51 protein-coding genes (2 of these 51 cut by a window edge) are annotated in these 57,671 nt (G+C 40.5%); 16 read left to right on the plus strand and 35 right to left on the minus strand.

The features are described 5' to 3' along the window. Positions 1-163, plus strand: the 3' end of a protein-coding gene (locus NSQ54_19045) for a GNAT family N-acetyltransferase (GenBank protein ID WYP26395.1). Its footprint begins 281 nt before the window's first position; 163 of the gene's 444 nt are visible here — the last part of the coding sequence; its start codon lies off the left edge, out of view; the stop codon is at positions 161-163. Positions 164-347: 184 nt separating this feature from the next. Here NSQ54_19045 and NSQ54_19050 read toward each other — a convergent pair whose 3' ends face one another. The 3 genes from NSQ54_19050 to NSQ54_19060 all read right to left on the minus strand — a co-directional run bounded on the left by NSQ54_19050 (position 348) and on the right by NSQ54_19060 (position 1,599). After that, the gene (locus tag NSQ54_19050; protein ID WYP26396.1) at positions 348-722 is read right to left on the minus strand and encodes a DUF3139 domain-containing protein; all 375 of its coding nucleotides are present in this window, start codon (positions 720-722) and stop codon (positions 348-350) included. Between the two features lie 174 nt (positions 723-896). After that, positions 897-1,097 carry a hypothetical protein gene (locus NSQ54_19055; protein WYP26397.1) on the minus strand — a complete coding sequence of 67 codons (201 nt, stop codon included), beginning with the start codon at positions 1,095-1,097 and terminating at the stop codon, positions 897-899. A 76-nt stretch (positions 1,098-1,173) separates the two neighbouring features. Continuing rightward, complete coding sequence (locus NSQ54_19060) at positions 1,174-1,599, minus strand: hypothetical protein (GenBank protein WYP26398.1); 426 nt, start codon at positions 1,597-1,599, stop codon at positions 1,174-1,176. Positions 1,600-1,779: 180 nt separating this feature from the next. Here NSQ54_19060 and NSQ54_19065 point away from each other — a divergent pair, with 180 nt between their 5' ends. The 5 genes from NSQ54_19065 (at position 1,780) to NSQ54_19085 (ending at position 8,172) form a co-directional block, all read left to right on the plus strand. Next, positions 1,780-3,297, plus strand: a complete 1,518-nt coding sequence (locus tag NSQ54_19065) for a spore germination protein (GenBank protein WYP26399.1) — start codon at positions 1,780-1,782, stop codon at positions 3,295-3,297. Between the two features lie 10 nt (positions 3,298-3,307). Continuing rightward, positions 3,308-4,414 carry a GerAB/ArcD/ProY family transporter gene (locus NSQ54_19070; protein WYP26400.1) on the plus strand — a complete coding sequence of 369 codons (1,107 nt, stop codon included), beginning with the start codon at positions 3,308-3,310 and terminating at the stop codon, positions 4,412-4,414. Next, entirely contained in the window at positions 4,411-5,508 is a 1,098-nt protein-coding gene (locus NSQ54_19075; protein ID WYP26401.1) for a Ger(x)C family spore germination protein, read from the plus strand. Before NSQ54_19070 ends, NSQ54_19075 begins: the two co-directional genes overlap by 4 nt. 76 nt (positions 5,509-5,584) lie before the next feature. After that, the gene (locus NSQ54_19080; GenBank protein ID WYP26402.1) at positions 5,585-6,979 is read left to right on the plus strand and encodes a DUF2254 domain-containing protein; all 1,395 of its coding nucleotides are present in this window, start codon (positions 5,585-5,587) and stop codon (positions 6,977-6,979) included. A 53-nt stretch (positions 6,980-7,032) separates the two neighbouring features. Next, a complete protein-coding gene (locus NSQ54_19085) occupies positions 7,033-8,172 on the plus strand; it encodes an alcohol dehydrogenase catalytic domain-containing protein (protein ID WYP26403.1) in 1,140 nt (379 codons plus the stop codon). 288 nt (positions 8,173-8,460) lie between these two features. Here the strand turns inward: NSQ54_19085 and NSQ54_19090 are convergent, their stop codons facing one another. After that, on the minus strand, positions 8,461-9,330 hold the full coding sequence (locus tag NSQ54_19090) for a LysR family transcriptional regulator (GenBank protein WYP28598.1): 870 nt from the start codon (positions 9,328-9,330) through the stop codon (positions 8,461-8,463). 122 nt (positions 9,331-9,452) lie between these two features. On the opposite strand from NSQ54_19090, the gene NSQ54_19095 reads away from it, so the two are divergent. After that, positions 9,453-10,538: a citrate synthase/methylcitrate synthase gene (locus tag NSQ54_19095; GenBank protein WYP26404.1), complete on the plus strand. Its 1,086-nt coding sequence runs from the start codon at positions 9,453-9,455 to the stop codon at positions 10,536-10,538. A gap of 137 nt (positions 10,539-10,675) precedes the next feature. Here NSQ54_19095 and NSQ54_19100 read toward each other — a convergent pair whose 3' ends face one another. The 15 genes from NSQ54_19100 to NSQ54_19170 form a co-directional block, all read right to left on the minus strand. Beyond that, a complete protein-coding gene (locus NSQ54_19100; GenBank protein ID WYP28599.1) occupies positions 10,676-12,220 on the minus strand; it encodes a catalase in 1,545 nt (514 codons plus the stop codon). 128 nt (positions 12,221-12,348) lie between these two features. Further along, positions 12,349-12,849 (minus strand): GNAT family N-acetyltransferase, encoded by a 501-nt coding sequence (locus tag NSQ54_19105; GenBank protein WYP26405.1) that lies wholly within the window; start codon positions 12,847-12,849, stop codon positions 12,349-12,351. Positions 12,850-12,910: 61 nt separating this feature from the next. After that, positions 12,911-14,206: a Gfo/Idh/MocA family oxidoreductase gene (locus NSQ54_19110; GenBank protein WYP26406.1), complete on the minus strand. Its 1,296-nt coding sequence runs from the start codon at positions 14,204-14,206 to the stop codon at positions 12,911-12,913. Continuing rightward, positions 14,203-14,841 carry a YesL family protein gene (locus NSQ54_19115; GenBank protein WYP26407.1) on the minus strand — a complete coding sequence of 213 codons (639 nt, stop codon included), beginning with the start codon at positions 14,839-14,841 and terminating at the stop codon, positions 14,203-14,205. Before NSQ54_19115 ends, NSQ54_19110 begins: the two co-directional genes overlap by 4 nt. 13 nt (positions 14,842-14,854) lie before the next feature. Continuing rightward, complete coding sequence (locus NSQ54_19120; protein ID WYP26408.1) at positions 14,855-15,361, minus strand: hypothetical protein; 507 nt, start codon at positions 15,359-15,361, stop codon at positions 14,855-14,857. 29 nt (positions 15,362-15,390) lie between these two features. Beyond that, the gene (locus tag NSQ54_19125; GenBank protein ID WYP26409.1) at positions 15,391-16,956 is read right to left on the minus strand and encodes a glycoside hydrolase family 43 protein; all 1,566 of its coding nucleotides are present in this window, start codon (positions 16,954-16,956) and stop codon (positions 15,391-15,393) included. Positions 16,957-16,968: 12 nt separating this feature from the next. Further along, entirely contained in the window at positions 16,969-17,844 is an 876-nt protein-coding gene (locus tag NSQ54_19130) for a carbohydrate ABC transporter permease (protein WYP26410.1), read from the minus strand. 14 nt (positions 17,845-17,858) lie between these two features. Further along, entirely contained in the window at positions 17,859-18,821 is a 963-nt protein-coding gene (locus NSQ54_19135) for a sugar ABC transporter permease (protein ID WYP26411.1), read from the minus strand. 49 nt (positions 18,822-18,870) lie between these two features. Next, the gene (locus NSQ54_19140) at positions 18,871-20,370 is read right to left on the minus strand and encodes an extracellular solute-binding protein (GenBank protein WYP26412.1); all 1,500 of its coding nucleotides are present in this window, start codon (positions 20,368-20,370) and stop codon (positions 18,871-18,873) included. A gap of 413 nt (positions 20,371-20,783) precedes the next feature. Next, entirely contained in the window at positions 20,784-22,286 is a 1,503-nt protein-coding gene (locus NSQ54_19145) for an extracellular solute-binding protein (GenBank protein WYP26413.1), read from the minus strand. Between the two features lie 90 nt (positions 22,287-22,376). Continuing rightward, positions 22,377-23,879 carry an extracellular solute-binding protein gene (locus NSQ54_19150; protein ID WYP26414.1) on the minus strand — a complete coding sequence of 501 codons (1,503 nt, stop codon included), beginning with the start codon at positions 23,877-23,879 and terminating at the stop codon, positions 22,377-22,379. Positions 23,880-23,979: 100 nt separating this feature from the next. Then, the gene (locus NSQ54_19155; protein ID WYP26415.1) at positions 23,980-25,488 is read right to left on the minus strand and encodes an extracellular solute-binding protein; all 1,509 of its coding nucleotides are present in this window, start codon (positions 25,486-25,488) and stop codon (positions 23,980-23,982) included. Between the two features lie 162 nt (positions 25,489-25,650). Further along, a complete protein-coding gene (locus NSQ54_19160) occupies positions 25,651-27,990 on the minus strand; it encodes a helix-turn-helix domain-containing protein (protein WYP26416.1) in 2,340 nt (779 codons plus the stop codon). A 26-nt stretch (positions 27,991-28,016) separates the two neighbouring features. Beyond that, the gene (locus NSQ54_19165) at positions 28,017-28,772 is read right to left on the minus strand and encodes an NAD(P)-dependent oxidoreductase (protein ID WYP26417.1); all 756 of its coding nucleotides are present in this window, start codon (positions 28,770-28,772) and stop codon (positions 28,017-28,019) included. Positions 28,773-28,992: 220 nt separating this feature from the next. Continuing rightward, positions 28,993-29,949, minus strand: a complete 957-nt coding sequence (locus tag NSQ54_19170) for an iron-siderophore ABC transporter substrate-binding protein (GenBank protein WYP26418.1) — start codon at positions 29,947-29,949, stop codon at positions 28,993-28,995. A gap of 139 nt (positions 29,950-30,088) precedes the next feature. Between NSQ54_19170 and NSQ54_19175 the strand changes: the two genes are divergently transcribed. Then, positions 30,089-31,687, plus strand: a complete 1,599-nt coding sequence (locus NSQ54_19175) for a helix-turn-helix domain-containing protein (protein ID WYP26419.1) — start codon at positions 30,089-30,091, stop codon at positions 31,685-31,687. 93 nt (positions 31,688-31,780) lie between these two features. Beyond that, complete coding sequence (locus tag NSQ54_19180) at positions 31,781-32,521, plus strand: IucA/IucC family C-terminal-domain containing protein (GenBank protein WYP26420.1); 741 nt, start codon at positions 31,781-31,783, stop codon at positions 32,519-32,521. A gap of 228 nt (positions 32,522-32,749) precedes the next feature. Here the strand turns inward: NSQ54_19180 and NSQ54_19185 are convergent, their stop codons facing one another. Continuing rightward, positions 32,750-33,457: a GntR family transcriptional regulator gene (locus NSQ54_19185; protein ID WYP26421.1), complete on the minus strand. Its 708-nt coding sequence runs from the start codon at positions 33,455-33,457 to the stop codon at positions 32,750-32,752. A gap of 168 nt (positions 33,458-33,625) precedes the next feature. Here NSQ54_19185 and NSQ54_19190 point away from each other — a divergent pair, with 168 nt between their 5' ends. Both NSQ54_19190 and bglA read left to right on the plus strand, forming a co-directional pair. Further along, a complete protein-coding gene (locus tag NSQ54_19190; protein WYP26422.1) occupies positions 33,626-35,524 on the plus strand; it encodes a beta-glucoside-specific PTS transporter subunit IIABC in 1,899 nt (632 codons plus the stop codon). Positions 35,525-35,537: 13 nt separating this feature from the next. Then, complete coding sequence (bglA, locus tag NSQ54_19195; protein ID WYP26423.1) at positions 35,538-36,974, plus strand: 6-phospho-beta-glucosidase BglA; 1,437 nt, start codon at positions 35,538-35,540, stop codon at positions 36,972-36,974. Between the two features lie 50 nt (positions 36,975-37,024). On the opposite strand, the gene NSQ54_19200 is transcribed toward bglA, so the two are convergent. From NSQ54_19200 to NSQ54_19215, 4 genes are all read right to left on the minus strand, one after another. Then, on the minus strand, positions 37,025-38,077 hold the full coding sequence (locus NSQ54_19200) for an LLM class flavin-dependent oxidoreductase (protein WYP26424.1): 1,053 nt from the start codon (positions 38,075-38,077) through the stop codon (positions 37,025-37,027). A 141-nt stretch (positions 38,078-38,218) separates the two neighbouring features. After that, positions 38,219-38,878 carry an ABC-2 transporter permease gene (locus NSQ54_19205; GenBank protein WYP26425.1) on the minus strand — a complete coding sequence of 220 codons (660 nt, stop codon included), beginning with the start codon at positions 38,876-38,878 and terminating at the stop codon, positions 38,219-38,221. Then, a complete protein-coding gene (locus NSQ54_19210; protein ID WYP26426.1) occupies positions 38,878-39,729 on the minus strand; it encodes an ABC transporter ATP-binding protein in 852 nt (283 codons plus the stop codon). The genes NSQ54_19205 and NSQ54_19210 overlap by 1 nt, the downstream gene beginning before the upstream one ends. Before the next feature lie 22 nt (positions 39,730-39,751). After that, on the minus strand, positions 39,752-40,048 hold the full coding sequence (locus NSQ54_19215) for a YfzA family protein (GenBank protein WYP26427.1): 297 nt from the start codon (positions 40,046-40,048) through the stop codon (positions 39,752-39,754). A gap of 192 nt (positions 40,049-40,240) precedes the next feature. Between NSQ54_19215 and NSQ54_19220 the strand changes: the two genes are divergently transcribed. Beyond that, positions 40,241-42,520: a glycoside hydrolase family 3 C-terminal domain-containing protein gene (locus NSQ54_19220; protein WYP26428.1), complete on the plus strand. Its 2,280-nt coding sequence runs from the start codon at positions 40,241-40,243 to the stop codon at positions 42,518-42,520. A 281-nt stretch (positions 42,521-42,801) separates the two neighbouring features. Here the strand turns inward: NSQ54_19220 and glsA are convergent, their stop codons facing one another. The 7 genes from glsA to NSQ54_19255 form a co-directional block, all read right to left on the minus strand. After that, positions 42,802-43,731, minus strand: a complete 930-nt coding sequence (gene glsA / locus NSQ54_19225; GenBank protein ID WYP26429.1) for a glutaminase A — start codon at positions 43,729-43,731, stop codon at positions 42,802-42,804. Positions 43,732-43,973: 242 nt separating this feature from the next. After that, entirely contained in the window at positions 43,974-44,726 is a 753-nt protein-coding gene (locus NSQ54_19230; protein ID WYP26430.1) for a phosphotransferase, read from the minus strand. Between the two features lie 39 nt (positions 44,727-44,765). Next, positions 44,766-46,328 (minus strand): diguanylate cyclase, encoded by a 1,563-nt coding sequence (locus NSQ54_19235; GenBank protein WYP26431.1) that lies wholly within the window; start codon positions 46,326-46,328, stop codon positions 44,766-44,768. 58 nt (positions 46,329-46,386) lie between these two features. After that, on the minus strand, positions 46,387-46,797 hold the full coding sequence (locus tag NSQ54_19240) for a group-specific protein (GenBank protein ID WYP26432.1): 411 nt from the start codon (positions 46,795-46,797) through the stop codon (positions 46,387-46,389). Beyond that, positions 46,794-47,024, minus strand: a complete 231-nt coding sequence (locus NSQ54_19245; protein WYP26433.1) for a hypothetical protein — start codon at positions 47,022-47,024, stop codon at positions 46,794-46,796. The genes NSQ54_19240 and NSQ54_19245 overlap by 4 nt, the downstream gene beginning before the upstream one ends. Positions 47,025-47,039: 15 nt before the next feature. Further along, on the minus strand, positions 47,040-47,255 hold the full coding sequence (locus NSQ54_19250; protein WYP26434.1) for a hypothetical protein: 216 nt from the start codon (positions 47,253-47,255) through the stop codon (positions 47,040-47,042). A gap of 48 nt (positions 47,256-47,303) precedes the next feature. Beyond that, entirely contained in the window at positions 47,304-47,876 is a 573-nt protein-coding gene (locus NSQ54_19255; protein WYP26435.1) for a TetR-like C-terminal domain-containing protein, read from the minus strand. A 155-nt stretch (positions 47,877-48,031) separates the two neighbouring features. Here NSQ54_19255 and NSQ54_19260 point away from each other — a divergent pair, with 155 nt between their 5' ends. The 3 genes from NSQ54_19260 to NSQ54_19270 all read left to right on the plus strand — a co-directional run bounded on the left by NSQ54_19260 (position 48,032) and on the right by NSQ54_19270 (position 53,400). Further along, complete coding sequence (locus NSQ54_19260; protein ID WYP26436.1) at positions 48,032-50,089, plus strand: MMPL family transporter; 2,058 nt, start codon at positions 48,032-48,034, stop codon at positions 50,087-50,089. Continuing rightward, entirely contained in the window at positions 50,086-51,903 is a 1,818-nt protein-coding gene (locus NSQ54_19265; GenBank protein WYP26437.1) for a YhgE/Pip domain-containing protein, read from the plus strand. Before NSQ54_19260 ends, NSQ54_19265 begins: the two co-directional genes overlap by 4 nt. 177 nt (positions 51,904-52,080) lie before the next feature. After that, complete coding sequence (locus NSQ54_19270) at positions 52,081-53,400, plus strand: PQQ-binding-like beta-propeller repeat protein (protein WYP26438.1); 1,320 nt, start codon at positions 52,081-52,083, stop codon at positions 53,398-53,400. A 42-nt stretch (positions 53,401-53,442) separates the two neighbouring features. Here NSQ54_19270 and NSQ54_19275 read toward each other — a convergent pair whose 3' ends face one another. After that, positions 53,443-54,321, minus strand: coding sequence for an aldo/keto reductase (locus NSQ54_19275; protein WYP28600.1), 879 nt, complete (start codon positions 54,319-54,321; stop codon positions 53,443-53,445). A gap of 124 nt (positions 54,322-54,445) precedes the next feature. Then, positions 54,446-54,880, minus strand: a complete 435-nt coding sequence (locus NSQ54_19280; GenBank protein WYP26439.1) for a MarR family transcriptional regulator — start codon at positions 54,878-54,880, stop codon at positions 54,446-54,448. A 160-nt stretch (positions 54,881-55,040) separates the two neighbouring features. On the opposite strand from NSQ54_19280, the gene NSQ54_19285 reads away from it, so the two are divergent. After that, the gene (locus NSQ54_19285; GenBank protein ID WYP26440.1) at positions 55,041-55,463 is read left to right on the plus strand and encodes an organic hydroperoxide resistance protein; all 423 of its coding nucleotides are present in this window, start codon (positions 55,041-55,043) and stop codon (positions 55,461-55,463) included. A gap of 303 nt (positions 55,464-55,766) precedes the next feature. Here NSQ54_19285 and NSQ54_19290 read toward each other — a convergent pair whose 3' ends face one another. Both NSQ54_19290 and NSQ54_19295 read right to left on the minus strand, forming a co-directional pair. Continuing rightward, positions 55,767-57,203 (minus strand): 6-phospho-beta-glucosidase, encoded by a 1,437-nt coding sequence (locus tag NSQ54_19290; GenBank protein WYP26441.1) that lies wholly within the window; start codon positions 57,201-57,203, stop codon positions 55,767-55,769. Positions 57,204-57,262: 59 nt separating this feature from the next. After that, positions 57,263-57,671: the 3' end of a beta-glucoside-specific PTS transporter subunit IIABC gene (locus tag NSQ54_19295; GenBank protein WYP26442.1), read on the minus strand. It continues 1,523 nt past the right edge of the window; 409 of the gene's 1,932 nt are visible here — the last part of the coding sequence; the start codon falls outside the window, past its right edge; the stop codon is at positions 57,263-57,265.

Genomic DNA, 57,671 nt, shown 5'->3' on the forward strand with positions numbered 1-57,671 from the left:
CGATGGGTTACTTCAAGCGGTAAAAGACACGATCTTGCAACATCAAATCTTTCGTTTAAGCTTAAGCACCGCTTTTGATAACCACGCTGCTCAACGACTATATGAAAAGCATGGATTTGTTCGTGACACTGAGTTTTATCATTATCAGTTAACACTTGAATAGTAGAAACATAACAGGTATTGTTCATGCGAACACGAAGAGCCTGGGACAAAACTAAAATTAATAAGAATATGGCGAATGATTCAATTGCAGAATCATTCGCCATTCATGTTTTTTGAAAAACAAGCGGAGGAGGACCCTAGACTTCTATAACAAATAAGATTAATGAGGCGCTCTTAATTAGATTTTAACTATTACCCTCTTCTTCTATGGAACCATTTTTCCCTTCTTCTAAGCGGTCGCCAGATCTAAAAGGTTCGCCATCAAATATTGAATCTAGAATTATGCCTCCAGAATAAAGATAAACATAAGTTAATTCTGGTTCATCCTTATAAACAACATTAATATCAAAATCACCTCTACTAGATAACCATCTAGCATCTATATCATCAATGTTATCAAGTGAACCATTATATTCAACAATATGCTCTTCCACTTGGCCAATACGTTCGTTCCTTAGAAATGGGTTGCCATAAAATAAAAAATAAATAAATCCCAAAAAAGATAAAAACGCTAAAACTAGTAACACAGTAAAAATCACCATTAATAATTTCCTCATCATTACATTACCTCCTCTTAAAATGATGGTTAACACATAATATCCAAAGGTATATGTAAGAGTTGGTGGTCAAAGCGACGTATTGAGCATGGATACGGAACAGTAAGCGGTGAGACACTATAGCGGATTTATTGCTATGTTTGAGTTCCTGCTCGCCCCTGCCTCTTTCTTGCTTGCTTATGATTCTACTCTTTCCATTAGTAGACTCGACGTTTGAGTGAGTCGAATGAGATCTCCCACTTCGAAGGTGAGTGTAACCGAGTTATCTAGCTCATTCCCGATCAGTTCAAAAAGACGCACTTCTTCTCCCTCGCGATGTAATTCTAGTGATGCTACACCGTAATATTCATGTATAAGCTGATACGTACCTGGCTCCAAGTCCATGCCTACCTCTGTAATTCCAGACGGCATTACTTGTGGTGAGTTCTTTTCTACAGGGGTGAGGGTCAACCCTTCAAAACCACTGTAGATAAGTGTGTCGGGTAGAACCTTCAAACATTTCGGACAATTCTGAAGTGGAAATACCATATCCAGGTTCCAGCATTTTCAACTGAAGATAGCGACTCGCTTGATCATTTTCGTATGCAAATAAAAGACGAGAATACCGATCATTATCTGCTGTGAACATATGATATGCGGCTTGTTTCGTAAATGAATTTTGCCCTGTATATCCTTTCTCTAACCTGGATTTTATGAGAGGCTCATTCGTGATTATGCTCTCTTCAAGCTCCTCATGATCCAATGTATGTATGCTCTTTATATCTGGTAAAACAATGAAGCAATACCCTGCCATTAAGAGAAACAAAAAAATAATAAAAAAGACGTTTTTCTTACTCTTCCACATCAATGACCATTCGTGTTTAAAAAGTGATCGATACATATAAGCCCTTTCTTTTCAGACGTCCTACAGATAAAACAAATAGTTCCAATTTAAGTATATCAGTTTAATGGAGAATCGCGGTTGTATTTTTTATCATTTTGGAATTTTCAGACCAGTGCAAATGTATAAATGTATCCTTTATCACACACTGTATAAAGAATACTTGTTGAGGGGTGAGGGATGGTCGTGCTTAGAAAATGGAAACAAAAGCGTCTGCATCAAAAGCTTAATCAAACGCCTAAGCAGCCTATACAATCCTTTGAAGAACTACTGGCGCTTTGTAACCTTTCTTCTGACTTTGAAGGTTTAGAGCATCAATCGTTCTCACTCTATTATTTTGCATCTATTATCAAGCCAGAAATTCTGCATGATGAAGTGCTACTGTCTCTAACCAATCACCCTGATGCATCTTTACGTGAACTAAGAAATCTCATCCCTATTGAAAAGGTTGAGTTAACTAACTCCTTTAAAGCTTTAATGGCATCATTTATGCGCGGATCCATTGTTATTCAGTCTGTACGTGAATCTGGATTGTTTCTTATTATTCCAGCTGAACATGCTGAGACGCGTTCAGTTAGCTTACCCGAAGTTGAATTCAGTGTGGTTGGACCAAAAGAGGCATTTGTTGAATCACTACAAACCAATCTAAACCTTGTCCGAAAACGATTGCCTATTCCTGAACTTATTGTTCGCGAGTATAAAGTGGGTGATTTAAGCAAAACGAGAACGGCTATCTTATACCTTCATGGAATTGCAGATGAGCAGGTTGTTCAAACAATGACTCAAAGAGTTCAAGATATTCGGTTTGACCAGGTTGTAGACAGTTCATTTGTTGCTCAACTTATCGCTGACGACTCAAACTCTGTTTTCCCACAGTTAATTGACACGGAGCGTCCGGACCGGGTGGCGTCTGTTCTTGCAGAAGGGAAGGTTGTTTTGCTACTAGATGGCTCCCCTCACGCGTTGACGGGTCCGACATCGTTTGTTGAGTTTTTCTCTGCGTTCGAGGATTATTTTTTACCTTGGCCAATCGCTTCTGTTTTTCGACTCATTCGCTTGTTTGCGATTTTATTTTCCATTCTCTCGACCGCTTTATACGTGGCTGTCTTAACGTATCATTATGAAATGATTCCAACGAACCTACTTAATACACTCGTTTCATCCAGAAGCGGAATCCCCTTTTCTCCAGTTTTTGAAGCCATTATCCTTGAACTCGTTATTGAGCTTTTAAGAGAAGCTGGCGCGCGCTTACCAACAAAAATCGGTCAAACGATTGGGATCGTAGGGGGGATTGTAATTGGGACGGCAGCCGTTGACGCTGGTTTAACAAGCAATATCCTGCTCATCATCGTAGCATTAACTGCGCTCGCATCCTTTACCACACCGATCTATCAAATGAGCAACACGATTCGACTGATACGCTTTCCATTTATTTTATCTGCTCAGTGGTTAGGTTTGTTAGGAGTAGCTGCCTGCTTCGCTCTTTTCTTGAGTCATCTACTAGCTTTGACCTCGCTCGGAAAGCCATATTTAACCCCTATCTATCCTTTACGCATTGCAGACTTAAAAGATTCATTTTTTCGACTGCCTTTTCGGTTACAATCACTACGCCCAGCAAGTGTGGGGGCGCAGAAACGAATAAGGTTTAAGCGAATAAAAGAAGGAAATCATTTAAAAAAATCTGACATTGAAGAATGAGGAGAGAGTTATGCAACTTTATGATCATCCAGATATCACGCGTCAACTCTCACCGTTCTTTAGCTTTTTTATTATAATTGGTGTGCAGATTAGTGTTGGTATTCTTGGTTTTGAGCGGTTTATCGTGATAAAAGCAGGCCATGATGCGTGGATTTCTATCATTATTGCTGGACTAGCTACCCATGTCATCATCTGGATGATGTATACACTTTTGAATAAAAGCAATGGAGATCTAGTCACCATTCACTTAATGACGTTCGGGCCATACCTTGGCTACCTTTTAAATCTTTTTTTCATTTGTTATTATTCGTTGCTCGCCTACACCGTTATTTGCACGTATACAGAGGTTCTAGAAACATGGATGTTCCAAGATGTATATTCGTGGGTGTTCACTCTCTTATTCATAACCATTGCATATAGCTATATGACAAAGGGCATTCGAGTGGTAACGGGACTGGCGGTTCTTAGCTTGTTCATTGCGTTCCCTCTAATCGTTACAATCTTTTTCACTCTCCGTGACTCTCAAATTGAAAACCTTGAACCCATTTTTAATCATTCCATTCTTGATATTGTGAAAGGGTCAAAAGCCATGGCATTAAATGTTTTGGGTCTATGTGTACTTTTAATGATTTATCCCTTTTTCAAGAATCCCCGCGCTTCGCAAAAATGGACGCACCTTGGTCTGTTTTTTAACATGAGCATGTATATGATTGCGATCATTCTAACCATTTCTTATTATAGTAAAACTCAATTGCAGCAAACCATTTGGCCAACCATTACATTATGGAAAGCTGTAAATCTTGGCGTCATTGAGCGTTTTGAGTACATAGGAGTATCATTGTGGCTGTTTGTTGTTCTCCCATCAATCTGCTTACTTTTATGGTCAGCAAGCCGATTAGCTAAACGAGTGATGCCAATGAAACAGCGTACATGGCTACGGTTGTTATGTCTTATCTTATTTGTTCTTTCCTTTACGATTAATGGACGTATCAAAGTTGAAACATTAAACGATATAACTGCAACGATTGGATTTTACGTACTTTTTGGATATATTCCATTCCTATTTATTTGCTTTGTGATTAGTCAATTTCTTAGAAAAAGGAGAGTGAGAGCATGAGAAAGGTGTGTGCACTTGTCTTCTGTTTTCTGATGATTTGTGGGTGTGCCCCTCGTCCAAAGGTAATAGAAGAGCTACAATTAATACAGGCATTAGGTTACGACGTTCATCACGAGGATGAATTTCGTACCGTAGCGGGATCTCAAATTATTCTCCCGGGTGAAGAAGAAGCACTTCCTAATGCAGTTGTATTTAGTGCATCCGGAGACACGTCTCGCATCACCAGAAAGAAAATGCAAACAGAGTCATCTAAACTACTTGTTTTAGGGCGTATGAATCTATTGCTATTCCAAGATAAGTTGGCAGAACAAGGAATCTTTTATTTTTTAGATATTCTTCAACGAGATCCCGTCATTGGCCGAAATGTAAAACCCGCTATCGTTGAAGGATCAGTCTATGACCTTCTTACACAGGATTACAAACTCGATATTACTGTGTATGAATACCTAAACGATCTCATTGAAGAAAGTGAAGAAGAGATCTTCCCTAAAGTGACTTTGCACTCTTTGTTGTATCACTATTATGAGGAAGGAAGCGACATGTATCTTCCAATGATTAAACCACACAAAGATCGTGCCCGGGTGACTGGCTTAGCCTTATTCAAAGAGGATCAATGTGTCTATAAACTAAATGTTAGGCAAGCCTCCTATCTTAAGTTACTAAGAGAACGATTTTCAGGAGGGTTTTATCAAATTGATCTAGCCGATGACAATCACGTTAGTGTTGAGAATGTGCAAGTTAGCCAGTCGTACACAATTAAGAGGGATACAGATGGTGGTTTTGTCACCTCCATCGATGTTCAATTAGAAGGAGCTATCAATGAACTAGGAGATAATAAGGGAGAGACTCGTTCCTACAGTATGAAAGAACTTGAACAGTATGGTGTAAATCAATTTCAAGAAAGGCTTTCCTCGCTTGTTCATTTATTTCAGGAATTAGAGATTGATCCATTAGCATTAGGCTCTATAGCCAAGAATCGGATCAGAGGGTTGACCATGGAAGAATGGTACGAATCCTATCCCTCTATGGATACGAAAGTAAATGTAGAACTTACCCTTGTTCATAGTGGCATTATAGATGAGTCAGAGAAGTGAACAACTTGATGTTTTTTTCTTACTTTAAAGGGTAGAGACTCTCTAGATACAACACCATCTAGAGAGGATGATCCGCTTGCATCCGGTTCAATACATAAAACGCACATACCAACGTTTGAACAGCCTGTCCTATCATCAAATGAAATATAGCCTTAAATCAAATGTTTGGTTGATCTGTTTAGCCTATGGCTTTATCGGTTTTCTTTTTGCCGTTCTTGCCTGGTATTTAGACATGCATCTTAAGATTGGTACAGAGGCAACAGATTTTTTTCAGGCAGATTATGAATTAACAAGACAAATTGTTAGTTCTCTTGTGGCCGGTATTATTACACTCAATGCGTTCACGCTAAACTCTATCTTAGTTGTTCTCACAAATTTCTCCGGTCAGTTTACACCACGAATGCTAACAACCTTTATCTCCGATCGTCGTACACGTCATTTGATCGGTATTTTTAATATGGCATTTGTGTTTATTCTTCTGACCTTTTTTGTGTTGGATGAAGCGGTAGCCTCACATTATTCAGCCATCCCCATACTAACCGTGCTCTTTATGCTGATTGCTGTTGGATCGTTTGTTATCTTTATCAGTCATACGATTAATTGGATGCAGGTTCCAAATATTATGCAGCACATGAAGGATGAATCACAGCAACAAATTCTCACAACATTAGTTAGAGATTTAGAAGAATACCGTACAACAGAACCACAACGAAATTTGGCTGATCAGCTTGAAGGTGAAGGAATTACGATCACAGCTTCTAAAACAGGCTATATCCAAATCGTTGATTACAAACGTCTCATTGAATACGCTGAGTCTGTAGATACCGTCATCGAATTTGAAAGACGAATTGGCGAATTTGTATTAAAAGGCTCTCCATTACTCACCTATTGGAAAACGGGCCGTTATCCAATCGATCCCGATGAGATTAACAAGCGTGTCTTTATTGGCTCAAAAAAAACAGAGGTACAGGATATTGAGTTCGGCATTAACAAACTAAAAGAAATTGCGATTAAGGCACTCGGCAACGATGACCCACACACAACATCTAACGCAATTTTTCAGCTGTCAGATTTATTGCTATCAATCTCTCAGGTTTCAAGATTCTCACCTTATTTAACAGATTCAAACAATGAATTACGTGTCATTATTCGTAAGGAATCGTTTGCCTTTTACTTAAACTCTACGTTTTCACACATCTGCTTGTACGCCAAAAGAGATCCCGTGATTACAAACAATATTCTGGAGGCCATCAGTCTGTTGGTCGAAGCGATAGATGACGTATACCACGATTGTTCATGGGAATTCGCTTTAATGGTCGCAAAGGGGTATGAAGCCTCATTTTCCTTTGAATACAATGAACAATCTTACTATCAAACGCTTGAAAAGATTTCAAATACAACAAACAATGAGGATGCATATAAGAAATTTTTAGAGGAATTAGACGAGAAAAGAAAAAATCAGGATGTTTAATCTTTGTTGAAAAAGGAATACTCCCCCTAAAATGGTATAAGGAGAGTGCGACGATGAAAGCTGTAACGTTTCAGGGTAAAGAAAACATCCAGATGAAAGAGGTAAGCGCACCATCGATTCAAGAGAATACAGATATCATTGTTCGTATCACGGCAAGTGGTATTTGTGGATCTGACCTTCACTTATACCACGGTGGGATCGTTCCAGAACAAGATTATGTGATTGGTCACGAGCCAATGGGTATTGTGGAAGAAGTAGGTTCAGAGGTTAAGAGCCTTAAAAAAGGTGACCGTGTTGTTATTCCTTTTAATGTAAGCTGTGGAGATTGCCATTACTGCAATCATCAAATGGAAAGTCAGTGCGACAATTCTAACAATAGCCCACATTCGGATGCAGGCGGTCTGTTTGGGTTTGCTGAAGATTTTGGTAACCATCCGGGTGGACAAGCAGAATACTTACGTGTCCCTTATGGTGACTCAACTTCATTTAAATTACCTGAATCAAGTGAGCTTGAGGATGAGCAGGTAGTCTTTTTATCAGATGTTATTCCGACAGCTTATTGGAGTGTAGAGCATAGTGGTGTTAAAGATGGCGACACAGTCATTGTACTTGGATCTGGTCCAATCGGGTTAATGACGCAAAAGTTCGCCTGGATGAAAGGCGCCAAACGTGTCATTGCCGTCGATCAGGTTGATCATCGCCTTGAACACGGAAAACGTACGAATCATGTGGAGACCTATAATTTCAAAGACAACCCAGAGCTTGGCAGTCAGCTGCATGAACTTACAGAAGGTGGCGCGGACGTTGTCATAGATTGCGTGGGAATGGACGGAACCGTACCAAACGGTCAAACCTTTGGATCTGAGTTCGATAATCAGTTTGGAACGATTTCACCAATCATTACGGCAAGTCAGTCGGTTCGTAAGTTCGGTACAGTTCAATTAACCGGTGTGTATGGAACAGAAGCAAACGGCTTTCCAATCGGTGATTTCTTCACTCGAAATGTCAGCTTAAAAATGGGACAAGCACCTGTAGTTCACTTGATGCCAAAGCTATACGATATGATTGAAGCAGGCACATTTGACCCAACAGATATCATTACGCACAAAGTGGCACTTGAAGACGCAGCAGAAGCCTATCGTGTGTTTGATAAAAAAGAAGAAGGTAGTATTAAGACTATTTTCAAACCGTAAAGGATTTTCTTAGAAGAGGCTGGGACATAGCATTAATGTGGATATCAAAACACGAACTTAGCAATTAATCCGCAACAGGAGAATCCCTCGCTTTCCACGGGAACGGCCTCAGCCCCTTCCGCGGAAAATTCACCGCTACAGTGTCTTCACCGCGTTCTGTTCCGTAGGAGTCTCGGGTTCTCCTTACGCTTGTCTTACTAAGATACAAAAATACGAATGGCGAATGATTCGATCGTAGAATCATTCGCCATTTTTCTAGTTGATTTATAGTTTTGTCTTAGCCCCTTTTCAGGTTAGATGTAAGATGGTTTCCTCAAGCGCAATCGCTTCATTAGACGGGGATTTGGTTAAGAGGTATGTGGAGACCACAGGCAAAGTGAGTGATGGTAGCTCTCCTTCTAGCATTCTTCCTTCAGCGAGCTCCCTTCTTACTGCAGACAGTGGGAGGAACGAACAGCCTAACCCCTCCTCGATAAACCGTTTTGTTACATGAACCTGAGACACTTTCATCTCCCTTATGGTAGGTACAAGACGTTTACAGAAAAGGAGAATCTCGTCCCAATACATGGGATGGTTATGAGTTAATAGAACCTGCTCTGATAGAATCGCTTCAGCATCAATTGGACCCCCACTTTCCACGTCACGCCCATCATGCGGGACCACAAATACCACATTTTCAGACTGTATCTGCTTGCAAGACAGTTGATTGGACAGGACTGGCATTCGAGACAACCCAATGTCCACCTCTCCCTCACTAACTGCAGATCCGATGAATTTTGATTCCATGACCTCAATCTTCACTTCCGTATTGGGATGATCCTTCGTAAATACTTTAATCCAATGTGGAAGATAGCTTGTTGCGATAAGGGGAGAAACAGCTACTCGAACTTCTTTTAGAAAGCCTTGTATTTTCTTATCCATGTGTGACATCCCCGCACGATACGTCGCAAGCATGGCACGCGCATGTGGAACAAATTCCCGTCCGAAATGAGTAAGTACAACCCTTCGCCCAGTGCGCTCAAATAATTCGGCGCCAACAAGCTTTTCAAGCTGATGAATATGAACCGTTACAGTTGGCTGGGACACATAAAGCGAAGAAGCCGCCTTTCGAAAATTTTCGTAGTGGGCTGCTGCTAGAAAGCTTTCAATCCAATGCATATTCAACAACTTTCACCCCTCTTTATTAATTACGTATCATAATCAATTTAATCAATATTATTTAATATTTATTATCATATCACTCTAGTACACTAAAGAAAATATAGGAGAGGATGAGGGTCATGTTAAAACGAGGATTAGAAGGAGTTATTGTTGCAGAGACAGTGATTGGAGACGTAGATGGACAAAAAGGACAGTTGCTTTACAGAGGATACAACGCAGCCGATCTGGCAGAGACAAAAAGCTTTGAAGAAGTAGCCTTTCTTCTTTTAAATGGGGAGCTGCCGACTTCCGAAGAACGTAAGGAGTTTGAGACAGAACTCATCGAAAAAAGAAGCCTTCCAAAAAGTATTCAAACACTTATGCACTCGCTCCCGTTATCACTTTCTATTATGGATGTCCTGCGTACATGTGTTTCTAGCTTAAATAGTAAAGCCACCTGGCCCCCTACCAAAGCAGAGGCCATTCAACTCATTGCCCTTTTTCCAACAATCATTGCCACATGGGTTTGCCATACCAAAGGAGAAGACCTTCCTAACACAGATCCAACACTAAATCACGTAGATCATTATTTTTATTTACTCACTGGTAAAAAGCCCGAGCCTGCGCAAAGTGCAGCATTAACTGCTTACCTCGTTTTAACAATGGAGCATGGGATGAATGCATCTACATTTGCAGCGCGAGTCGTTTCCTCAACTGAATCGGACCTGCCATCGGCAATCTGCGGCGCACTCGGTGCGATGAAGGGGCCACTGCACGGCGGTGCACCCACAGGAGTCCTGCAATTATTAAAGGATGTGCAGACTTCATCAGACAAGCCGGAACGTGTTCTGCGAAAGAAATTAGATGCAGGAGAGAAGCTCATGGGGTTTGGCCATCGCGTTTATAAAACGTATGATCCAAGGGCCGTAGCGCTTCGGAACGTTTTACAGAAGTCTGGAGACGACCACCATGCACTTCAGGATGCAGTTACCCTTGAAGCGCTGATCACACAGCTTCTTGCTGAATACAAGCCTGGTCGCAAGCTGCATGTCAACGTCGAATACTATGCAGCCGCCGTAATGGATGCACTTCAACTCGATTCCAATTGGTTCACACCCACTTTTTGTGTCAGCAGGATCGTAGGCTGGTCAGCCCATGTGCTGGAGCAATCAGTCGATAATCGAATCTTCCGTCCTAGTCAGGAGTATACTGGAGGCGTGAAGTAAGAGGTATGAGGAGCGCACATGTTCACATAGCGATGTGAGGGTGTGCGCTTTTGTTAAGTGGGGGCGTTATCATCTCACTTCCCCTCAGAAAACAAAAAAACAGCGGACACTTGGTCCACTGCTTCTTCTGCTCCCATTTAATAAGGACTAGATGGTTCACTTAATTGCTCTGCTTCTTCTACAGCGGATGGTTTCATAGCGCCTCGTTTTTTGAACGATTCAATGCCCTCTTTCACTCTGCGACCGTAGTCTGAGTCCGCTTCAGTTAGGTTATGAATCATCTGGGTTTGCACTCGTTCGTCGGCTTGGCTAATTCCTGCGACAAGGTTTTTGATTAACTCATCTTTTTCCCAGTCAGATAAACGATTGTAGGTCTCTCCCGCCTGACCGAAGTTATTTGGTCGGTCAATTGGCTCTTTCACTACGCGGCCACTTACTTCAGGCTCATGTGGCTTTCCGTTTCGCTTCGCTTCTTTTAGCCCTTCTACCGATGGTTCATAATTAATATGTGGATTGTGAGAAGGTGGTGTATCTACGTAATAAGTCATCTGCCCATCACGTTGGTTTGTTGCCACTCGTTTCTTAGGTGCATTAATCGGAAGCTGTAAATAATTCGCCCCAACTCTATGTCGCTGCGTATCAGAGTAACTGAATGTCCGTCCTTGAAGCATCTTGTCATCTGAAAATTCCAATCCATCAACCAATACGCCTGTTCCAAATGCGGCTTGCTCCACTTCAGCAAAGTAGTTTTTCGGATTACGATTTAGCGTCATCTTTCCTACTTTATGCCATGGAAACTTATCTTTGTACCATAGCTTCGTATCATCCAGCGGATCAAAATCCAGCTCTGGATGATCGTGGTCCTCAATGATCTGCACATAGAGCTCCCACTCAGGATAATTTCCTTCCTCAATCGCCTGATATAGGTCCACTGTCGCATGGTTAAAATCTTCTGCTTGGATCTTTTCAGCTACTTCCTGCGTTAAGTTTCTAATGCCTTGAAGCGGCTCCCAGTGATACTTCACAAGTACACCTTTGCCTTCATTGTTGACCCACTTGTATGTATTCACACCAGAACCCTGCATCTGCCTGTAATTGGCCGGAATCCCCCACGGTGAAAACAAGAAAGTAATCATATGTGTCGCTTCAGGTGTGTTTGATATGAAATCAAAGATGCGCGCAGGATCCTGTGTATTTGTAACTGGATCCGGTTTAAAGGCATGAATCAAATCAGGAAACTTCATCGCATCACGAATAAAAAAGATCTTGAGATTGTTCCCTACCAAATCCCAGTTGCCATCCTCTGTGTAAAATTTAACGGCAAACCCACGAGGATCTCGTAATGATTCTGGTGAATGGGTACCATGTGTAACAGTAGAGAAGCGAACAAACACAGGTGTTTCTACATCTGTGTTCGTAAATACTTTGGCACGCGTATACTTTGAGATCGGATCATCCCCTACTTTTCCATACGATTGGAAGATCCCGTGTGCACCTGCCCCACGACCATGGACCACACGTTCAGGGATACGTTCACGATCAAAGTGACTAATTTTTTCTAAGAAATCATAGTTCTCAAGTGTGGACGGCCCTCGATTTGAAACGGTTTTGATGTTTTGATTATCAACAATAGGTTGTCCCTGTCGATTGGTTAACGTTTGATCTGTTTCGTTCGCTGCCATCCGACCATCATGTGAATCGCCGTCATGCTGAGCATTTGTTTCGGTATGATTATCCAAGTAAAAAATCTCCTTTATCCGGTTAATTTTGGTCAAACTTATTGTTAACCGGATAAGGAGATTTTTATTCTTCACTTCACTTTTTTTTCCATAATATAATCGTCCATCACAAAGCCGTGTCCGATATCGTTCACTTCCTCTGCGACAATCTTAAATCCTTTCTTTTTATAAACTTCAATCGTATGACGGTTTTCACGATTCACGGTTAACCAAAGTACTTCAAGATCTCTTTGTTTACATAGATTCTCTAGAAACGACATGGCTTCACTCGCATATCCTTTGCCTCTAGCTTCTTTAAGCATGTATAACTTACTTAGGAAAAGCCTAGATCCTTCCTCTTTCACAGCCAAGTACCCTATTGGAGCTTGATTAACATTTAAATTAAAATACTCATAACCTTCCGTTTCAATCTGACGCGTCACTGCCTCAGCCGATTGAAATTTTCCGATCATATAATCTACCTGTTCCTTCGTAATGATACCGATGTAGTGTTCGTTCCAGATCCCAACAGCTTGCTCAGCCAGTGTATGGATCTCACTCTCTGTATGTACCTTTGTAATCTCTACTGTCATCTCGCAACTCACCTTTCTATACTGGCATTATACGAAAAAAAAAGCTAAATACAAAATGTATTTAGCCCTTAATCTCTTCATAGTTATGCTGTAAAAGTTGCTCAATATCGATCGGTAACCCGCTCTTCGTCGATTTCCAAACAGCCTCTCCAACGGCAATAGAATAAGCTCCTGCCTCGGATCCTGCTAAAATTTCATATGGTCTTGTTGGGTCTGGCCCAAGGAAGATATCTTCTTGGATGAGTGGATCACCACCACCGTGTCCACCATCGTTCTTCACAACGTGAATGACTTCTTTTGATCCGAATAACGGGAAGAAATCTATTGTCTGTTCAGGTATTGGGAATGGTGTGCGGTCAGGAGAGTGGAATTCTGTTGTCTCCAGTCTACCTTTTGTTCCATTAATCGCTAGACGGTACCCTTCATATGGAAGAGAGAAGTTGATAGAGTAACTCAGTAACGCACCTTTGTCATAACGAACACTAGCTGTGTACGTATCCTCAATCTCTATTTCATGATCATAGATACAAGCGTCAGGACGGTAATTCGTATACTCTTCCATCTTTTGATCACTATTCAAATGATCGTCCTCTGTCTTCCCAGTTCCTCGTCCAAACCAGCGAGTATAGTAAGGGCACACGTGTTGCTCCTTACAGGTACCACAGAAACGATTGTCAGTTGGGCTAGGGTTTAGGTCCCCGTCTTTTCCATAGTAGTGGAGGGCACCGTGAGCAAAGACCTGCTCTGGCTTCTGGTCAATCCACCAGTTTACTAAATCAAAATGGTGAGTTGATTTGTGAATAGATAGGCCACCAGAATATTCTCTCATACGATTCCAACGTTTAAAGTAACTTGATCCATGATACGTATCAATGTACCAGTTTAAATCAACGGAAGTAATGCGGCCCAGTTTTCCATCAGCAATTAACTCTCTAATTTTACGATGGTATGGACTGTAGCGATAGTTAAAGGCAACTGTTACTTTCCCTTTACTTTTACCTTCTGCTTCCATTACTCGTTTTGCATCTTTAACCGTTGTCACCATTGGTTTTTCAGTTATTACATCTAGATCATGTTCAAGGCCTTTTACGATATAGTCAACGTGTGAGTCGTCTCGACCTGTGACGATAATCGTATTGGCCCCTGTTGTTTTAATCATCTCATCAAAGTGCTCAAATTGAGTATAGAACGGGGTTCCGAGAAGCTCTGGAAACTTATTCATACAGATCTCTTCTCGTCTAGGATCAATATCCAGTAAGCCTACAATTTGATTCGTTTGCGAAAACTGATACATCACAGGTTCCATAAACATTTTTAATGCACGATTACTAAGACCACATACTGCTATTTTCCTCATGTTTGTTGTACCTCCTGTGTCTGGGCTTTTCTTTCAAGAGAATGATGAACTAATTTGAAGACCCACATTAAGAATGTAGCGGGTACCGCTGCACCAAAGAATAAGATGAGACCTGGCACAGTCATGAACAGCATTTGCAACGCATACAAGCCAACTAAAACTAAGATGAGATACGTTGGATGTCCAAAGGCTAAGGCCAAAGCCGTCTTAATTCGGTCTAATCCCACAACGTCAAAACTCACGTATGTCGGGAAAAGAAAAATAAGCATAATTGCAAACGCAACGCCAACAGCTATCATCGTGTATCGAATAACGACGTAGGTCCATTCCATTCCGGTGAATAAAGTAAGATTCCAATAAATCAAAAAGCCTACTAAAATTAGAGCGACACCTAGTCCATTTGAACGGAGGAACTCTTTTTTATAGTTAGCCCAAAATGTAGCAAACACCGGCTCATCCCAGTCCCCTTGCATCCATTTCTTACACACAGCAAACATAGCGATCGTCGCTGGCATGAAACCGAATACAACCAAACCTACAATCGTAAACCCTAGCCATAAAGCGTTTACATAAGCAAGTTTATAAATTGCTGTGCTGATCCGATAGAAGCTTCCCCAAATACCTGGCATTTCCATGATCTCACCCCATTTAGTTAGAAAATAATGCGTTTACTAATTCTGTTGCCTTTTCTGGTTCAGGACTATATACAGGTACTCCTACCAAATGGTCCTCTGTTAATTCAATATCATGTAAATCCATTACGTTACTCTTATTCAAGTTTAGTGCCTTAATTTCCTCTTGATTTGCGTCATTCTTAACATATTGATTTAATGCAAGTTTCGTCTCGAATCCCTCAAGTGGTATTAGTGCTTCGTACTCCACCATATGCTCTGCTAGATTCCCTTCAACAATAAGCAGGCTAGATTGGTGACTAGCAAGCTCTGTTAAGAGTCTCTCTTCAACTTCTGGGAAAAAGGTGATCTCTGTATTTGAATCAAGCTCTAGTTCCGATTCAATCATTTCTTTTTGCTCATAGATTTCATCAGAGAACACAATGACTTTCATTTGTTCGTCATCTGAACTGCAAGCAGCCAGAAGGATACAGAGAAAACCAAACCCTATTAATGCAGTCCTCTTCTTATGATTTCGTTTCATCGTGTATCCCCCTGTTCTACTAGTCTCATTTACTCGTTTCCTTGGTAGTGAAACCAATCAAAGTCAGCAACATTATCACTTGATCTACCTGCACTCGTAGCAAAAGGTCCCAGATAAGCTCCGGTAAATCCTCCTGCCTTATCCGTACTTAAAATCCGACCATCTTCACTTTCAGCAAGTACGTTCCATTGATCTGGTTTCTCCGCGTAATAGAAATGATACTCCTGTCCATCTGCCTCTACCTTTAAGTAGATGGTCTTATCTTTATATACGTTGCTTGCAACTACATGCTCGTTTCCACTCTCTCGTCTAATCAATTGAACGACTTGCTCACCATCTGTAAGAGCCACTTCAAATCGGAATTGATAGTCATGATTTTGGATGAGTAACAATCCAGCCGTTTCATTCTCAGACTGAGGCGTGAAATCGAGTACAGTCGTTGCCGAAAAATGTTCATGTTGTTGACGACGCCCAATAAAACTAGGAGTGGCGTGTTCAACTGTCGACTCTGGACGCAGATTTAACCTTAAGAAACCTGGTCTATCCGTCAGGGAATAACTTGTTTCATCCGGTGTTCGCAAGAAATTCCACCGTAAGTCGAGTACCTCACTTTCAAATGAATCAAAGGTTGGCACGCTCGGCCATTTATGTTCTGGTAGATTTGGCTTTGTCATCTCGAATTCAATTTTGCCTGTATCCGGACACATGACCGGCCAATCATCTTCCCACGTCATCGGAGCAAGAAATGTCTCTCTTCCAAGGTTACGGTAGTGTCCACCATAAGGCCTTGAAGCTAAGCAAACCAACCACCACTCTCCGTTTTGCGTTTCGATGATGTCTGCATGACCAACGTTTACGATCTTAGAGTCTCTACCTAAATGTCTGTGTGTCAGAATTGGGTTCCGCTTCGACGATTCGTATGGACCGGTAACGGATTTACTTCGTGCCACAGTCACTGCATGCGTGTAACCAGTGCCACCTTCTGCAATAATCAAGTAGTAGTATCCATCTTTTTTATAAAGATGAGGTGCTTCCTGTGCATGAGCATTTTTTAATGCTCCATCCCAGATACTGATTGGTTCCCCAATAAGTTTCCCAGCGTTAATATCCAGCTCCTGCAACCAAATCTCTTCATGCTTGTGATGTGTTTGACCAGTCGGTGGTACACGATTTCCGGTGTAATACACCCGTCCATCGTCATCAAAGAGTAACGATGGATCAATACCTGGTGCTCCTTCAAGCCATACAGGATCTGACCAAGGTCCAGCTGGATCGTTTGCTGTCACATAGAAGTTTCTTCTCTCTCCTTGTCTGCTCACAACAAACGTAGTAATCATGTAAAAGATTCCTTCATGATAACGAATGGTGGGTGCCCAAATTCCGGCGGATGGCTCTGTCCCACCCAGCTCTAGCTGAGAAGGACGATCCAACACATGCCCGATTTGCTTCCAGTTCACTAAATCTCGACTGTGAAAGATGGGTACACCCGGGAAATATTCAAAGGTTGATGTAACTAAGTAATAATCTTCTCCCACTCGACAAATGGAAGGGTCCGGGTAAAACCCGGGTATAATCGGATTTTTAAACGTATTCACAATTGCCTCCTATTAACCTTTCATTGAACCAATTAGTGCACCCTTTGCAAAATACTTTTGTAGGAATGGATACACCATTAGTACAGGAATTGTTGCCACAACGATAACAGCCATCTTCACTGCAATCTCTGGTGGTGGCACATCTGTATATTCGGATCCATCGTAACTTAATCCAGATGCTAGAACGACCACTTGTCTAAGTAGTACCTGAACCGGCCATTTTGAAGCATCATTTAGATAAAGAATGGCGTGCATGTAAGTGTTCCAGTACGTTACCGCATAGAACAATGAAATCGTTGCAATCGCTGGCATCGAACATGGAAGTACGATTCGGAATAACACACCAAAATCATTACATCCATCGATTTTGGCTGACTCTTCTAAACCAGCTGGAAGGTTCATAAAGAAACTTCTTAGGATAATCATGTTAAAGGCATTTATTGATACCGGTATAACGAGTGCAAGCAAGCTGTTCATTAATCCAGTCTGTTGAACAACAAGGAACGTAGGAATCATTCCCCCGTTAAAAAGCATAGTGAAGATGATAAAAAACATAATGAAACGTCTACCAACTAAGTCTCTTCTTGATAATCCATAAGCTGTTAGAACGGAAAGGAACATACTCCAAGCCGTTCCACCAAGTGTGACACCAATTGAGACTAGCATAGCAGTCATGATGGTATCTGTTGAGAAAATGTATCGATATGCATCTAAGCTAAATGTTGTTGGAAAGATTAAGAAGCTTCTTGAAGCAATTTCAGCACTCGTCGCGAAGGAGCTACCAATAACGTGTACAAAAGGAAGTACACACAAAAGTGCTATTACGCCGAGAATGAAGGCATTTGCGCCTGAAAACAATCGGTTTGAAATACTTTTTTCGCCTACCATATGTGCACTCCTTTCTAATAAACGCCCTCTTCGCCGTATTTTTTGGCCAGTTTATTGGCACCAATAACAAGGATCAGGCCGACTATTCCTTTAAAGAAACCTACTGCTGTACTGTAACTAAATTGTCCTTGCTGGAGACCTGCGGTAAAGACGTACGTATCAAAGATCTCGGCTACGGCTCGGTTAGAAGAGTTTAAGAGTAGATACACATGCTCAAAACCTAACTCGAGTACATCACCAATTTTAAGAATTAATAAAATGATGATTACACTTCTGATAGACGGAAGAGTAATATGCCAAATCTGTCTTAAACGACTTGCTCCATCGATCTTTGCCGCTTCATAAAGCTGTGGATCAACCCCAGCAATGGCAGCTAAGAAGATAATCGTTCCCCAACCTGACTCACGCCAGATAATCTGTAGGATATACATTGGTCTGAACCACTCTTCACTTAAAAGGAAGTTAATTGGCCCAAAGCCCATTGCTCGTAACAAACTGTTAATGATCCCACCGTCTAACGTGAGCATCACATAACTGATTGAAACGATTACTACCCAAGACATAAAGTGTGGAATGTAGATAAGCGTCTGGATACTCTTTTTGTAAAACTGATGTCTTATTTCATTTAACATAAGAGCTAAAATAATCGGTATTGGAAACGCTATGACTAACTGAAGAATAAACAAAACAATTGTATTCTTAAAGATCATCCAGAAATCAGGGTCTTGGAATAACCGTTCAAAGTGAGCGAAACCCACCCATGGACTTCCAGTAATTCCGAGATAAGGCTTGTAATCTTGAAAGGCAATAATCAATCCGTACATTGGGAAGTACTTATAAATCAGAAAGTACAAAATACCTGGAGCAATCATTAAGTATATAAGCTTATTTTTCTTTAATTTATTAACCCGTTCCTTACGCCTTGCTGCTTTGAGGTTTATTTTCTGATTAGGTTCTAAAGAAACTTGATTAGCCATACTACACCCCTTTCATTGAGAGGAGCAGTTTCCTGCTCCTTGATTGTGATTAGTTCAACTCGTTATAAGACTCTGTGTACTCGTCCATGATTGTTTGTCCGCCTTGATTTTTCCAGTTGTCGATCGCTTTATTAAATCCATCTTCGTCAAGTTGTCCAAGAATGTACTGGTATGTTGCATCTTGAATAATTCCTTGAAGTCTTTCACCATTTTGAATGTATTCATCTGAATGTAAACCAATCGAAGCGTCTTGAATTAAATACTGCTCATTATCTTTTTCAAGCTCCGTTGCTTTTGTTTTAGGTGGATAATCAGAATATCCTTCATAACGGCCACTCGTTTCAGCCTCACCAATTTCAATAGATAGATATGGTTTGACTTCACGGTCAGCTGCTTGCTGGTTCTCAGCAATTGTCTTAGCTAGTCCATCTTCTACTGTGTAATGCTCATCTTCTACTCCCCAAACAAGTGTGTTCATCGTGTCTGTATCCATCAACTTATCAAAGAAATCAAGGATTTTCTTAAGCTCATCCTCCGTTTCAACAGCTGATTTAGGAAACATCATTAAGCTTCCATAACCAGGGATCGACCAAATGCCGTATTCTCCATCTGGACCTTCAACATAGTTGTGTACATCTAATTCAACATCAGGATTTAATGCGACCGCATCACGGTAAATGGTTTCAACATCTCCCATTGAACCAATGTAAATGCCGGCTTTTCCTGTTTTAAACATATCTTGCTGGTCTGTTTTACTTGTTACCGGGAAGTCTTGATTCATGTATCCGTTTTCATGAATATCTTTAATATAATTTAACGTATCCATATACTCATCAAACATAAATTCTGGAGTAATTACGCCATCTTTAATTCCCCAGTCGTTTGGAGTACCATGCCATGATGCAACTGCCTTAAAAGCACCGTACTGCATGTCATTACGGTCTGTAATCCCGAAAGTATCATCTCTACCGTTTCCATCAGGATCGTCCTCTGTAAAGGCACGAGCCATTTCATATACTTCATCAATATTTGTTGGGGCTTCAAGTCCTAAGTTATCTGCCCAATCCTTACGGTAGATAATACCTGATCTAGATAACGGTCTTCCTTGATAGATAGAATAAATCTTTCCATCAATTTTAGAGTTTTCTAAAATTTCCGGCTTCAACTTACTCAAATTTTCGTACTCATCTAGATAAGGTCCTACTTCCCAGAATTGATCATCTTGAATGGCGCCGATAAATAGATCCGGATTTTGAATTGAAACAACCTGTGGAAGTGTACCTGTTGCGAATGCAGCATTTAACCGCTCATCATAGTTATCACCCGGTACCCACTGAATATCAAGTGTTGCACCTGTTTCTTCTTCAATCATATTTTGGATTTTTTTATCCGGAACTTCAGGAGTATGCAAGGTAGCCATCATTGTGATGGGACCGTCACTTGCTCCCCCGCCTTCAGATGAAGCGCTTTCATTTTGATTACAGGCAGCTAGTCCTACAAGCCCTACACATACACCTGCATATAGAACAACTTTCTTAGATCTTTTCAATGTAATTCCTCACTTTCTTTCGTGGATTTCTCGTTTGTCTTTTGAAGCTTAGACTTAGTGTACCGATCAATGAACGTATTGAGAATAATCATTGCGTTGGTTGGTACACCCTAATACGGATAAGGGTTTGAAGTGACATATGGTCTAATGATTACTTGCGTTACTTTACAAGTTATAGGTAAATCCGGCTTCATTCACGATAAGATTTCTAAGAAGGAACTAGTTAAAAATTAGTAAAGAGGCATTAACATACCATTGATGTGAATAACAAAAAATGAACACAGCACAACACCCGCTGCAGGAGCATCCTTCCGCTTGTTCAAATTAAAATGGCGAATGATTCTGCAATCGAATCATTCACCATTTTCGTATTGATTTTAGTTATGTCCCAGGCTCTTTCGTCTAAGATTGTTTTATTGTCTCTGCTTATAATGTTCCGTGAACTCATCCATAATTTTTTGTCCACCTTGGTTCTTCCAATTTTCTACTGCCTTATTAAATCCTTCTTCATCAATTTGTCCAAGTACATATTTGTACGTTGCATCGTTGATGATTTCTTGGAGTCTTTCATTGTTATGAATGTATTCTTCAGAATGTAGACCAATCGATAAGTCTGGGATCAAATAATTTTCATTATCCTTTTCAAGCTCTGTTGCTTTCATCTTAGGCTCATATTCAGAATAACCTTCATAGCGACCAGAGGACTCTGCTTCTCCAATTTCAAGTGATAGAAATGGTCTTACTTCACGATCAACTGCTTGTTGATTTTCAGTCATTGTTTTTGCCAACCCATCTTCTACTGTGTAATGCTCACCTTCGATTCCCCACACTAACAAATTCATTGTTTCGGTCTCCATTAACTTGTCATAGAATCCTAGAATTTTCTTAAGATCCTCTTCCGTTTTTACGGAGTCTTTAGGAAACATGAGTAAACTTCCGTATCCAGGAATGGACCAAATTTTATACTCACCATCAGGACCTTCAACATAGTTATGAACGTCAAACTCAGCGTCAGGGTTTAAAGCCGTTGCATCTCGGTAAATTCCTTCTACGTCACCCATTGAACCAATATATAGTCCAGCTTTTCCTGTTTTAAACATATTGACCTGATCTGTTTTACTTGTAACAGGGAAATCCTGATTCATATATCCATTCTCATGAATCCCTTTAATGTAGTTGAGTGTATCCATGTATTCATCGAACATAAATTCTGGCGTGATGACTCCGTCTTTTTCACCCCAGCCATTAGGTGTACCATGCCAGGAAGAAATTGTTTTAAAAGCTCCATAATACATTTCACCGCGGTCAACTAAGCCAATTGTATCGTCTTGCCCATTTCCATCCGGATCATCCTCTGTGAATGCACGGGCCATCTCGAATACCTCGTCAACGTTTGTTGGCGCTTCAAGTCCCAGCTTATCCGCCCAGTCTTTTCTGTAAATAATGCCTGATCTTGATAGTGGCCTTCCAAGATATAGAGAGTAAAGCTTGTCGTCAACTTTTGAATTATCTAAAATGTCTGGGTTAAGCTTACTCAGATGCTCAAATTCATCTAGGTAGGGGCCGATCTCCCAGAACTGTCCATCCATGATGGCTTCTCTGAATAAATCAGGATTTGAGACCGTTACAACTTGCGGAAGAGTGCCCGTTGCAAAAGCCGTATTAAGTCGTTCGGTATAATTGTCACTTGGAACCCATTGAATATCGAGTTTAGAATCTGTTTTTTCCTCCAGTAACTCCCGAAGTTTATTATCAGGTACTTCTGGTGTATGCAATACTGCCATAATTGAGATGGGATCATTACTTGCCTTTCCCTCTTCATTATTCGAAGCGCTTTCATTTTCGTTGCATGCTGATAATCCTAATAATCCGATACAAATACCCAAAAATAGAGCTACCTTTTTTATGTTTTTCAAAAGTACTCCCCCGCCCAATTTTAATTTGTACTGCGAATTTAAAACGATAGTGCTCTCCATAAGAGAAAGCACTATAGGTACTATATTCGATTACCTTTGCTGATAATCCTCTGAAAATTCATCAATAATTTTTTGGCCGCCTTGGCTCTTCCAATTTTCAATTGCTTTATTAAAGCCGTCTTCATCAATTTGACCTAGAATATATTTATACGTAGCGTCATCAATGATGTCTTGAATGCGATCGTGACTTTTGATGTATTCTTCAGAATTGAGCCCAATAGATAGATCTTGAACTAAGTACTTTTCGTTATCCTTTTCAAGCTCTGTAGCTTTTACTTTAGGTGGATACTCAGAGAACCCGGTATATCTGCCATTCGACTCTGCATCTCCCACTTCAATTGATACATATGGTCTAACTTCTCGATCAATTGCCTCACGATTTTCAGTGATCGATCGAGCCATTCCGTCCTCTAATGTATAATGCTCGCCTTCCACACCCCATAAAAGGAGATTCGTTGTATCTGGCTCCATTAACTGGTCATAGAAATTAAGAATTTTCTTGAGCTCTTCTTCTGTTTTCACTGAAGACTTAGGAAACATAAGTAAGCTTCCGTATCCAGGTAGGGACCACGTTTTAAATTCGCCATCTGGACCTTCTACATAGTTATGGACGTCGAATTCAACATCCGGATTCAAAGCGACTGCATCTCTATGAATTCCTTCAATATCACCCATTGACCCAATATAAAACCCTGCTTTCCCTGACTTAAACATATTTTGCTGGTCTGTTTTACTAGTTACAGGGAAGTCTTGATTCATATAGCCATTTTCGTGAATACTCTTCATGTAATTTAATGTATCTAGATACTCATCAAACATAAATTCAGGTAAGATCTCGCCATCCTTTTCTCCCCAACCGTTTGGTGTCCCAAACCATGAAGACATGACTTTAAATGCTCCATAGTACAAATCACTCATATCAGTTAAGCCAATCGTATCATCTTTCCCATTTCCATCCGGGTCATCTTCAGTAAAGGCACGAACCATTTCGAATACTTCATCCGTATTGGTTGGTGCATCTAGCCCCAAATTATCTGCCCAATCTTTTCTATACATAATTCCCATTCTAGAAAATGGTCTGCCTTGATAGATCGAATAGATTTTTCCGTCTAGTTTTGAATTTTCCAGAATATCAGGGTTAAGCTTACTTAGATTTTCGTACTCGTCTAAATAAGGTCCAACCTCCCAAAACTGATCATCTCTGATCGCTTCTCTAAATGGGTCCGTGTGTTGAATCTGTACTACTTGAGGGAGAGTACCTGTTGCAAAGGCTGCATTTAGACGCTCCGTATAGCTATCATTAGGAATCCATTGAATATCAAGCTTTGTATCTGTTTTTTCTTCAATCATTTCTTCAATTCTCTGGTCAGGCACTTCAGCAGTATGCAGGATTGTCATGATAGAGATCGGATCATCACTTTGCTTAGCTTCACCTGTCGGATTTGAAGCGCTTTCATTTTGGTTGCAAGCTGTTACACCTAATAATCCTATACTTACACCTGCAATCAGTACTACTTTTTTTGCTTGATTCAATGTTCATCCCCGCTCTCTAAATGGATTGTTCTCTTTTTATAAAATACATAAAAGAAGCGCTCCTTTCCCTCTGAAAGAAGCGCTATTCCATTATTAAAGCTTACTGAGCATTATAAGCCTCTGTATATTCATCAATCATATCCTGACCACCTTGATTCAACCAGTTATCAACAGCAGAGTCGAAACCTGCTTCGTCAATTTGCCCTAGCATGTACTTATACGTAGCATCATCAATGATTCCTTGCAGACGTTCACCATTTTGTACATAGGTATCTGACACTAGGCCAAGAGAATAATCTTGAATAAGGTAATTCTCGTTATCCTTTTCGAGTTCTGTGGCTTTCGTTTTTGGATCGTACGTAGATAATCCTTCATACTTGCCTGTATTTTCAGGCTCACCAATTTCTAGTGACAGGTATGGTTTCACTTCTCGATCATTCGCTTGCTGGTTCTCAGCGATTGATTGTGCTTTTCCATCTTCAAGTGTGTAATGCTCGCCTTCTACACCCCAAGTCATTAGGTTCATGTTCTCAGGCTCCATCATTTGATCAAAGAAGTTAAGAATATACTTTAGCTCTTCTTCTGTTTCTACAGATGAACGTGGGAACAATAACATTCTGCTATATCCCGGGATTGACCAGATACCATATTCTCCATCGGGGCCTTCCACATAGTTATGAACTTCAAATTCTACGTCAGGATTTAAGTCCGCTGCATCTCTGTATAACGTTTCAACATCTCCCATTGAACCAATGTACATCCCGGCTTTCCCAGTTTTAAGTAGGTCCTGCTGATCCGTCTTACTTGTTACCGGAAAGTCCTGATTAATGTAACCGCTCTCATGAAGATCTCTAAAAAAGTTTAGTGTATCTTTATACTCATCAAACATAAACTCCGGTGTAATTTCTCCATCTTTTTCACCCCATTGGTTTGGTGTACCAAACCAAGAAGCAACGGATTTAAAAGCACCGTACTGTAACTCATTTCGATCTGTTAAACCAAACGTATCGTCTCTTCCATTTCCATCAGGATCATCTTCTGTAAATGCTCTTAGCATTTCATATACTTCGTCCGTTGTAGTAGGAGCTTCCAGTCCTAGATTATCAGCCCAGTCTTTACGGTAGATGATTCCCTGTCTTGAAAGAGGTCTCCCTTGATAAATCGAATATAATTTTCCTTCAAACTCCATATTGGATAATACATCAGGTTTTAATTTTTGTAGGTTTTCGAATTCTTCTAGATAAGGGCCAATCTCCCAAAATTGATCGTCTCGTAATGCTTCATAGAACATTTCAGGTCCCTGTACGAATAAAACTTGAGGTAATGTGCTGGTAGCGAACGCTGCATTTAAGCGTTCTTCATAGTTGTTTTGAGGAACCCATTGAATATCTAATGTTGTATCTGTATTCTCTTCAATCATATTCTGGATTTTCTTATCTGGTACTTCAGGTGTATGAAGCACCGCCATCATTGAGATGGGTTTTGCATCTCCTTTAGCTTCACCAGAGTCACCACTTGGGGAAGCGCTTTCATTTTGGTTGCAACCAACTAAACCCAACATTCCAACTAATACACTTGTACAGACTACCGCCCTCTTCATTTTTTTCATACATTCCTCCCGAATATTCTGTCTATTGGCTCCTAAACACTGTTAAAAACCTACTCAAAGTGTAGTCGCTTAACAGGAAAACAGTAATAATCATTTTATTAGGTTCGTGTAACCCCTGATATATCAGGGATACACGAACCTAATTTGGTTGATTTTCATATTTCATCCATTTTTAGAACGAATCGTATGATCTCTACGATTGTCTGTGCGATACTGTCCTGGAGTCACTCCTTCTTGTTTTTTGAAGGAGCGGATGAAGTTTTGTGAGTTATTGTATTGAAGTTTCTCAGCAATTTCTTTGACTGGTTTTGTTGTCTCTGACAAAAAGTGTTTAGCCATTTCAAAACGATAATAGGTTACATATTCACTAAAGGTCTTTCCGGTACTTTGCTTAAAAACCGTACTTAAGTAATTTGCATTGTAGTGAAGGTTAGCTGCACATGATTCGAGTGTTAATTCTTTATCATAATGTTCCTGCACATAAACAATCATCCGATCAGCTAACTGCTGATACTGAGAATCATGTATGGAATTAAATCGATCGAGCAACGGCTTCAATAAATTCTTCTTAAACCATGCCTTCACATCTTCCTTACGATGAAGCTTAAGCAATTCCTTATAGAGATCTGCTTCTGTCCTGTCCTCAAGCTTCGTTTGATAGAGGCCACTTTCTTGCCTTAGTCTTAAGAGCTTTGTTAAAAGCTGATTAAATGAGACTTGATATTCACCTAAAAATTCAGCCTTATCAAAGATACTGTTGATCCAATCATCAAACAATGTATAGGCGTTGGTGTGATCCCCTTCTCGAAGGGCTAACATTAGCTCGCCTTCCACTTTCTTAGGGTACTGATAATCGGCCAGCTTCTTTCGGGAACCAGACTTAATACTTTCGTAGAAAATCACAACATTTTGCTCATACTTTAAACGGTGAGCTAGTGCCTCATTCGCTTCCTGCATAGCAGAAGGCGCATCTTCAAATTCTGAAAAAGGTGCACTTACGCCTATACTGATCGGTAGTTTTAGATACCTTTCAATGTAGTCATGAATCAGCTCCGTGACCTTATATGCACATTGATTAATATCATCTTTTGAACCATCTAATCCAATTAAAATTAATAGCGAGCGGTCATTCCACACCGTCGGTAGACGATTTGGCTCTTGTATCACTTCTTCAACAATGTTCTTAATGGCAAACGTATGCCACTCTTCCTGCGGCACGTTTTTTTCTCCATCTTTAACTTGATGATCATGATCATACCTTAGAACAATCATCGTCATGGCATCCCATGTCTCAATCTTCTCATCAAGATTATAGATCTTTCTTTTTTCGTCCACTTCCACGGAGTCAAACGTTTTTCCTTCATAAAAGCTTCTAAGAAAAAATAGCACCGACTGCTTTAAATGTTTGTGAATATCCTTTTCCAACCCTGCCTTCGAATCAAATAACTCATTTAAGTGACGTTCAATCTCTGCAACGTCATTGTTTTTTGTTGTGACCGGTACCGACTGAGATTGCCTTGCAAGATGCAGTAAGTTATTAATTGGTCGATACAGGTTTCTACTAATAAACCACACAGCGAGTAAACAAAACAGAATGATTCCAGATACAACAAAAAAGGTAAACCAACCAATGGTATTCGATTCTTTAGTTAAATCTTTTAGTGATGCGCTATATACATAGGTCCAGTGATTATCCGGTGAAGTCGCATACGTAACCACATGCTCGTCCCCATTTACATTCGTTTGGAACTGACCTACTTCATTCAGTTCTTCTGGCAGGCCTTCAGAATATCCAATATCTAAAAGTGATTGACCAATTCGCTCAATGTTTTGATCAATAAGGATATTTCCATCTCGATCAAGTACAAACTTTTCACCTGTTCCCCCGTCATCAGCAATCATATCCATTAACGTACACATGGGTACATTGGCAAGCACCATGCTTGTTTTATTAATGGTTTTTTCAGGGAGCTTTTTCACTAACCCAATGGTATAAGGACAATCTCGATTAATCAGATTTTCGCTAAATTCTTCATTATTCAGTAATACCCAGCCCATGTCATTCTCAATATTCATAAGAGATTCATAGTTTTCTCTGTCTTCGTACTGGTCAAGCCTTTTTAACCCCTCATTTTTCACAATCCAATTCTGCTCTGTATTTACCATAATCACTTCTTCTACTTTTGTACCTAGTGATTGAAGCCTGAAAAAATCACCCTTTATATTCTCCAATAATTTAAAATCTTCAGCAATCAAAGGGCGCCTCAATGCTTCATTAATTGTTTGGGAATCCACTAATACATCTACAGAGTGACTGACGATCGAAAGAGTTTGTTCAATATTAGAGCGCATCTGTTGTATAAATTCGATATTTTCATTACTAATCTTCTCTTCAACCTGTTTAACGGACTGATTGTAAGAAAAAACCCCGACAATAAGAACGGGGATAATACTTATGAGTGCTCCATACAAAATCAATCTTGCTTTATAACTATATTTCACTTCAGTACCCCCTTTTTCCGAAAGACCTACTCCCTTAAAACATCCTGTGCATTACGTTTAGAGTGATAATGAAGCTCTTCCTGTGCACGCTCAGTTGACCATGGCTTACCTTCATTATCTGACACTGCATAATAGGTTCCTGATACCCTCGTCGACTCAAGTGCTAATTTAAAAAATTGGACAAGGTCCTGCTCTGTTAATAACGTATGCTGCAGTCGCTTGTTCTGGATAAGGGCTTGCTTTGATGCATCTTTCGGAAACGATCCAATTCTTATGTTCAAAACGGAAAGGTTTTGTTGATTTGAAAATAGTAAGCCTAATTGTTCTGTTGCGAATTTTAATAAGCCATATAAACCCTTTGTACTCGGGACATCATCTGTTGTAATTTCTCTATTTAAACGTGAGATTCCCTCTTCTTCATAGCTATCGGTTACATGATTAGAACTTGCAAAGATAACTTTTGGGACCTTTTTTTCAACAGCCGCTTGAAAGACATAATAGCTAGCACGAAAAAAGATATCCGTCATTTCATGAAAACGCGTTTCATCGAGACTATTTTTAGTATTTGCATTTAGAAGGTTAATTAAAGCGAGCGTATGACATGGTATATGTTGAATAAATTCATTTTTATTTAATACGTTCGTTTGTCGAAATTGAATAGTTGGATGGTTCAGATTTGGATCCTTCAAATCCAAAATAATCACCTTATAAAGTGATGAAAGGCCTTTCGCGAGCGCTTGCCCGACGGTCCCTGCTCCTCCAATTAGTACAATCGTTTCCATCGCTAGACTCCACATCCTTTGTACAGCATAATTGTGACCTACAACCATGTAGTTTCTCAATAACACTATATCTTATACATTGGCACCAAGCGATGAATCAACAAAAATGACATATCTTAACTATATCATGTTACCGTTTTCATAACAACGAGTCATTTTTCTGCTGAAACTTGATGAATCCACATTAAAATAAAAAACAGGCATCGCTAGGATGCCTGTCTTATTCCGCTTTAATCAATTCTTCTGCTACTTGATCAACCACAATATTTAAAGCAAGCGGCGAGTAGTAACCTACCCATAGCGCTGTATCTTTTTCATACACTTGATCTTCTTTAACGGGTTTTAATCCCTGCCACACGGCGGTTTCCATAAACTCTTTGGTTAGCTCCGTATTTGTCGCATCCTGCAGCAAGAAGAAGTGATCTGCATCTACTTCAGGTAGTATTTCAATTGAGATCATCGAACTTGTTTCTGTATGACCCTCAGCAAGCTCTGGCGCTTTTAATCCTAAATCATCATAAAGAATTTCCGAAGTTCGGTGATCGGTTGTATGCAAACGAATCATGTCATCTCTTGGACGAATCAAAGCAACTGTTTCATCGGACATCGTCTCAGATAGTTCTTCTTTTAATGCACCAACCTTCTCATTGTAATCTGCGATGATTCCCTCTGCTTGATCTCTTTTCCCTAAAATATCTCCCATCTTTAGTTGAATCGTTTTCCAATCTTCCATCCGATCAAATATAAGCGTAGGAGCAATACTTTCTAATTGGTCTTGAATCCCTTCATGAGCATCTGTTGCAATAATTAAATCGGGTGTTAATGAAAGAATTTGTTCAACATTTGGTTCTTCATATGTTCCAAGTAGCGTTGGGTCTCCAGGTAAGTCCTCAAGGTATTCAGGAAGTGCCTGGTCTGTACTCGCATATACGGTTCCTACTGGCTGTTTATCTAAAGCCAATAAATGATCCAAGAATTGAACATCAAGAACGACAATATCCTCTGGCACTTCTTCAAATGTCATTTCCCCATTCAAATGCTCAATCGTTGTAGTCTGTTGTTCGTTAACTGATTCTCCTGACTCTTCGTTTATCTCTTGATCCGTTGTGGATTCTCCGCACGCAGTTAGAAACAAAACGATACTTGCGAACAACGTAATCAGACTTTTCCCTTTCATTTTATCCACCCTCAACTCTAATTGATATTGATAATCATCTGCACTTATAATACTATATAGAATCAAAGATTAATCGTCCATGGATGAACTGGTTTCCAGATGGACATTTCAGATATGAATGAAAAAGGAGAGGTCTCAATTGGCAGATGAGAAAGCGCTATTCTCGTATCTCTACAAACTCGAATACCTTCATTACATACAAACAGAAACAAACATTAACCTCGAAGTATATCAGCATGGATTGCTATATATTGATCAATCTGATGGATCTTTTTGTATAAACGGGCTTGTACAGGAAGTAAAACAGAACTCGCTCATTTTTATTCCAGCAAACGTAAAGCAGAAAAAGATTATTACATTTGATAAAGGCTTAAGAGGATATTTCTTATCGTTTAGTTCCCTATTAGACCAAGGAAACGGGATCTACAAAGCAACCTCTCTCAAACTACCAACCTTACTTGATTCTCATCAATCCGCTCATTCATTCGTTACGACTGCCCGTGGTATTCTAGAACTCCAACAGCAGGACCAATTGAAAGCGAACCTTTTATTCCAAAAGTGGATCCACTCACTTTTAACTGAATTAACAACCAATGCAACCCTAACGGTAAAGCAATTGATTCAAAAAAGTAAAAACTATATAGATGACCATTATCATACAGATTTAACACGTGAGCAGCTGGCTGAGTTAACAGGACTGAATACGGATTATTACTCACGCACCTTTAAATCGTATTATCAACAGACACCAATTGAATATGTAAATGAAGTACGCCTTCTTCATGCAAAACAGAAGCTACTCCAATCAGACGAAACGATCCGTACCATCGCAAAAAGCGTAGGGTATAACGATGAATTTTATTTTAGCAGACGATTTAAAGCGAAGGAGGGGTACTCGCCCTCGGTCTATATCAACAAACATAAGAATGTAATTCGGTTAGCTTCACTCAACCACCTGGTAACAGGTCACACCCTGGCGCTTGGTGTTGAGCCATATGCAGCGATGAGTCATTCCGCCTTTCCGTTATCGGAAACCTTTGAGCATGCCATCACTCTAGGGAATCATCAGCCCAGTATAGACAAATTGCTTGCCGCAAATCCGGATTTGATTGTTCGTTGTTCAACTCAAACTCAAAATACAGAATCAAATCATAACGAAAAGCTTTATTACACCATAGCCCCTACGGTTAGCCTGTCACACCAAGATAGCTGGCAAAGCCATTTACATACCATTGCGCGCTTAGTAAACAAAGAGGCTGAAGCAAAGCTTTTTCTAGAAGAATATGAAACAAGAGTAGACGTCATAAAAACGAAAGTAAATCATTCAATTGGTAGCAAGAATCTATTAGTCATCGGACTTGGTGGAGATTCACTATGTATCTATGGGAAACGAAATCTAGGAACGGTTCTTTATCATGATCTAGGGATTGCTATGCCTCCAGGGGTTGAGGATATTCAGCATGTAAAGGAGACTACTTTAGATGAGATTCATCAGATAGACCCAGACTATATTCTTTTAACCATTTATCGTAGTCATAACAAGCTCCCGAGTAAACAGGCTCTGCGCACGCAATTACATGGCTTAGAGCAAGACCATCGTTGGAGTGCTCTACAGGCCGTACAGAATCAGCAATGCTACTCGATTATGAAGAGTAATCATTTATATACAAGCTATAATTCACTTTCAAACAAGCTATTTTTAGAAAAAGTGCATCAGATGCTCGTTACTTCCTCTTAAATGTTCAGCGAGAACACGGAATTGTCCATGTTCAACCTTCAATTCTTCGCAAATAATGAAAAGTAGCGATGATTTGGAAGGTGATTTGATTCTATGAATGAATTATTGAAAGAAGAGTTAATAGGGTTAGGAATACGCCCTGTAGATAGAATAGAAGACCAGCAATCGATACCCTCTCAATACTTAGTTCATGAAGAGAGGTGTATGGATTTTCTTCAAAGCTATATGAAGAAGATTCATGCACCAAATATTAGAATCACAGCTTCGCTATTTATGAAGCAGTATGCGCGAATAACGATTGCCGCTGTACTTTATCAAATGGGTTCCAAGAATAGACATGTTACACTTCCACTTTCAAGCTGCTATGTTGGAGAAGATCGCAAACTGTTTGTTGATCGAAAACAAGTGGTTTGGAATGAGTGGACTTTTGGCACTCGCGAAGAGTGGTTAGACCGTAGTCTGCGACCATTGTTCACCTCTCACATAACATCCGTGATCTCAATGCTGCAGCAAACAGCAAAGGTCTCTTCTTCTATACTGTGGGAGAATGTTGCCGTTCGTATGAACTCTTTTTACCGCGTACTTCTTCAAGAAGACCTTAGTAATGAACAACAGGACCTGATCAAAAGAGACTTTTCCTTTTTAAAACAAGCAACCGGAGACCTTTTCGGGTTGGAGGTAAATCCACTTTCATCCTACTTGCATCTAGATACATCATTTAACACAAGACGTACATGCTGCATGTACTATTTAGTTGGCAAAAAAGAATATTGCGGTGTGTGTCCGTTAACAAAAGAGAGCGGACATAACGTTAAAGCAGCGAATAAAACATGAACATAGCAATATATCCGCTACAGGAGAATCCCTCGCACCCACAAGAACGGCCTCAGTCCCCTCCACGGAAAAAGCACCGCTACAGTGTCTTCACCACGTTCTGTTCCGTAGGGGTCTCGGGTTCTCCTTACGCTCGTTTTTCCAAAAAAAAGAAATGACGAATGATTAAATAGTCAAATCATTCGTCATTTCTTTTTTTATTTTAATGTTATGTCCCGGCCTCCTTACCTAAGAAGAGTATCCAGTTGATTGGAAAAAGAATTGGGATTGCTCGTAGTTATACGTTACTTTTGAGTAGTCAAATGGTTGGGCATTATTTAGGTAGAATATCGTCTCCACAAATAGTTTAGGATCGCCCACTTTAAGCTCCAATAGCTCTGCCTCTTCCCTCTTCAGCTTATTAATGTGCATGTACATGTCCGAGAACCCAATCTTCTGACCTAACCCCTCGGAGATGTAATCAAAGATCGAACCCTCTACAATCTCCTGATTCAAATACGTAACAATTGATTTATTGTAATATGACTCCTCTAGGCAAAGTGTCTGACCACTAATGTAGCGTACACGCTTTACGTAATAGACGTCTTCTGTTAAATCGATATTCAGATTCTCCGCCACTTCTTCTGTTGGTTTCCGCACATCTAATTCAAGCACCTTAGCCGTTATGTTAAAACGACGCAGTTCTCCACTAAACCCTTGATTAGAGAAGCGAATATAGCCATTTCGCTTTTGCTTTCTTACAAAAATTCCACTTCCCCTTACTTGATAGATGAGTCCTTTTTTCTCGAGTAAACTAACTGCTTTCATCACCGTACTTTTACTCGCTTGAAATTCGGTCATCAAATGCTCGAGTACAGGTAGCTTTTTCCCTTGTTCATATTTTTTATCTACAATGGTCTGTTCGATCTTCTGCGCGATTTCTTCGTACTTTAACATATACATTCCTCTTTTTTACGAATTAGTCTCTTGGATAAATGATACCACATCATGAACAGTAGCTCTTCTTGAAAAATAGTGTATAAATAAATTTATTATTAGGTTATTGATAAATTAGTACGTAACAATTATAATGTAAGCGTACAACAGAATAAAGGAGTGTATGAGATGAGCAAATCTGTTAGAAATTATCCTCAATTGGCGAAAGATATATTAGAAGCTGTAGGAGGAGACGAGAATGTTGTTGGCGTTACGCGTTGTGCCACCCGTCTTCGGATTGTATTAAGACGTTCTAAGCCTGCTGCTAAGGATGCAGTATCCTCCTTACCAGGAGTTATTACCGTTGTTGAAAATAATGGACAGTTCCAGGTTGTTATTGGACAACACGTTGGAGAGGTTTACGATCACTTTGCTGGATTAGTCAATGTTGATACATCAAGTGAAGGAGACGAACCTGTTCAAAAAGGTTCAATTATGAATCGAATTATTGCAACGATGTCAGCTGTTTTTGCACCATTTATCTATATCTTGGCTGCAGCAGGGATTCTTCAAGGTCTTTTAATTTTACTTACGTTAATCTTCCCTGCGTTTTTAGAAACAGGAACATATCAGGTGTTTAGCTTCATTTCTTGGGCACCATTTACGTTCTTACCGATTTTCATTGCGATAACAGCATCTAAACATTTTAAAACAAACATGTTTATCGCTGTTGCAGCGTGTGCTGCGTTAGTAAGTCCGGACTGGGCTGCTATGGCTGCACGCATTGCAGATGGTGAAGTTATTACCTTTTTAAACTTAAATCTATCAGAGACCGTGTATACTTCATCCGTTCTTCCACCACTGTTTCTAGTATGGTTCTTATCCTATCTTGAGAGATTCTTAAATAAGAGAATTCATGAGGTCGTTCGACCATTATTTGTACCACTTATTTGTTTAGTTGTTATGGTTCCGCTTACGCTTGTAGCAATCGGACCAATCACTACGCTAGGTGCAAATGGAATTGCAAACGGCTACAACTTCTTAGCTGAAAATGCACCAATCCTAGCTGCTACGATCATTGGTTCATTATGGCAAGTCATCGTTATCTTTGGCGTTCACTGGGGTATCACACCAATGATTCTTGCAAACTACGAACAGTATGGACAAGATTCATTCCAGGCCTATCAAACGATCGCTGTTATTGCTCAAATCGGAGCGGTACTTGGTGTCATTTTGAAAGCAAAAAGCAAGGAAACGAAAAAAGTTGGGATCTCTGCTGGGACAACTGGATTGTTTGGTATCACAGAGCCTGCGATTTACGGGGTCACATTACGCTTTAAAAAGCCATTTATTTTTGGGTGTATCTCTGGTGCTGTTGGAGCGATTGTTGCGAGTTTCTTTAACCCGTATTACTACGCCTATGCTGGGCTCCCGGGTCCACTTACCATTGTGAATGGAATAAACGCTGATAACCCAACATCTGTTTGGGGAATTGTCATCGGTTCGGCCATTGCAATTATCCTACCTGTTGTACTTGTTCAGATTTTTGGATTTGGTGAAGATACAGCCAAACAAGCAACAGATGAAAAGAAAGCAGAAGCTACTCCAAAAACAGAGAACACAACGAGCGCAAATGAAGAAACAGTTGCTGCTCCAATGAACGGAACAATCCTTAAGCTAAGCGAAGTTCCTGATGATGTCTTTGCATCAGGCGCAATGGGTAAAGGTGTAGCCATCCAGCCATCTGAAGGCAAGCTGCACGGTCCATTTGATGGAAGTGTTGTGATGGTTGCACCAACCAAGCATGCGATTGGAATTCGTTCTACTACAGGAGTTGAATTGCTAATTCACGTTGGTTTAGACACAGTGAAATTAGACGGCGCACCATTTACTCTTTCAGTTAAAGAAGGAGATAAATTTAAAAAAGGTGATTTGTTAATGGAGTTTGATCAAGAAGCCATTATCCAGCGTGGTATTGAGACAATTACTCCAATTATCGTAACAAACACAGGTGATTTTTCAGAGGTTATGATCGAAGAAGGAACAAACAGTTCTGTCGGACAAGCATTAATAACTGCAGTAAAATAAAGGAGGAAATACAATGAAACAATTACCGAAGGACTTTTTATGGGGCGGCGCACTCGCTGCCCATCAATTTGAAGGTGGATGGAATCAAGACGGGAAAGGCCCAAGCGTAGTAGACGTTCTGACAGCGGGTGCCCACGGGGTTCCAAGACGTGTAACTGAAACGGTGGAAGCAAATTCTTTTTATCCAAACCACGAAGCGATCGATTTTTACAATCGCTATAAAGAAGACGTTGCACTATTTGCTGAGATGGGATTAAAATGCCTTCGTACCTCAATTGGCTGGAGCCGTATCTTTCCAAAAGGTGATGAGGCAGAACCAAATGAAGCCGGTCTACAATTTTATGATGACCTGTTTGATGAACTGATTTCGCACGGCATCGAGCCCGTGATCACACTATCACATTTTGAAATGCCACTACATCTTGCGAGAGAATACGGTGGGTTCCGCAACCGTAAAGTAGTCGACTTCTTTGTGAAGTTTGCAGAGGTTTGTTTTACTCGCTACAAAGATAAAGTGAAGTACTGGATGACGTTTAATGAAATCAACAATAAGATGGATGCGGAAAATCCATTATTCCTCTGGACAAACTCTGGTGTAGTTGTAGAGGAAGGCGGAAATGCACGTGAAGTGATGTATCAAGCAGGACATCATGAGTTAATCTCTAGTGCCCTAGCTGTGATCAAAGGAAAAGAAATCAACCCTGATTTCCAAATTGGAGCCATGGTCTCTCACGTTCCTGTGTATCCATTCTCTTCGAATCCAGATGACATTATGCTCGCTGAAGAATTAATGAGAGAGCGCTACTTCTTCCCAGATGTACATGTTCGTGGTGTCTACCCGAACTATGTCTTAAAGGAGTTTGAACGCGAAGGCTTTAACATCGAGTTCTTAGAGGGCGATGAAGAAATTCTACGTAATGGTACGGTTGACTACCTTGGATTTAGCTACTATATGTCAACAACAGTGAAAGCTGATAAAGAAGCAAGTCACTCGCTTGTTGTAAATGGCGGATTAGCAAACAGTGTAGACAATCCGTATATCAAAGCAAGTGATTGGGGATGGAGCATTGACCCAGTTGGTTTACGTTACACATTGAATCGCTTTTATGATCGCTACCAGATTCCTTTGTTCATTGTTGAAAATGGCTTTGGTGCAGTCGATCATATTGAAGAAGATGGATCCATCCACGATCCACAGCGTATCCAATACCTACACGATCATATTGAAGAGCTGATGAAAGCTGTCACCTACGATGGCGTTGACCTAATGGGTTATACGCCATGGGGGATCATCGATATTGTCTCTTTCACAACGGGTGAAATGAAAAAACGTTATGGTATGATTCACGTTGATCGTGACAATGAAGGTAACGGATCCATGAAACGCTCGAAGAAGGACTCCTTCGAGTGGTACAAAAAAGTCATCGCGACAAATGGTGAAGAATTATAATGCATGAAAAAAACGCAGGCTGCCCTCTTTATAGGGTCCTGCGCTTTATTTTATTCTGCCGTATATTTACGAACAGCAGGTAAGATTTTTGTTGCGATGATCTCAATATTTTTCTCGAGCTTTTCAAAAGGTACCCCACCAAAGTCCATTTGTGCCACGTAGCGCTGATGACCAAATACTTCGCGTTGGTAAAGGATCTTCTCAATAATTTGATCAGGACTTCCCACGTTCATCACATTATGTGGATCAGCACCCTGCTCAAACTGAAAGCGAGGGAACCCTTGACCATTGGTACGCTTCATTCCTTCATTAATATGAGGATAATACTCATCGATTGCCTGTTGCGTCGTCTCTGCTGCGTAGAAGAAACCTGCTGTCGAAACTGGTAGTTCTGCCGGATCATGTCCACCCTCAGTTGCAGCCATACGGTATGCATCCACCGTGCGCTTGAACGCTTCGACCGGTCCACCTAAATGAGCTAAGAACATTGGAACCCCTGCATAACCCGCTTTAATAGCACTGGTTGGTGTTCCCCCTACTGCACGCCAGATTGGCAGGCGACCACTTGCTGGACGTGGAAGCACCTCTGCATTCCGAAGCGGCTTACGAAACTGTCCACTCCAATTGACGACCTCTTCCTCATTAATCTTCCGTAGCAAATCAAACTTCTCTTCAAATAGTTCTTCATAGTTGTGTAGGTCATACCCAAGCAGTTCGTACAAGCCAACACGTGAAGCACGCCCTGCAACGATCTCTGCACGCCCACCTGACAACAAGTCAATCGTAGAAAAATTCTCGTACACTCTCACAGGATCTGACGTACTAATGATTGTTGAGCTACTTGCAACCTTAATCTTTTCCGTTGCCTGCGCAATCGCTGATAGCACAACTGCATGAGCCTGTGTCGCAAAAAATTCCTGATGACTTTCGCCGACGCTAAAGAAATCAAGCCCCGCCTGCTCAGCGAGCTGAGCCAATTTAATGATTTCCTGCAGTCGCTGCTGTACAGGGATTCGCTCACCTGTCCAAGGATTCGCTAAGTGATCCCCTAATGTATAGATACCAAACTCAAACTTGTTAGGATTTATCCGATACTTCTCCATCTAATCACCTCTACCATTAGTATAAAGAGGAAGCCCACTTAATGTAAGTACGCACTTATGGGTGGCATTGTATCTAAAAGGATACTGTTCATCTACAAAAATAAAGCAGACCCACTTTTGAGTCTGCTGTTCCTGACGTATTTAGAATTCCTTTTTTCTATAGATTTGATTCGTTATTACATAAGAGAGAAAAAAGAGAACGAAACTCACAAGAGCAAATGCTGCAGAAAAAAGAAAATCAAGATCCAGATTTTGTAGAGGTGCAATTGTATAATTGTTAAACACCCAATTAAAAATGAAGCTGCCAAGGAAGTAAGATCCAATTGCTACTAACACACTAAGCATCAGAACCATGTCTGATTTTTCTGTGCCTAAGTGATAAGTTAGAGGATAAGCCACTAATCCTAAAATGAGGGCTAATCCAATTCCATTTAAGATAGAGTTCGTCACTGCATTTGTCCATATGCCTTCAGAGATGAATTCCGCTACAACAAACACACCAACCGAAATGATGATTCCTACGAACATTAACATCACAAAGAATAAAAAGTGACTCCGAACAATTTGACTCCGCTTTAAAGGAAGTGCTAAAACAAACTTATTCCATCCGGACATGGTTTCATTTTTCAAGACTTCAAAAGCAGGTGTGACCATAAAGATAATGGGAATAAATGTCGCGACCGTTAACAACATATCTTGTTGAGCAATAAGGAGAACACCCATAATGACAACACTGAGAACCAAGTATCCCCAAAAGCTTTTATTTACGGAGTACCATTGATTTAACATTAATCCTTTCATTATTTATCACCTCGCATGAGTAATAGAGTCATGTCATCAATCGAATATGGCTTCCTTTTTATCGTTTGTTCGATTTTTGACTCATCAGTAACTAATACATCCCAACCGTTTTCACTTTCACGCTTTGCTAGAATAAAGCGCTCATCAATCTGATTCAATTTTTCTGGCAAACATTCTAAAATGGCATACATTGATTTTAATTCTGATTTAGATACTTCCAGTACGATCTCTCCATTTTTAATAAAAATAAGTGCATCTGCTATTTTCTCAATATCGCTAGTAATATGTGAAGACAGCAGGATTCCTCGTTTGTCCTCTGATACAAAGTCCTTTAGAACCGTCAACACCTCATCTCTACCTGATGGATCAAGGCCCCCGGTTGCCTCATCTAATATTAGTAGCTTTGCATGATGAGAGAGGGCTACAGCAATGGCTAATTTCATTGACATACCTCTTGAAAAACTGCTTAGTTTCTTCTTATCTGGTAACGAAAATAAGGTAACATATTCTTCAAACTTTTTCTGATCCCACCTTTGATAAATCTCCTCAAACACACTTCCTAGTCTTGATATCGTAAGATCTTTCGGGAGATTCATATCGTCAAAAACAAAACCGATATCCTCTCGAATTTGCGTATGATCTGAAGTTAACTCTTCTCCAAAAATATGAATGGATCCATCGTCCTTCTGCAACGTTCCGAGAATGGCCCCCATTGTCGTTGATTTACCAGCTCCATTTTCGCCTATGAAGCCAACAATCTTTCCATAAGGGATCGTGAATGAGACGTCTTTTAGGGCAAAGGATGAGTCATGATACTGTTTACTTAGGTTTTTCACCTCTAAGATTGACAATGTGTTCCCTCCTTTAAATGGATTAAGATTTAGTCATAAGTCTAGAAAGAGATTGAAAAAGAATAACGATGATCATCGCACCTGCCATTAGAAAAGTAATGGCATTCAATTCAAACATCCGATATGGCGCCAGAAATTCAGTGAAAAGTCCCTCTGGTAACAGCCCCATTAGATTGTTCACTACATTCTCACTTTCTCTTCGATTCGGTTCCCAAGTTGTGAAATGAATTAAAAGAAAAATGATTTGCACAAGTAAAAATGTAGCAATTGCTCCAACTACACTTTTAAAAAGAGAATTGTCGCTAGGTCTCTTCTGCATTCGTTCACACCTCTTTTGGCTTAGTACTTACCTTGTTCCCAGGAACCTCTTTTATAAACCTTTTTTTGTATATTAAACAAAAAAATATTAAATTTATCAATTAACAGTTATCTCTATATTTAATTCTCACTCAAGGTTTTCAATCCGCGAAAAACGGAAATACCTACGTTAGATACATAAGGAGGATGAATGATGAGTGATCAAGTAAACCAGTGGTTAAATGAACTAACAATAGAAGAAAAAGCAGAGTTATGTAGCGGAAAGGATTTCTGGACAACCCAAGCAGTTGAGCGAGTAGGCATCCCGTCTATCATGATGACGGATGGTCCACACGGTTTACGTAAGCAGGCAGGTGAATCTGACCATCTAGGTCTAAATGAAAGTGTACCTGCTACTTGCTTTCCTTCAGCCGTAGGCCTTGCCTCAACATGGAATCGTGATCTGATTTATGATGTGGGTGTCGCTTTAGGTAAGGAAGCTCGTAAGGAAGAGGTGGCTGTTCTTCTAGGACCAGGTGCAAATATTAAGCGTTCGCCGCTATGTGGTCGTAACTTTGAATACTTTTCAGAGGATCCGTATGCGTCTGCGCAGCTCGCTGCAGCTCATATTAAAGGGGTACAAAGCGCGGGCGTTGGTGCTTCGCTTAAGCACTTCGCTGTGAATAACCAGGAACACCGACGCATGAGTGTTGATGCGATCGTTGATGAACGAACACTGCGCGAGATCTATTTAGCTAGCTTTGAGGGTGCTGTAAAAGAAGCACAGCCGTGGACCGTTATGTGCTCTTATAATCTGGTTAACGGAGAATATGCCTCAGAGCATAAGCGTTTGTTAACAACGATCCTTCGTGATGAATGGGGATTTAATGGCCTTGTTGTATCTGACTGGGGAGCTGTGAACGAACGTGCAGCTGGTGTAGGAGCTGGGATGGATCTAGAGATGCCGACATCGAACGGTGTTGGAACACAGAAAATCCTTGATGCGATTGAGCAAGGCGAGCTCAACGAAAAAGCTCTTGATCAAGCAGTCACTCGCATTTTAGAGTTGGTTGAGAAGTCATTTTCTCAAGAAGCTCTAGCAGATGTTGATATGGATGCACAGCATCAGCTTGCACGAAAGGTTGCCAGAGAGGCTGTTGTGCTTCTGAAAAATGAAAGTCAGCTGCTTCCTCTTCAAAAAAGTCAGCGTGTTGCTGTAATCGGTGAGCTCGCTAAAAAGCCTCGATATCAAGGCGGAGGAAGCTCTCACATTAATCCGTATCAGCTAGATAATGCCTATGATGAGCTCGCGCGTTATGCAGATTCGGTCTCTTATGCACAAGGCTATGACCTAGAAAAGGATAAGGTAGATGATCAGTTGATCCACGAGGCAACAAAGTGTGCACGTGATTCCGAGGTAGCTGTTTTGTTTGTTGGCTTGCCGGATCGCTATGAGTCTGAGGGATTTGATCGAGATCATATGTCTCTCCCAACTAACCACGAAGCCTTAATCCGCTCTGTTTTAGATGCACAGCCAAACACAATTGTTATCCTAAGCAATGGCTCGCCTGTAGAAATGCCTTGGGTCGATGATGTGCCATCCATTATTGAAGGATACCTCGGTGGACAAGCAGGTGGTGGTGCTGTTGCGGATATCTTATATGGCGTTGAATCTCCTTCCGGTAAGTTAGCTGAGACCTTCCCTGTAAGAGTTGAGGATAACCCGTCCTACCTTTATTTCCCGGGAGAAGGTGACCGCGTCGAGTACCGCGAAGGAATTTTCGTTGGCTATCGCTACTATGACACGAAAAAGGTCAAACCACTGTTCCCGTTTGGTCACGGATTAAGCTATACAACATTTTCTTATGAAGACATGACTGTATCTAACCGTAATCTAAATGAATCAGAAAAGGTGAAGGTGACGATCCAAGTTAAAAACACAGGCTCCGTAAAAGGGAAGGAAATCGTTCAATTATATGTACACGACAAGCTTTCATCTGTTGCTCGTCCAGAAAAAGAACTGAAAGCATTTGATAAGGTCGAGCTTGAACCAGGCGAAACTAAAGAGGTTCACCTTGAATTAGATCGTCGTGCCTTTGCCTACTACAATACGGACAAAGAGGACTGGTCAATAGAAAGCGGAGAATTCGAATTAAGAGTGGGCCCTTCTTCTGCGGATATTGTACTTACAGAAACGATTTCTGTTACCTCTTCCGAACCAACCACATTTGAAGTGACTCGAAACTCAACAATCGGTGATCTGATGCAATCCGAACATGCAGAAAAGCTGAATCAATTTCTCGAGAGACAATTTAGTGAGAGTCCCCTCACTCCGGATGAGGAATCAGAAGGAAAAAATGAAGAAGGCGGATCTGATATGATGAGCGAAATGCTTAAATACATGCCTCTTCGTGCACTCGTTAATTTCCAGCCATCAAAAGAAGCAAACGAAGCACTCGAGCAGTTTATTAAAGAATGTAATCAATCAAAGTAACGAAAAAGGGGGCGGGACATAACATTAATGCAGCGAGCAAAACACGAAGCTAGCACTAAACCCGCTACAGAAGAATCCCTCGCACCCACAAGAACGGCCTCAGCCCCTTTCGCGGGAAAAGCGCCGCTACAGTGTCTTCACCACGTTCTTTTCCGTAGGAGTCTCGGGTTCTTCCTCCGCTTGTTCAAATCAAATCATGAAAGGCGAATGATTCTGCAATCGAATCATTCGCCTTTTCAAATTGATATTTAGTTATGTCCCAGCCTCTTTCACCTTTTCCCTTAAAACATACTCAACGAATAATTCTTCGACATCATCTCAAGAAGTCTTAACCCTGCAATACTATTTCCTTTATCATCAAGTGATGGACCACAGATCGCGATGCCACATTTTTTCGGAATGGAACCCATGATTCCGCCTGCAACACCACTTTTTGCGGGGATTCCCACTTTAATCGCAAACTCACCAGATGCATTATACATTCCGCATGTAACCATAAATGTCTTACAAATACGCGCGATATCCCAGGGAATGATTTGCTCTCCTGACACAGGATCTGCCCCATCCATTGCAAGCACACAACCGATTCTGGCTAAATCTAAACAGTTCATTTCAATCGCACACTGCTTCGTGTACAAATCCATTAACTCTTCAACAGGCTCATTAATGACACCGTGCTGCTTCATAAAATAACAAAGTGAACGATTAAGATGACCTGTCTCAAGCTCAGACTGTGCAATGATATGGTTGTATGTGATTGACTTATTTCCAGATAGCCTTCGGATAAAGGCAAGCAGTCGCTGCAAGCGATCGTCAACCGAATCCCCTTTAATCATATGAGTAATTGCGAGTGCGCCTGCATTGATCATTGGATTTAACGGCTTTGAGGGCTTATTTGTTTCAAGCTTCGCAATCGAATTAAACGGATCACCCGTTGGTTCCTGCCCCACGTGATCAAACACATACTCCTCCCCGCGATCCATTAAGGCAAGCGCAAGAGAAAGTACCTTTGAGATACTTTGTAATGTAAAATTCTCATCGATGTCTCCCGCTGAATAACAGCGACCGTCGGGATAATATAAGGCAACCGAAAGTTTATCTTCATCTGCCAGCGCGAGTGCCGGTATGTAATCAGCAATTTTCCCGTATTTTGCTTGTTGTTTAGCTTCCTCAACAAGCGATTCTAATTCAGTATTTGATTGGCACTGCAAAATAAAATCCTCCTTTACTTCTCTTTGGTACGTATTATGTCCACTTATTTCTTATGTAGTACGAATGGTCCAACTCAAAAAGGTTCATTGAAACTGAGTTCACTTTGATGATCATAGATCCATAAAAACATTGCTTCGTTCATTTCATATAAAGCCTGATCTTTACGAAAAAATGCCATAAAAATGGTTTGAATGATAAGCATCATACACCATACCGCTGAACGCTCTAATTTTGAAAGTGTCTATCCATTATCATATGCTTCCACTAATCGTTGAACAAAGGTTGGCCATGCATCTCTTAGCTCACCTTTGTCATAAACCTCACTTAACACACTTGTTGCACAATAACATAGATCAAACAATGTATGATTCACTTCTGCGAGATCAAAATCAATAACCCCAGCCAAATCATTTTCATGGAAGAGTATGTTATGAATGTGAGCGTCCCGATGAATAAGTTGTTTCGGCAATGTATCAGAGAACCTCTTTATCCTTTCTTCAAGATGGGCATAGATTGGTCCAAGTCTCCAAGAACACACCCCCGTGACTATTCCACTTACAGCGTACTCATAAACCATCTGGTAAAGATCCGTGTGCTTCCATGCTTCACTCGTCTCGTAAGAATGCAAGGATTGGTGCATTTTAGCAAGAGTAGAACCAAGTGCAGTGGGCGCTACGGGATCCTGAATACATTCAACTGCGCTAAATGTCTCACCTTCAATGTACGAGTACATCACATAATACTTATTTTGATGAGACACAAGAAACTGTTCATTTTGATTGGAAACTGGATGTTGAACTGAAAGTCCTTTTGTATTCAAATGCTTTAAAAGTTCGTGCTCCCTTTGAAAGGCTTTAGGACTTTCTTTTTGCTTAAGCACAAATAACTCATCTTTATCCGTCGCTATCTGCGTTGCGCGTTCTGTGAGTATGTTTGTTTTCTTAACTTTTATATCGTAACTGGCCAATGCTTCTTCTACATTCTTAAACTGCATGCCATCACCTCATGTTTGATAGTAAGAAAACCTACACTCCTACCCTACATCCTCACTATACATCTGCACCTGATTACGTCCTTGCCTTTTCGCAAGATACAGGGCTTCATCGCTTTTCTTAAGAAGTTGATGCAGGGTTTCTTCTGTATGGGATTGTGCTTCGGCCACGCCACTGCTCACGGTCACAGTGATGGATTGATCTGGGAGAACTAGTGGGGTAGACTCCAATTTTAGACGAAGACGGTTGGCCACTTTCTCTGCTTCAGACCCTGTTTTCCCTTTTAATCCAATCACAAATTCCTCGCCACCATAACGGGCAAATAAGCTGGGTTTCTCAAGCTGAGACTTGCAGACATCGGCAACATGTTTAAGCAGCAGGTCTCCTACGTCGTGTCCAAAGGTATCATTTACCTTTTTGAAATGATCGACGTCAAATAAAATCATTGAATACGGGAGCTCGTCTTCTTTTGCTAAAATTAAGTCCAACTCTCCTTTTTCAAAAAAGGCTCTTCGATTGTATAGCTGTGTCAGTTCATCGTGATATGCACGATTTTCAAGCTCACGCTGTAGTCGTTTTAATTCACTTATTTCCGTAAAAATGAGTAGCATGCCTTTTTGATTGTTTGCATGCTGTAGTGGTAGCATTCGTATTTGGTATATATAAGGGATAGGAAATGATTCTAGGTTAACTTCACTCGATACAGAACTTGCATCTAACGCAAGTGGAAATGGTTCATTCACTAACTCTTGCCAAACCTCATTAAATTCCATCCCATACATTGAACGATGAATAGCAGGGAACATCCCCTTAAAAGCTTGGTTAAATTCAATTAATTGATGTGTATCATCCAGTACTACAACTCCATCATTGATACTATTAAAGATCGCATCCTTGGCAATCGGTACAACAGCAAACATTCTTGTGGTATTAATAGACCATACATATAACAAGGACGTAAACCATAAAACCATCGGTACAGGATCAATACCTGGTGGAGTTAACCCCAATAAATAAATAAAGGCCGTGAACATCGGGATAAACTGTCCAATCAGTAAAAATAAAAGCTGTGCCCGATATACCTTTGCCGTTTCCCTCCACCTAGATAACATGAGCAGAAACGCGACAAACATACTGGAGAACGTAACAATGCCATGCACGATGTACCATGGGCCAATTTCTTGAAAAACAAAGGGTGCACCTAAAACAGGGTCGATTTCAAAGACAAGGTAGTGTAAGTGATGAAAGTCATTTGTGGCAACCATGATAAACGTGATTATAGATATAGAAAGAAGCGGTAACGCCCAAGCTGCTTTGATGTTCATTCCTAAATATTTCATGGCAAATAGCAAACCGAGTGTAGCGGATGCAGGCATGCCAATATAGAGAATGGCATTCCAAAATTTAAGGGCTTCTAGAGAATTAGCAGTTAAGCCAAGAGCGGAACCAAAGCAGTAAATTGAGATTGTAATCGTATACAACATAAAGTAGTACGCAATATTCGTATATTGATGACGTCTGAAAAAAACGTACATACATACATAAAGGTTAATCACTCCGGATGTACTGAACAAGGCAATGTAGGCAGTTAATTGGGAACTCATCGTTCTAGCCTCTTTTACTAGTCATTTTATTTAAATGTAGCATAAAAGTCCTAGTATGCTAGTCTTTTTTAGAAGAATGGTTTAATTTCTCTAGAATAACATCAAGAAAGTTCTCTATTGAACCACTAAAGCGTTCCACACCCTCTACATGGTAGAAGCTGCTCGTTTGATTCGGGGTAAATACTTCATCTGTGTGTGAGTAGAGGTAGATTGGTTTTTGACTTCCTAGAGCTATTCCTAGCTCTACATGACTGCTTTTACCTAATGGGAGGATGAATATCATAAAGTCACTGCCAATAATAGCTTCTTTCTCTTGCTCTCCTATCGATGTGAACTCCTCCACGGACTGAACGTTCTCCCATTCTGTCCAATCATAGGACTGTACAAAGCCTTCTTTTATCAAAGTCTGAGCTACCAAACGTACTTGTTCAATATTACGAAAGCTTGAGCCAATATAAAATGTCTTCATCGTTCCTCCCACTCTATGTCATCCTTGCTCTCTTCAATGGCTTGTAATAACTGATTGTCCTCGCCGACTACTCTGTATATATCGGAACCTACACCAACTTCGCGTTCCCACACATCAATTCTTAAATTAGCAGGAGTGCCACTTATCATGTATTGAAGGCCACCCGTAGATCTGTCTGTTTTCTGAAGTTGCATGTTCGCTGGCTCAGAAATGATGGCCTCACTCAATTCTTGATTTCCATCTCAAGAGTAGGACAAATACCCTTCAATCCTAGTCATAGTTAGATAGATTCTTCCTTCATCAAAACGGATGTCAGAGCCGTATTCCCGCTCTAATACTTTTTCATAAGAAAGAACCCTCGCTTGATCGTACCAATTATAGATTCCAAGCCCTACTACTGTAAGAACCAGAACACCGATCATAAATAAAACAAGCGTACCAAGCTTATAGTTTCTCAAGCGAGCTCAGCCCCTCTCTTCCATTCTTCCTGAATATCCCTTCCCTTCTTAATTTCTTACAAAACCCATTAAGCCATAGTTTGTAAATCGATGAATAAGAAGAGCCATTTCCTTTGGTGATTCTTGTTGACCATTTACTAACCATTTTTCAATTGCATCTATGCTTCCGCTTAAGACAAGCAACGGAAGATACGAAGATATGTCTTCTTGCACGTTCATTTTTTTCATAAAGTCCTTCATTATTATATGTTGCGTTAATTCCATTACTTGTCTTTTAAATGTCGTATCAGCACTCCCGCTTAATAGCACTTGGCATAGATCACTTTTCTCAGCCGCATATTCAAGGATCTTCTCTGTCATTTGAAGAGCTTCCTCTTCTTCATTGAAGTTATATTGATTAAGTGTTTTGTACATGTCGTCTACAACCTCTTCACTAATTTTCTCAAGAAGGTCGTAGGGATCGGTATAGTGACCATAAAAGGTCGAACGATTAATATCAGCCATCTCACAAAGTTCTTTTACCGTGATAGACGAAATTGGTTTTTCTTTAAGTAGCTTAACCAAGGCTTCCTTTAAGGCATGACGAGTATACCTCTTGCGCCGATCTATTTTTTCGTTCAATGAACGTTCACATCCTTTATTCATCTTATACAACATATTCCTATGTACTGTTGATTATTTAACACATTTTAAACAACTGTTTGTTGTTTAGCCAACACCGTGTCTATATACTTTTAATGGAATCATATGAAATGTCAATATAGGTGGGGACAAAATTGCTTATACATAAAATCATTCAATACAAGAGGTCCGTCGTGCTGTCATTTGCAGCACTAACGATTGTTGCTATCATTGCTCAATTTTTTGTATCCGTTAACTACAACATGGTTGATTATCTTCCAGAGGATGCTCCTTCAAGTATTGGCCTCGAGGAAATGCAAAGGGAATTCACATCGTCTATTCCTAATACGAATGTTCTCATACGTGATGTCACCGTACAAGAAGCGATTGATTATAAAGAACAGCTTGGTGCGATCAATGGTGTCACTGATGTTACCTGGCTTGATGACATCATGGACACTCGAATTCCACTTGAGATGGCAGATAAGGCTATGATCGAGTCCTATTATAAAGATGGTCAGGCGCTTATTTCATTAACAATTGAAACAGGTGCAGAGGTTGAAGCCACTGATGCCATTTATGAATTGATTGGCGAGGAGAACGCGGTCGCAGGCGAAGCCGTGAATACCGCTACTTCACAAAATATGACGAGCTCAGAGACGATTTATGCGGCTGCATTGCTAGTCCCGATCATCATTATTATTCTTGTTCTTTCAACCAACTCATGGGTAGAGCCAATTTTCTTCTTAACAGCAATCGGTGTCTCCATACTCATTAACTTAGGCACAAATATTTTCTTAGGGGAGATCTCGTTTGTTACCCAATCTGTCGCACCAATCCTGCAGCTTGCCGTTTCGCTGGACTATGCAGTCTTTTTGCTACACAGATTCTCTGATGAGTTGAAGCTCGGACATTCACCGGAAAAAGCGATGGCTATTGCGATGAAAGCTTCATTCCCTGTTATCTTTGTCAGTGCACTTACCACTTTTTTTGGATTCATGTCCCTAATGTTAATGGACTTTGGAGTCGGTGCAGACCTTGGTTTGAATCTAGTAAAAGGAATTGTGTTTAGCTTTTTATCCGTTGTGATCTTCTTACCTGCATTGACGCTATACGGGTATAAATGGATTGAAAGAACACAGCATAAAAGTCTTGTTCCAAGCTTTAAAGGAGTTGGAGCAGCCTTACTGAAATGGCGGATGCCTGCTCTTATCCTAGTCTTTATCTTACTGGTGCCGAGCTTCCTGGCTCAAAGTAGTACATCCTTCACATATGGGTTAGGAGATTTGCCAGAGAATACACGAACAGGTCAGGATATTAAAGCTATTGACGAGGCGTTTGGTCAATCCACACCAATTGTACTACTCGTACCAAACGATGATATCGCAAAAGAAGATCAGCTGGCACTGGAACTCGAGCAGCTGCCCTATGTGGACTCGGTCATGTCCTATACCACTGCTGTGGATTCGGCCATTCCAATCGACTTCTTAGATGAATCGATTACAAATGAATTTCGTTCCGACAATTATAGTCGGATCATGGTCATGACTAGCGCTGGCGTTGAAGGCGATATCCCATTCCAGTTAGTTGAACAGACACGGGAACTCGCAGATTCCTATTACGGGGATGATGCCTATACATTGGGAGAAAGTGTCACGCTTTATGATATGAAGGTAACGGTCAGTAAGGATAATCAATTCGTTAATATCATGACCATTATTACGATTGCGGTTGTGCTTTTGCTAACATTCCGGTCAGTTTCAATCCCAATTATTTTGTTACTTACGATTCAAGCTGCCGTTTGGATTAATTTATCCGTCCCTTATTTTACGAACGATTCCCTTGTCTTTGTCGGGTACTTAATTGTGAGTACGGTGCAACTTGCCGCCACAATTGATTACGCCATTCTTTTAATGGAAACATACAAACATCACCGCGCGAAAATGAATGCTTATGAAGCGATGAAAAAAGCGTTAGATGAAAAATTATTCTCGATCACGATATCAGCAGCTATCCTATCAAGCGTTGGGTTTATTTTATGGTTTACTTCTACGAACCCTACCGTATCAGCTATTGGTCTCTTACTCGGACGTGGTGCTGCACTTGCTTTTGTACTTGTCATCGTGTTCTTGCCAGCCTTACTGATTGTCTGTGATCGCTTTGTGAAAAAGACGACATACCGAGCAAATTTTTATGAGGAGGAAGACAAATGAAACGAGTCATCCCAGCTACGTTAGCGGCTACATTACTTATACACCCTGTTTGGTTTACGACATTCGCATATGCCGAGGACTCCTCACCAACTGGAACCATCTATTCAAAGGATGAGGTCATCTACGCGAATCTAGATGAAGTAGGGACGGTTAATGAGCTGTATGTTGTAAATGCCTTGGAGGTAGGTAGAGAAGGATCGATTATTGATTATGGTAACTATGACAACCTTACAAATCTAACGACTCTATCTGAAATGACCCAGCTGGAACAGGATCAAGTTGAGATACATGATGCACCTGAAGGTATGTTTTATTACCAAGGAAACCTCTCAACGAATACAAATCTACCGTGGAATTTTGATATTTCATACGTCTTAGATGGAAATGAAGTCTCTCCAGAAGAACTCGTGGGAAATGACGGAAGCTTTGAACTGCATATCAATGTCACACAAAACGAGGAGGTAGATCCTGCTTTTTTTGAAAATTATCTACTCCAACTCTCAATTCCTTTGGACAGTACTATCTTCACTCAAATTGATGCACCTGAGGCGACTGTCGCAAATGCAGGCCAAAATAAGCAGTTGGCCTATACGATCATGCCTGAAGAAGAGGCATCATACACGCTTCGGGCCAATGTCTCAAACTTTGAAATGAGTGGAATTGAAATCTCTGCTCTTCCCTCTTCGTTTGCCATTGATACACCTGACACTGAAGAATTAACTGGAGAATTTGACTCGTTAACAGGAGCCATCAGTGATCTAAACAACGGTTTAGGGGACGTAAAATCTGGAATTGACGCCTTGTCGACTGGTCTTGTTCAACTGGAAACGGGATCCGCTAACTACCGGGATGGTGTAAACGAAGCTGCAAATGGCGGTTCGGATTTAGTGGAAGCATCCGGTGCCATCCAATCAGGTTTAAATCAGTTAAATGAAGGACTATCTGCAAGCGATACAAACATCGATATTGGTCTTGACGAAGACCTATTTGGCGCCCTTAATCAGTTCACAATTGGATTATCCGAGCTCAGCGCAGGAATGGATGAACTCAATACCCATTATCAGGATGCCTATGGCGTTCTAAAAGAAGCAATTAATGACATTCCCTCTACTGAAATAAGTGAAGAGGAGATTCAGCAGCTATACATTGATAACCCTGAATCAGAGGTTGTTCATCAACTTGTAGAAACGTACGCAGCAGCCCAAAGAGCAAGAGCAACCTTCTATGCTGTAGATGAAGCCTTTCAAGCGGTTCAGCCAGCATTAGAAGAAATGAGTCAGGCCTCCTCACAATTAGAAGAAGGGATGAATACATTCTCATCCTCCGTTCAAGAAGGCTTACAGGACCTTGATTTAGGAGAGGGACTTGAAGAGCTTGCGAGTGGAATCAACGAGCTTGCCTCGCAATATGGCAGCTTTCATAATGGATTAGTAGAGTATACAGGTGGAGTCAACCAGCTATCCAGTGGATATCAAGAGCTTCACAACGGACTCAGTGAATCAGCAAATGGATCGTCTGAGCTATCCGGTGGTCTTTCTGACATTCGAGGAGGCATGACAGAGCTCGAAACGGCCACATCAGACATTCCAGAACAAATGCAGGAAGAAATTGATGAAATGATCTCCCAGTACGATAAGTCCGACTTTGAAGCCATATCTTTTGTTTCAGCAGAAAATAATGAGCTCGTAAATAATGTACAATTTGTCATTCAAACCGAGGGCATCGTTCTCCCCGACGATACAGAGGAAGCATCTGGCGAAGAAGATGATCCTAGCATTTGGCAGCGATTTTTATCGTTGTTTGGTTGGGATTAAATATATGAATGAAGAAGTAGCGACCTTGTTTTCGCTACTTCTTTTTTATGACCAAATTATGTTAAATTACTAGTCACTCAGAGTGAAAAGAGATTAGGTCATTCTAATCATGGATTATTATTCCATATTAGTGGAAAATGATAATACATGCTATAGATCGTAGAAAGGATGGTTAATTTGGTACATAAAAAAACGATGGTAAATATGAGTCTTGCCACTCCATTCCTTCTAATACTATTTCTTTTTGCTTGTTCGTCGGAAGAATCAACAAGTGAACCGTTAGAGACAGCTCAAGCAGAAATAGAGAAAAATGAAGAAGTAGTAGAAGAAACAACTGAAGAGGTAATCGAGGAAGAAGAAAATGAAGGCTATCCATTTCCACCAAAAGCAGAGATCGTTTCTTCCTTTTCTGAAGCAGAGATCAAAACCTCAGATGACTATGATAACCTAGTCGCACAAACGTTAAGACAGGACAATATGACTCCAAGAATTTTTTTAGGCGATGAAGAAGTCGTTGCAGCAGAAAGTTTTTTCATCTATCGATATGATCTGAGTAATCAAGAAGAAATCTGGAGAATGCAAGACGGCATACACGATCTGGCGGAAGCACAGATTATTGATGGCACCTTATATTCATATAATACAAAAGGAGTCATCGCAACGGATCTTGATAGCGGTAAGGTGGTTAGAGACTACCCTTTTGAACTTGGTCATGAACCACGTCCACACTATTTTGATGACTACCTTCTCCTTTACAATCATGAAGAACTAACCGCCTTTGACTTTCATACAGGAGAAGAGCTTTGGACAAACTCCCTACCCAGTGCTATAGATACAGCTATCATAGAAAGTGACCAAGGATTTATTTACGAAAACGACCTTATATTATATATTCTCGATAAGGATACAGGTGAGGTCTTATTTGAACATGACCGCCCTTATACACTATCTGATAGCAAGAGCTTAAATCATTATCCAATTGTCCATGAAGACTCTATCTTTGTCGCTGATTACGCACTTGTTGATCGAGTGACGATTCTTAAAGAGTTAGATGCTAAGACAGGAGAATTACGTAACGAGGCCTCATTTGATGCTAGTCACTCTGGTATGCGTGAGCCTATGAAAACGGATACTGGCATACTAATGCCCACAGATATTGAACAATCAGGAGAACTCGCTTTCCTGAACTTTGATCTAGAAGAACAATGGAGAATCGACCATGATGGATTTGTTCTCGAAAGATACCTATATCTAGATGGAAAAATCTATCTTGTCGCAGCCAAAGGGGAAATTCCGGCGGTAGGAGATTATCACCTCTTTGTTATAGATAGTGAATCAGGAGAAATTGAAGAAGCCATCGAACTTGGAAATGGGTTTAAAAACAAACAGCTTTATACGAATAATGGTAAAGTCTACGTGTATTTAAACGGTGATGCTGACACTCGTACGTTTATTTATGACCACGAAGGAAATACATATCGTCCGTTTGCAGAATAATGTATATAAATCCCCTGGCCTAGTGGCTCAGGGGATTATTTTTTATGGAATCATATTACCTGCTGCAGCATACAACTCATTCCACTCTTCGCGAGTTAATGGAATGGCTGATCCCTCAGCTGATTCCCTTAAGCGACCGGCATTCGTTGTACCAAGCACAACCTGGATATTGGCTGGGTGGCGTGTAACCCATGCAACAGCAATGGTAGTTGGAGTCACATCATATTTTCTGGCAAGACGATCTAGAACATCGTTTAGTTTCGGGAATCGCTCACGATCTCCTACGAATACGCCGTCAAAGAAACCAGTTTGGAATGGAGACCACGCTTGTAAGGTAATATCGTTTAAACGACAATACTCCAACGTACTACTATCTCTGTTCACAGCATTCTCCGTATTCATATTTAGCGATACCCCCGAATCGATGAGAGGAGTATGAGCTAAACTGAATTGTACCTGATTCACAACAAGCTTCTGATTTAAGCTCTTCTGGAGGAGTTCAATTTGCATTGGGTTGTGGTTTGAAACACCAAAGTGACGAACTTTTCCAGTAGCGTGCAATTGATCAAAGGCTTCTGCCACTTCCTCTGGCTCCATCAATGGATCCGGACGGTGAAGCAGTAGAATATCTAAATACTCAGTCTGTAATCTCTGAAGGATTTTATCAACGGACGTTAAAATATGATCCTTGGAAAAATCGTAATATCCCGTAGCGCCGTGTCTGATCCCACATTTACTTTGAATAATCATGTTTTCGCGTATACTCTTATCCATTGAGATAGCCTGAGCAAATTGTTCCTCACAGCTTCCTCCACCGTAAATATCAGCGTGATCAAAGAAATTGATTCCAGCTTCTTGAGCTGTATGAATTAATGCTTCTGTTTCCTTTAAAGACAAGCTGTTAATTCGCATATTTCCCATAATAATGTTGGACACATTTAAATCGGTTCCTTTAATGTTAAATTGTTTCAACCTAAAGCCCTCCTAGTCATCGTGTCGTACTCAATAATAGCTTACTAAATTGATCAGCCGCTGTATACTTTTTCTATTTCTTCTTCATTTGCTTGAGAAAGATAGTAAGAAGCTCGTCTAGCTTTTTATAATCCTCTAAGTCTAATGAGAGATTTCCCACTAACTGTGAAGGGATACATTCAGCCTTCTCCTTTAGTGCTACTCCCTTTTCCGTAAGCTCAATGATAACACTCCGCTCATCTTCTACTGAGCGCTTACGGGTAAGAAGGCCGTGTGTCTCCATGCGCTTTAACATAGGAGTTAACGTACCAGAGTCTAAAGATAGCTTCTCGCCTAACTCTTTTACTGTACTTGTATTCTTCTCCCATAGAACTAATAAAACAAGATATTGTGAATAGGTGACATCCAGTTCACCTAATAATGTGCGATACATTTTCATGATTTCTTTCTCTGCTGTATACATCTTAAAGCAGATTTGATTCTCTAGTTTTAGTGCCTCGTTATCCATTAACGACACTCCTTTCTGCTTCTTTCTATCATACACAATAGTAAGATTAAACACCAAAATTAAATTGTGCAAAACTTAATTGTTGACTATATAATTTTAATACGTTACGATGGTTTCAAGCAATTAAGTTTTGCACAATACAAATCAGGAGGTTTTCAACATGAAATCATTGTATACAGCAAAAGCAACAGCAGAAGGCGGACGTCAAGGAAAAGTAACAAGCAGCGACGGTACACTAGATTTAACTCTAACAATGCCTAAATCACTTGGCGGTCAAGAAAAAGAAGGCGCAACAAATCCAGAACAACTATTTGCAGCAGGCTACTCTGCATGCTTCGATAGCGCACTAGCAGCCGTGGCAAGACAATCTAAGAAACGTATTGAATCAAAAGTGACTTCTGAAGTTTCAATTGGCCAAGATCCAGAAGGTGGCTTTAAACTAGCGGTTGTCTTAACTGTTGCAGTGAACGGCGTATCTCTTGAAGAAGCAGAAGAACTAGTTGAGCAAGCACACAGCTTCTGTCCATATTCAAAAGCAACAAAAGGCAATATCGATGTGGAGCTAAGCACATCCGTATACTAAGCCGAACATCGTTTAAATAGAGTGGAAAAGAGACTGAGAAAAAACTTAAATTAACTAGAAAATGGCGAATGATTCTAAGATAAAATCATTCGCTATTAGTGTTTTCTTCGTATTTTTTAGACAAGCGGAGGGAGAACCCGAGACTCCTACGGAACAGAACGTGGTGAAGACACTGTAGCGGCGCCCTTTCCGCGAAAGGGGCTGAGGCCGTTCCCGTGGAAAGCGAGGGATTCTCCTGTAGCGGATAGATTGCTATGTTCGTGTTTTGCTAACACATTCATATAATGGCTCAGACTTTTTTTCTTACGTTAAATCAGATCCATTTGACTCAATCACTTTCTTATACCATGCAAAGCTTTTCTTAGGCGTTCGTTTTAAACTACCAACTCCAGCATTGTCCCGATCAACATAGATGTAGCCATATCTTTTCTTCATTTCACCGGTTGAGGCACTGACAATATCAATAGGTCCCCAACTGGTGTACCCAATGATTTTAACCCCATCCTTAATCGCTTCTCCCATCGCTTCAACATGCTGACGCATATAATCGATGCGATAATCGTCCTCTACATACCCATCTGCATCTGGAACATCAACAGCACCTAATCCGTTTTCAACAACAAACAGTGGTTTTTGGTAACGATCATACAAGTGGTTAGCTGTGATTCTGAACCCTTTAGGGTCAATCGTCCAACCCCACTCTGAGCTAGATAGATACGGATTCTCGATTGAACCGAAGACATTTCCCTCTGTTTGGTTCTTTAAGATTTCAGGATCAACACTTGTTGTTCTGCTAGAGTAGTAACTGAACCCAATGTAATCAACCGTATGTTCCTTAAGTAATTCTAAGTCTCCATCTTCCATCTCAATCGTAATCTCATTCTCTGCAAGATAACGCTTTGCGTATCCTGGGTATTCCCCTCGCGACTGAACATCAATGAAAAAGAACGACTCACGGTCTTTTTCCATCGCGTCAAATACATCATCAGGATTGCTTGTATAAGCGTACGTAGAGCCAGCTGCGAGCATACAACCTATTTTGGCATCCGGACTTATTTCATGACATGCTTTTACAGCTAGTGCACTTGCAACAAGCTGGTGATGAGCTGCTTGATACTTACTCTTTGTTCGATCTTCTCCTTCTTCAAAGATAAGACCAGCACCTATATACGGTAAGTGAAGGAGCATATTAATCTCGTTAAATGTCATCCAATACTTTACTTTATCTTTGTATCTAGTAAGTATGGTACGAGCATATCTTTCAAAGAAATCAACGAGTTTCCGATTTCTCCAGCTTTTATACGTCGTGATCAGATGAACAGGCACATCAAAGTGAGCCATTGTCACAACAGGTTCAATATCGTATTTCAATAATTCATCGAATAAATCATCATAAAATTGAAGACCTTGTTCATTAGGCTCCTCTTCGTCTCCATTAGGAAAGATCCTTGCCCATGAAATCGAAACACGCAAAGCCTTAAATCCCATTTCTGCAAAAAGAGCGATATCTTCTTTATACCGATGATAGAAGTCAATCGCTTCATGTGAAGGATAATAGAGCTCATCCTTTAAAGAGATATCTGGCTCATTACCAAACATCATATCCCAACGCTTATCGCCAGTTGGAAGTGTGTCAACGATTGTTAAACCTTTTCCAGCTGCTTGATAAGCTCCTTCTACTTGATTAGCTGCAATAGCGCCGCCCCACAAAAAGTCTTTAGGAAATGGTTGCATTGTCATAGACTAAACTCCCTTTCTCGTTATGAAGAGGACCGGCACTCACCGATCCCCTACCATCATTAATTAGCTTGATCTGCGATTAGTGTAAGGAAATCATCGCCTTTTTTAAGTGCATTGCTTTTCGTAGCTTGAATTTCCTTATATTCTTTGTGGTTTGTGATAATGACTGGTGTATCTAATGAGAAGCCTTCTTTCTTGATTGCTTCAATATCAAACTCAACAAGTAATTGACCTTTCTCAACACGATCTCCCTGCTGAACAAAAGTACGGAAGTGCTCTCCTTGTAATTGAACCGTATCCATCCCTATGTGAATGAGTACCTCAGCCCCACTATCGGTTTTTAATCCAATTGCGTGTTTTGTTGGAAACAAAACAGAGATGACTCCTGATGCTGGAGCATAGACATTGCCTTCTACCGGAACGACTGCGACACCTTCACCTAAAGCCCCTGATGAAAAGGCTGCATCC

The organism is Alkalihalobacillus sp. FSL W8-0930, assembly GCA_037965595.1.
GTDB lineage: Bacteria > Bacillota > Bacilli > Bacillales > Bacillaceae_D > Alkalicoccobacillus.

What these genes read in the sequence shown, in the direction of transcription:
- NSQ54_19050 (WYP26396.1), bottom strand. Translation starts at nt 722, where the DNA reads ATGATGAGGAAATTATTAATGGTGATTTTTACTGTGTTACTAGTTTTA.
- NSQ54_19060 (WYP26398.1), bottom strand. Translation starts at nt 1,599, where the DNA reads ATGTATCGATCACTTTTTAAACACGAATGGTCATTGATGTGGAAGAGT.
- NSQ54_19065 (WYP26399.1), top strand. Translation starts at nt 1,780, where the DNA reads ATGGTCGTGCTTAGAAAATGGAAACAAAAGCGTCTGCATCAAAAGCTT.
- NSQ54_19070 (WYP26400.1), top strand. Translation starts at nt 3,308, where the DNA reads ATGCAACTTTATGATCATCCAGATATCACGCGTCAACTCTCACCGTTC.
- NSQ54_19075 (WYP26401.1), top strand. Translation starts at nt 4,411, where the DNA reads ATGAGAAAGGTGTGTGCACTTGTCTTCTGTTTTCTGATGATTTGTGGG.
- NSQ54_19085 (WYP26403.1), top strand. Translation starts at nt 7,033, where the DNA reads ATGAAAGCTGTAACGTTTCAGGGTAAAGAAAACATCCAGATGAAAGAG.
- NSQ54_19090 (WYP28598.1), bottom strand. Translation starts at nt 9,330, where the DNA reads ATGCATTGGATTGAAAGCTTTCTAGCAGCAGCCCACTACGAAAATTTT.
- NSQ54_19095 (WYP26404.1), top strand. Translation starts at nt 9,453, where the DNA reads ATGTTAAAACGAGGATTAGAAGGAGTTATTGTTGCAGAGACAGTGATT.
- NSQ54_19100 (WYP28599.1), bottom strand. Translation starts at nt 12,220, where the DNA reads ATGGCAGCGAACGAAACAGATCAAACGTTAACCAATCGACAGGGACAA.
- NSQ54_19105 (WYP26405.1), bottom strand. Translation starts at nt 12,849, where the DNA reads ATGACAGTAGAGATTACAAAGGTACATACAGAGAGTGAGATCCATACA.
- NSQ54_19110 (WYP26406.1), bottom strand. Translation starts at nt 14,206, where the DNA reads ATGAGGAAAATAGCAGTATGTGGTCTTAGTAATCGTGCATTAAAAATG.
- NSQ54_19115 (WYP26407.1), bottom strand. Translation starts at nt 14,841, where the DNA reads ATGGAAATGCCAGGTATTTGGGGAAGCTTCTATCGGATCAGCACAGCA.
- NSQ54_19120 (WYP26408.1), bottom strand. Translation starts at nt 15,361, where the DNA reads ATGAAACGAAATCATAAGAAGAGGACTGCATTAATAGGGTTTGGTTTT.
- NSQ54_19130 (WYP26410.1), bottom strand. Translation starts at nt 17,844, where the DNA reads ATGGTAGGCGAAAAAAGTATTTCAAACCGATTGTTTTCAGGCGCAAAT.
- NSQ54_19135 (WYP26411.1), bottom strand. Translation starts at nt 18,821, where the DNA reads ATGGCTAATCAAGTTTCTTTAGAACCTAATCAGAAAATAAACCTCAAA.
- NSQ54_19155 (WYP26415.1), bottom strand. Translation starts at nt 25,488, where the DNA reads ATGAAAAAAATGAAGAGGGCGGTAGTCTGTACAAGTGTATTAGTTGGA.
- NSQ54_19165 (WYP26417.1), bottom strand. Translation starts at nt 28,772, where the DNA reads ATGGAAACGATTGTACTAATTGGAGGAGCAGGGACCGTCGGGCAAGCG.
- NSQ54_19170 (WYP26418.1), bottom strand. Translation starts at nt 29,949, where the DNA reads ATGAAAGGGAAAAGTCTGATTACGTTGTTCGCAAGTATCGTTTTGTTT.
- NSQ54_19180 (WYP26420.1), top strand. Translation starts at nt 31,781, where the DNA reads ATGAATGAATTATTGAAAGAAGAGTTAATAGGGTTAGGAATACGCCCT.
- NSQ54_19185 (WYP26421.1), bottom strand. Translation starts at nt 33,457, where the DNA reads ATGTTAAAGTACGAAGAAATCGCGCAGAAGATCGAACAGACCATTGTA.
- NSQ54_19190 (WYP26422.1), top strand. Translation starts at nt 33,626, where the DNA reads ATGAGCAAATCTGTTAGAAATTATCCTCAATTGGCGAAAGATATATTA.
- bglA (WYP26423.1), top strand. Translation starts at nt 35,538, where the DNA reads ATGAAACAATTACCGAAGGACTTTTTATGGGGCGGCGCACTCGCTGCC.
- NSQ54_19200 (WYP26424.1), bottom strand. Translation starts at nt 38,077, where the DNA reads ATGGAGAAGTATCGGATAAATCCTAACAAGTTTGAGTTTGGTATCTAT.
- NSQ54_19205 (WYP26425.1), bottom strand. Translation starts at nt 38,878, where the DNA reads ATGAAAGGATTAATGTTAAATCAATGGTACTCCGTAAATAAAAGCTTT.
- NSQ54_19215 (WYP26427.1), bottom strand. Translation starts at nt 40,048, where the DNA reads ATGCAGAAGAGACCTAGCGACAATTCTCTTTTTAAAAGTGTAGTTGGA.
- NSQ54_19220 (WYP26428.1), top strand. Translation starts at nt 40,241, where the DNA reads ATGAGTGATCAAGTAAACCAGTGGTTAAATGAACTAACAATAGAAGAA.
- NSQ54_19230 (WYP26430.1), bottom strand. Translation starts at nt 44,726, where the DNA reads ATGCAGTTTAAGAATGTAGAAGAAGCATTGGCCAGTTACGATATAAAA.
- NSQ54_19235 (WYP26431.1), bottom strand. Translation starts at nt 46,328, where the DNA reads ATGAGTTCCCAATTAACTGCCTACATTGCCTTGTTCAGTACATCCGGA.
- NSQ54_19240 (WYP26432.1), bottom strand. Translation starts at nt 46,797, where the DNA reads ATGAAGACATTTTATATTGGCTCAAGCTTTCGTAATATTGAACAAGTA.
- NSQ54_19265 (WYP26437.1), top strand. Translation starts at nt 50,086, where the DNA reads ATGAAACGAGTCATCCCAGCTACGTTAGCGGCTACATTACTTATACAC.
- NSQ54_19275 (WYP28600.1), bottom strand. Translation starts at nt 54,321, where the DNA reads ATGGGAAATATGCGAATTAACAGCTTGTCTTTAAAGGAAACAGAAGCA.
- NSQ54_19280 (WYP26439.1), bottom strand. Translation starts at nt 54,880, where the DNA reads ATGGATAACGAGGCACTAAAACTAGAGAATCAAATCTGCTTTAAGATG.
- NSQ54_19285 (WYP26440.1), top strand. Translation starts at nt 55,041, where the DNA reads ATGAAATCATTGTATACAGCAAAAGCAACAGCAGAAGGCGGACGTCAA.
- NSQ54_19290 (WYP26441.1), bottom strand. Translation starts at nt 57,203, where the DNA reads ATGACAATGCAACCATTTCCTAAAGACTTTTTGTGGGGCGGCGCTATT.